The sequence below is a fragment of the Pseudomonas sp. TMB3-21 genome, from assembly GCF_054898145.1.
In genome coordinates this window covers 966,331-1,022,517 of sequence record NZ_CM142718.1, presented here as the reverse complement: position 1 = coordinate 1,022,517, position 56,187 = coordinate 966,331, and the positions used below count along the sequence as shown (strand labels likewise).

Annotated in this window: 52 protein-coding genes and 2 pseudogenes (2 of these 54 cut by a window edge); 19 read left to right on the top strand and 35 right to left on the bottom strand. The window is 58.7% G+C overall.

The features are described from left to right. Nucleotides 1–787 carry the 3' portion of a transglutaminase family protein gene (locus tag ACYZTS_RS04820; RefSeq protein WP_028622020.1) on the top strand. Its footprint begins 104 nt before the window's first position, so the window shows 787 of its 891 coding nt (coding positions 105–891); the start codon falls outside the window, past its left edge; the stop codon is at nt 785–787. A gap of 221 nt (nt 788–1,008) precedes the next feature. Here the strand turns inward: ACYZTS_RS04820 and ACYZTS_RS04815 are convergent, their stop codons facing one another. Further along, nucleotides 1,009–1,197 carry a hypothetical protein gene (locus ACYZTS_RS04815; RefSeq protein WP_028622021.1) on the bottom strand — a complete coding sequence of 63 codons (189 nt, stop codon included), beginning with the start codon at nt 1,195–1,197 and terminating at the stop codon, nt 1,009–1,011. A gap of 68 nt (nt 1,198–1,265) precedes the next feature. Further along, on the bottom strand, nt 1,266–1,853 hold the full coding sequence (locus ACYZTS_RS04810; RefSeq protein ID WP_028622022.1) for an LOG family protein: 588 nt from the start codon (nt 1,851–1,853) through the stop codon (nt 1,266–1,268). A 341-nt stretch (nt 1,854–2,194) separates the two neighbouring features. Between ACYZTS_RS04810 and azu the strand changes: the two genes are divergently transcribed. Continuing rightward, nucleotides 2,195–2,641, top strand: coding sequence for an azurin (azu, locus tag ACYZTS_RS04805; RefSeq protein WP_028622023.1), 447 nt, complete (start codon nt 2,195–2,197; stop codon nt 2,639–2,641). A gap of 79 nt (nt 2,642–2,720) precedes the next feature. Here azu and nadE read toward each other — a convergent pair whose 3' ends face one another. From nadE to ACYZTS_RS04790, 3 genes are all read right to left on the bottom strand, one after another. Then, nucleotides 2,721–3,548 (bottom strand): ammonia-dependent NAD(+) synthetase, encoded by an 828-nt coding sequence (gene nadE, locus ACYZTS_RS04800; protein ID WP_461994412.1) that lies wholly within the window; start codon nt 3,546–3,548, stop codon nt 2,721–2,723. 4 nt (nt 3,549–3,552) lie between these two features. Continuing rightward, nucleotides 3,553–4,779, bottom strand: a complete 1,227-nt coding sequence (pncB, locus tag ACYZTS_RS04795; RefSeq protein WP_028622025.1) for a nicotinate phosphoribosyltransferase — start codon at nt 4,777–4,779, stop codon at nt 3,553–3,555. A 189-nt stretch (nt 4,780–4,968) separates the two neighbouring features. Next, nucleotides 4,969–5,880, bottom strand: a complete 912-nt coding sequence (locus ACYZTS_RS04790; protein WP_028622026.1) for a LysR family transcriptional regulator — start codon at nt 5,878–5,880, stop codon at nt 4,969–4,971. Between the two features lie 173 nt (nt 5,881–6,053). Here ACYZTS_RS04790 and amaB point away from each other — a divergent pair, with 173 nt between their 5' ends. The 8 genes from amaB (at nt 6,054) to ACYZTS_RS04750 (ending at nt 16,104) form a co-directional block, all read left to right on the top strand. Continuing rightward, the gene (gene amaB / locus ACYZTS_RS04785) at nt 6,054–7,544 is read left to right on the top strand and encodes an L-piperidine-6-carboxylate dehydrogenase (protein WP_028622027.1); all 1,491 of its coding nucleotides are present in this window, start codon (nt 6,054–6,056) and stop codon (nt 7,542–7,544) included. A gap of 156 nt (nt 7,545–7,700) precedes the next feature. Then, a complete protein-coding gene (gene amaA / locus ACYZTS_RS04780) occupies nt 7,701–8,984 on the top strand; it encodes an L-pipecolate oxidase (RefSeq protein WP_461994408.1) in 1,284 nt (427 codons plus the stop codon). Nucleotides 8,985–9,348: 364 nt separating this feature from the next. Beyond that, complete coding sequence (locus ACYZTS_RS04775) at nt 9,349–10,482, top strand: ABC transporter substrate-binding protein (RefSeq protein WP_028622029.1); 1,134 nt, start codon at nt 9,349–9,351, stop codon at nt 10,480–10,482. 240 nt (nt 10,483–10,722) lie between these two features. Further along, entirely contained in the window at nt 10,723–11,637 is a 915-nt protein-coding gene (locus tag ACYZTS_RS04770) for an ABC transporter permease subunit (protein ID WP_010464150.1), read from the top strand. 3 nt (nt 11,638–11,640) lie between these two features. After that, nucleotides 11,641–12,924 carry a high-affinity branched-chain amino acid ABC transporter permease LivM gene (gene livM / locus ACYZTS_RS04765; RefSeq protein WP_028622030.1) on the top strand — a complete coding sequence of 428 codons (1,284 nt, stop codon included), beginning with the start codon at nt 11,641–11,643 and terminating at the stop codon, nt 12,922–12,924. Continuing rightward, nucleotides 12,921–13,796, top strand: coding sequence for an ATP-binding cassette domain-containing protein (locus tag ACYZTS_RS04760; protein ID WP_028622031.1), 876 nt, complete (start codon nt 12,921–12,923; stop codon nt 13,794–13,796). The genes livM and ACYZTS_RS04760 overlap by 4 nt, the downstream gene beginning before the upstream one ends. Beyond that, nucleotides 13,793–14,509 carry an ABC transporter ATP-binding protein gene (locus ACYZTS_RS04755; RefSeq protein ID WP_028622032.1) on the top strand — a complete coding sequence of 239 codons (717 nt, stop codon included), beginning with the start codon at nt 13,793–13,795 and terminating at the stop codon, nt 14,507–14,509. Before ACYZTS_RS04760 ends, ACYZTS_RS04755 begins: the two co-directional genes overlap by 4 nt. A gap of 824 nt (nt 14,510–15,333) precedes the next feature. Beyond that, nucleotides 15,334–16,104, top strand: coding sequence for an SDR family oxidoreductase (locus ACYZTS_RS04750; protein ID WP_461994405.1), 771 nt, complete (start codon nt 15,334–15,336; stop codon nt 16,102–16,104). Nucleotides 16,105–16,195: 91 nt separating this feature from the next. Here the strand turns inward: ACYZTS_RS04750 and ACYZTS_RS04745 are convergent, their stop codons facing one another. From ACYZTS_RS04745 to ACYZTS_RS04715, 7 genes are all read right to left on the bottom strand, one after another. Then, nucleotides 16,196–17,326 carry an AGE family epimerase/isomerase gene (locus tag ACYZTS_RS04745; protein ID WP_461994403.1) on the bottom strand — a complete coding sequence of 377 codons (1,131 nt, stop codon included), beginning with the start codon at nt 17,324–17,326 and terminating at the stop codon, nt 16,196–16,198. Nucleotides 17,327–17,535: 209 nt separating this feature from the next. Further along, nucleotides 17,536–18,108 carry a HupE/UreJ family protein gene (locus ACYZTS_RS04740; RefSeq protein WP_028622035.1) on the bottom strand — a complete coding sequence of 191 codons (573 nt, stop codon included), beginning with the start codon at nt 18,106–18,108 and terminating at the stop codon, nt 17,536–17,538. 27 nt (nt 18,109–18,135) lie between these two features. Further along, on the bottom strand, nt 18,136–18,750 hold the full coding sequence (ureG, locus tag ACYZTS_RS04735) for an urease accessory protein UreG (RefSeq protein ID WP_461994400.1): 615 nt from the start codon (nt 18,748–18,750) through the stop codon (nt 18,136–18,138). A gap of 23 nt (nt 18,751–18,773) precedes the next feature. After that, on the bottom strand, nt 18,774–19,448 hold the full coding sequence (locus ACYZTS_RS04730; protein WP_028622037.1) for an urease accessory protein UreF: 675 nt from the start codon (nt 19,446–19,448) through the stop codon (nt 18,774–18,776). Next, the gene (ureE, locus tag ACYZTS_RS04725; protein WP_461994398.1) at nt 19,445–19,945 is read right to left on the bottom strand and encodes an urease accessory protein UreE; all 501 of its coding nucleotides are present in this window, start codon (nt 19,943–19,945) and stop codon (nt 19,445–19,447) included. Before ureE ends, ACYZTS_RS04730 begins: the two co-directional genes overlap by 4 nt. Before the next feature lie 213 nt (nt 19,946–20,158). Further along, entirely contained in the window at nt 20,159–20,791 is a 633-nt protein-coding gene (locus ACYZTS_RS04720) for a TetR family transcriptional regulator (protein ID WP_028621466.1), read from the bottom strand. Between the two features lie 164 nt (nt 20,792–20,955). Further along, on the bottom strand, nt 20,956–21,465 hold the full coding sequence (locus ACYZTS_RS04715; protein WP_461994396.1) for a WD40 repeat domain-containing protein: 510 nt from the start codon (nt 21,463–21,465) through the stop codon (nt 20,956–20,958). Between the two features lie 386 nt (nt 21,466–21,851). Between ACYZTS_RS04715 and ACYZTS_RS04710 the strand changes: the two genes are divergently transcribed. From ACYZTS_RS04710 to ACYZTS_RS04700, 3 genes are all read left to right on the top strand, one after another. Further along, nucleotides 21,852–23,921 (top strand): AsmA family protein, encoded by a 2,070-nt coding sequence (locus tag ACYZTS_RS04710; RefSeq protein WP_461994394.1) that lies wholly within the window; start codon nt 21,852–21,854, stop codon nt 23,919–23,921. Between the two features lie 306 nt (nt 23,922–24,227). Then, nucleotides 24,228–25,013, top strand: coding sequence for a hypothetical protein (locus ACYZTS_RS04705; protein WP_461994388.1), 786 nt, complete (start codon nt 24,228–24,230; stop codon nt 25,011–25,013). Nucleotides 25,014–25,035: 22 nt separating this feature from the next. Next, nucleotides 25,036–25,743: a hypothetical protein gene (locus ACYZTS_RS04700; protein WP_461994385.1), complete on the top strand. Its 708-nt coding sequence runs from the start codon at nt 25,036–25,038 to the stop codon at nt 25,741–25,743. A 90-nt stretch (nt 25,744–25,833) separates the two neighbouring features. On the opposite strand, the pseudogene ACYZTS_RS04695 reads toward ACYZTS_RS04700, so the two are convergent. Further along, a pseudogene (locus ACYZTS_RS04695) lies at nt 25,834–25,916 on the bottom strand (hypothetical protein); the annotation flags it as partial. 179 nt (nt 25,917–26,095) lie between these two features. On the opposite strand from ACYZTS_RS04695, the gene ACYZTS_RS04690 reads away from it, so the two are divergent. After that, entirely contained in the window at nt 26,096–26,986 is an 891-nt protein-coding gene (locus ACYZTS_RS04690) for an esterase/lipase family protein (protein WP_461994383.1), read from the top strand. Between the two features lie 101 nt (nt 26,987–27,087). Here ACYZTS_RS04690 and ACYZTS_RS04685 read toward each other — a convergent pair whose 3' ends face one another. Continuing rightward, nucleotides 27,088–27,963 carry a DMT family transporter gene (locus tag ACYZTS_RS04685; protein ID WP_461994381.1) on the bottom strand — a complete coding sequence of 292 codons (876 nt, stop codon included), beginning with the start codon at nt 27,961–27,963 and terminating at the stop codon, nt 27,088–27,090. A 125-nt stretch (nt 27,964–28,088) separates the two neighbouring features. On the opposite strand from ACYZTS_RS04685, the gene ACYZTS_RS04680 reads away from it, so the two are divergent. Then, nucleotides 28,089–28,394: a PsiF family protein gene (locus tag ACYZTS_RS04680; RefSeq protein WP_028624641.1), complete on the top strand. Its 306-nt coding sequence runs from the start codon at nt 28,089–28,091 to the stop codon at nt 28,392–28,394. A 241-nt stretch (nt 28,395–28,635) separates the two neighbouring features. Continuing rightward, nucleotides 28,636–29,649, top strand: a complete 1,014-nt coding sequence (locus ACYZTS_RS04675; RefSeq protein WP_028624640.1) for an AI-2E family transporter — start codon at nt 28,636–28,638, stop codon at nt 29,647–29,649. Between the two features lie 179 nt (nt 29,650–29,828). On the opposite strand, the gene ACYZTS_RS04670 is transcribed toward ACYZTS_RS04675, so the two are convergent. Beyond that, nucleotides 29,829–31,103 carry an Hsp70 family protein gene (locus tag ACYZTS_RS04670; protein ID WP_461994379.1) on the bottom strand — a complete coding sequence of 425 codons (1,275 nt, stop codon included), beginning with the start codon at nt 31,101–31,103 and terminating at the stop codon, nt 29,829–29,831. A gap of 297 nt (nt 31,104–31,400) precedes the next feature. Between ACYZTS_RS04670 and ACYZTS_RS04665 the strand changes: the two genes are divergently transcribed. Next, nucleotides 31,401–32,351 (top strand): DnaJ C-terminal domain-containing protein, encoded by a 951-nt coding sequence (locus ACYZTS_RS04665; protein WP_028623419.1) that lies wholly within the window; start codon nt 31,401–31,403, stop codon nt 32,349–32,351. 23 nt (nt 32,352–32,374) lie between these two features. Next, nucleotides 32,375–32,683, top strand: coding sequence for a chaperone modulator CbpM (locus tag ACYZTS_RS04660; protein ID WP_028623420.1), 309 nt, complete (start codon nt 32,375–32,377; stop codon nt 32,681–32,683). A gap of 20 nt (nt 32,684–32,703) precedes the next feature. On the opposite strand, the gene ACYZTS_RS04655 is transcribed toward ACYZTS_RS04660, so the two are convergent. After that, a complete protein-coding gene (locus tag ACYZTS_RS04655) occupies nt 32,704–33,831 on the bottom strand; it encodes a sensor histidine kinase (RefSeq protein WP_461994376.1) in 1,128 nt (375 codons plus the stop codon). Between the two features lie 238 nt (nt 33,832–34,069). Here ACYZTS_RS04655 and ACYZTS_RS04650 point away from each other — a divergent pair, with 238 nt between their 5' ends. After that, a complete protein-coding gene (locus ACYZTS_RS04650) occupies nt 34,070–39,169 on the top strand; it encodes an NEL-type E3 ubiquitin ligase domain-containing protein (protein WP_461994374.1) in 5,100 nt (1,699 codons plus the stop codon). Nucleotides 39,170–39,244: 75 nt separating this feature from the next. Here ACYZTS_RS04650 and ureC read toward each other — a convergent pair whose 3' ends face one another. From ureC to ACYZTS_RS04555, 19 genes and pseudogenes are all read right to left on the bottom strand, one after another. Then, entirely contained in the window at nt 39,245–40,945 is a 1,701-nt protein-coding gene (gene ureC, locus ACYZTS_RS04645; protein ID WP_461994372.1) for an urease subunit alpha, read from the bottom strand. Between the two features lie 163 nt (nt 40,946–41,108). Beyond that, nucleotides 41,109–41,414: an urease subunit beta gene (locus tag ACYZTS_RS04640; protein ID WP_461994370.1), complete on the bottom strand. Its 306-nt coding sequence runs from the start codon at nt 41,412–41,414 to the stop codon at nt 41,109–41,111. Continuing rightward, a complete protein-coding gene (locus ACYZTS_RS04635; protein ID WP_461994368.1) occupies nt 41,414–41,947 on the bottom strand; it encodes a GNAT family N-acetyltransferase in 534 nt (177 codons plus the stop codon). Before ACYZTS_RS04635 ends, ACYZTS_RS04640 begins: the two co-directional genes overlap by 1 nt. Nucleotides 41,948–41,953: 6 nt before the next feature. Then, nucleotides 41,954–42,487 carry a GNAT family N-acetyltransferase gene (locus tag ACYZTS_RS04630; protein ID WP_461994366.1) on the bottom strand — a complete coding sequence of 178 codons (534 nt, stop codon included), beginning with the start codon at nt 42,485–42,487 and terminating at the stop codon, nt 41,954–41,956. Between the two features lie 9 nt (nt 42,488–42,496). After that, a complete protein-coding gene (locus ACYZTS_RS04625) occupies nt 42,497–42,799 on the bottom strand; it encodes an urease subunit gamma (protein WP_028623427.1) in 303 nt (100 codons plus the stop codon). Between the two features lie 123 nt (nt 42,800–42,922). Beyond that, entirely contained in the window at nt 42,923–43,762 is an 840-nt protein-coding gene (locus ACYZTS_RS04620; RefSeq protein WP_461994363.1) for an urease accessory protein UreD, read from the bottom strand. Nucleotides 43,763–43,779: 17 nt separating this feature from the next. Continuing rightward, nucleotides 43,780–44,478, bottom strand: coding sequence for an urea ABC transporter ATP-binding subunit UrtE (gene urtE / locus ACYZTS_RS04615; RefSeq protein WP_461994361.1), 699 nt, complete (start codon nt 44,476–44,478; stop codon nt 43,780–43,782). 133 nt (nt 44,479–44,611) lie between these two features. Then, complete coding sequence (gene urtD, locus ACYZTS_RS04610) at nt 44,612–45,487, bottom strand: urea ABC transporter ATP-binding protein UrtD (protein ID WP_461994359.1); 876 nt, start codon at nt 45,485–45,487, stop codon at nt 44,612–44,614. Then, a complete protein-coding gene (gene urtC / locus ACYZTS_RS04605; RefSeq protein WP_461996346.1) occupies nt 45,484–46,509 on the bottom strand; it encodes an urea ABC transporter permease subunit UrtC in 1,026 nt (341 codons plus the stop codon). The genes urtD and urtC overlap by 4 nt, the downstream gene beginning before the upstream one ends. Before the next feature lie 53 nt (nt 46,510–46,562). After that, the gene (urtB, locus tag ACYZTS_RS04600) at nt 46,563–48,065 is read right to left on the bottom strand and encodes an urea ABC transporter permease subunit UrtB (RefSeq protein ID WP_028623432.1); all 1,503 of its coding nucleotides are present in this window, start codon (nt 48,063–48,065) and stop codon (nt 46,563–46,565) included. Between the two features lie 228 nt (nt 48,066–48,293). Next, nucleotides 48,294–49,559, bottom strand: coding sequence for an urea ABC transporter substrate-binding protein (gene urtA, locus ACYZTS_RS04595; protein WP_028620209.1), 1,266 nt, complete (start codon nt 49,557–49,559; stop codon nt 48,294–48,296). A 291-nt stretch (nt 49,560–49,850) separates the two neighbouring features. After that, a complete protein-coding gene (locus ACYZTS_RS04590) occupies nt 49,851–51,227 on the bottom strand; it encodes a PepSY-associated TM helix domain-containing protein (protein ID WP_461994356.1) in 1,377 nt (458 codons plus the stop codon). Nucleotides 51,228–51,336: 109 nt separating this feature from the next. Continuing rightward, nucleotides 51,337–53,454 (bottom strand): TonB-dependent copper receptor, encoded by a 2,118-nt coding sequence (locus tag ACYZTS_RS04585; protein WP_461994354.1) that lies wholly within the window; start codon nt 53,452–53,454, stop codon nt 51,337–51,339. Nucleotides 53,455–53,577: 123 nt separating this feature from the next. After that, nucleotides 53,578–54,024: a DUF2946 domain-containing protein gene (locus ACYZTS_RS04580; RefSeq protein ID WP_461994352.1), complete on the bottom strand. Its 447-nt coding sequence runs from the start codon at nt 54,022–54,024 to the stop codon at nt 53,578–53,580. Between the two features lie 18 nt (nt 54,025–54,042). Further along, nucleotides 54,043–54,522 (bottom strand): copper chaperone PCu(A)C, encoded by a 480-nt coding sequence (locus tag ACYZTS_RS04575; protein WP_461994350.1) that lies wholly within the window; start codon nt 54,520–54,522, stop codon nt 54,043–54,045. A 47-nt stretch (nt 54,523–54,569) separates the two neighbouring features. Then, on the bottom strand, nt 54,570–54,968 hold the full coding sequence (locus ACYZTS_RS04570) for a DUF2946 domain-containing protein (RefSeq protein WP_461994348.1): 399 nt from the start codon (nt 54,966–54,968) through the stop codon (nt 54,570–54,572). A 97-nt stretch (nt 54,969–55,065) separates the two neighbouring features. Then, nucleotides 55,066–55,356 (bottom strand): addiction module antidote protein, encoded by a 291-nt coding sequence (locus ACYZTS_RS04565; protein WP_461994346.1) that lies wholly within the window; start codon nt 55,354–55,356, stop codon nt 55,066–55,068. Nucleotides 55,357–55,359: 3 nt separating this feature from the next. Next, a pseudogene (locus ACYZTS_RS04560) lies at nt 55,360–55,661 on the bottom strand (type II toxin-antitoxin system RelE/ParE family toxin). Nucleotides 55,662–55,863: 202 nt separating this feature from the next. After that, nucleotides 55,864–56,187 carry the 3' end of a cobalt-precorrin-6A reductase gene (locus ACYZTS_RS04555; protein ID WP_461994344.1) on the bottom strand. It continues 393 nt past the right edge of the window, so only the last 324 of its 717 coding nucleotides appear in the window; the start codon falls outside the window, past its right edge — the gene reads right to left on this strand; the stop codon is at nt 55,864–55,866.

Here is a 56,187-nt window from a genome sequence, read left to right as displayed (position 1 = left end):
GCAGAGGTGCAGCGCGTGGCAATTGCAGATCAGCCCGGAGCCGACCGTACGCCGGGATGAACTGGACGTGTTCGGCAATCCGCTCACGCGGCTGGCGTTCGAACGTCCGCATGATGAATTGCTGGTCAATGCCAGTCTTACCGTGGAGGTGCTGCCCCGGCCGGCGCTGGATTTCAATCAGTCCCCCGCCTGGGAAGACACCCGGAACGCGCTGACCTACAGCGGTCAGCCGATGTCACTCCAACTGCTGGAAGCGTGCCGCTACCGATTCGAATCGCCCTATGTGCATTTGAAGCGAAATTTCGTCGAATTTTCCCACAGCTGTTTTTCCGAAAGTCGGCCGCTGCTGCTGGGCGTTCAAGCGTTGATGGAGAAGATTTTCAGCGAGTTCACGTTTGATGCCGAAGCCACACAGGTGGCGACACCACTGGTGGAAGTGCTGGAGCGGCGGCGCGGGGTTTGCCAGGATTTCGCGCATCTGATGCTCGCGTGTGTGCGCTCGCGCGGCTTGGCGGCGCGTTATGTCAGCGGGTATTTGTTGACTCAGCCACCACCCGGCCAGCCGCGGCTGATTGGCGCCGATGCTTCGCATGCCTGGGTCTCGGTGTATTGCCCGGTGCTGGGCTGGGTGGACTTCGATCCGACCAACAATGTGCAACCGGCACTGGAACACATCACCCTGGCCTGGGGCCGGGACTTCTCGGATGTTTCGCCATTGCGGGGGGTCATTCTGGGCGGGGGTCATCATGATCCCGAAGTTCGTGTCACCGTGATGCCACTGGCTTGACGTAGATCCCAGGTGGGAGCGGGCTCGCTCGCGAAAGCGGTTAGACAGTCACATAGCTGTTGGATGTGCCGCCGTTTTCGCGAGCAAGCCCGCTCCCACAAGGTAATGTGCGATTCTTTTGAGAAGGGGTATTTCAGATTGGCCTGTGAGGGTCAGCAAGGAACTGCTGACCCTGGACACAGATCCGGTGGGCCTGATCAGATCATCGGGCCCTGAGGGTCTCAGGCGTCGGGCGCCTGATCTTTCGGTGCTTCAACATCGCTTTCTGCCACTTCGCCTTCTGCATCCGGGTTCAGTGCTGCTGCTTCTTCTTCAGCTGTAGCTTTCTTGCGCTGAAGCTTTTCCTCTTTCTTCTGCTCCTTGGCCAAGTCTCTCTGACGTTTGGCGAAGGAATAATTAGGTTTAGCCATGGGCGATCCTCTGGGGTCGAAGGTGAGGTTGAGCGGCGCATATTCTGCCCTGTATCGGTGCCGAGCCGTTAGCCGGGTTTTTGCTCTGTCCACTTTGGCACCACTGTCGGCTGCCACGCGTCCAGAGCATCGAGCAGTGTTTGCGGTGTTTCGCTCACCTGCAGCATGTCACGGTGCGCTTCTCGAACGAAGCCTTCGCCGACGATATGATCAAGAAAACCGGTCAATTTGCTGTAGAAACCGTTTACTTCCAGCAGTCCCAGCGGTTTGCCGTGGTAACCCAGTTGGCCCCAGGTCCAGACTTCGAACAGTTCTTCCAGGGTCCCAAGGCCACCAGGCAAGGCGATGAACGCATCGCTGAGTTCGGCCATCCGCGCCTTGCGCGCATGCATGCCGTCGACCACTTCCAAGCGAGTCAGGCCGCTGTGGCCGATTTCCTTGTCCTTGAGGCTTTGCGGAATGATCCCGATGACTTCGCCCCCTGCGGCCAGTGCGGCATCGGCGACAACACCCATCAGGCCGACGGCACCGCCGCCGTAAACCAGCGTCAACTTGCGCTCGGCCAAGGCCTGGCCGAGGGCTACCGCTGCCTCGCGATAGGCGGGATCGGAGCCGGTGCTGGCACCGCAAAATACACAAACGGATGTTAGAGACATGCTTTCCTCCGTGGTCAGAATGGCCACAGAGTAAAGTTTCAGGCTCGACACTCCAAGCGCTAGGCGTCGCGCTTTGGCGTTTCGTAAGTGCCACTGGCACCGCAGGCGTAGGCGGCGAGCAAGCTGCATAACAGGCTGTTGATGAACATGTCAGACACTCCGTCCGGGGATAGTGGCTCAATGATAGAGCCGGTCCAGAGGTCTGGCTGGTAGATTGTCTCGATTGGGGTAATAGCCGGAAAGTTGTATACAATTTTTGACTCAAGTCATAGGAACTTGCGAAGTTTTCAGGCAGTCTTCTGTCCATTCGCACGTTATTAACCCTGCCTTGGAGATTCACCATGTTTGCCAAACTCGTTGCGGTATCCCTGTTGACACTGGCCAGCAGCCAACTGATGGCTGCCGAGTGCAAGACCACCGTTGACTCCACCGACCAGATGACCTTCAACACCAAAGCCATCGAAATCGACAAGAGCTGCAAGACCTTCACCGTCGAGCTGACTCACTCCGGCAACTTGCCGAAAAACGTCATGGGTCATAACTGGGTGCTGAGCAAGGAAGCCGACATGCAGCCGATCGCTACCGATGGCCTGGCAGCCGGTATCGACAAGAGCTACCTGAAAGAAGGCGACGCGCGCATCATCGCCCACACCAAAATCATCGGCGCCAAGGAAACCGATTCGGTGACTTTTGATGTGTCGAAGCTGGCTGCTGGTGAGAAATATGGCTTCTTCTGCTCGTTCCCGGGCCACATCTCGATGATGAAAGGTACGGTTACGCTGAAGTAAGCGAATCGGGTGTCATGAAAAAAGCGTCCTGCGATGGACGCTTTTTTTGTGCCTGGCGTCGGACCAGACGACGCCTGACTCAGGGCGCAAACGGCATCACACGCTTGTGATGTGTCTTACGGTACGTATCACAGATGATCTTGAACGCTTCCTCGCGCACCGGCTTGCCGTGCAGAAACGCGTCGATTTCGGCATAGGTGACGCCATGCGCCGCTTCGTCCGGTTTGCCGGGCGACAAGTCTTCGAGGTCGGCGGTCGGGATTTTTTCTACCAGCGATTCCGGGGCGCCAAAGCTGCGTGCAATGGCGCGTACCTGGTTCTTCACCAGCCCGCTCAAAGGGGCCAGGTCACACGCGCCGTCACCGAACTTGGTGTAGAAACCCATCACCGCTTCTGCCGCGTGGTCGGTGCCGATCACCAGGCCCTGACACGCACCGGCGATGGCGTACTGCGCGACCATGCGCATCCGCGCCTTGGTATTGCCGAGGACGAAATCCACCGATACCGCATGCTGTCCTTCGAAAGCCGCAATTTCACCCGCCAGGGCTTTGACCGACGGCCCGATGTTCACCGTGTGGCGCTCATCCGGGCTGATGAAGTTCACTGAATCCTGCGCATCCTGCTCATCAAACTGAACGCCGTAAGGCAGGCGCACGGCGATGAACGTGTAGCTGTCGTCGCCGCTGCGCTCGCGCAATTCACGCACGGCTCTCTGGGCCAACAGGCCAGCGGTGAGCGAATCGACGCCGCCGCTGATGCCGAGCACCAGGGCCTTGAGCCCGGAGTTGATCAGGCAATCCTGAATGAATGTAATGCGTCGGGCGACTTCAGCCTCAAGGGCTGCCTTGTCGGCAAACGGCGGTTGAACCTTGAGCTGCTCGGCAATCTCACGCTGTACGGCTTGCATGAATTCACTCCTTGCTTGTTGGGCTTGAAAGGGCGGCAGGAACTTTGAAAACGTGTCGCAGATAGGCGACAAAATTGGGGTCTTTACAGTGCGTCTTGCCCGGCTCGTCCGAGATCTTGGCGACCGGCTGACCATTGCAGGCGGCCATTTTAAGCACGATGCTCATCGGTTCAACACCCGGGATATCGCACGTCAGGTTCGTGCCGATACCAAAGCTGACATTGATCCGGCCACGCAGTGCCCGAAAGATCTCCAGCGACCTGGGCAGTGTCAGGCTGTCGGAAAACACCAGGGTCTTGCTCATCGGGTCGATGCCGAGCCGGTGATAGTGGGCGATGGCCTTTTCTGCCCAGAGTATCGGATCACCGGAGTCATGGCGCAAACCGTCGAAAAGCTTGGCGAAGTACAGATCGAAATCACTGAGAAATGCATCAGTGGTGATGCAATCGGTCAGCGCGATCCCGAGCAAACCACGGTATTCACGCACCCAGCAATCAAGCGCGGCGATCTGGCTGTCGATCAGGCGTGGGCCGAGTTGCTGGTGCGCCATGATCCACTCGTGGGCCATGGTGCCCAAAGGTTTCATGTCCAGCTCCCGGGACAGGTGCACGTTGCTGGTGCCGACGAAACGTCCGGGAAAATCGTGTTTGAGCACGTTCACCACTTCTTCCTGCACGCGGAAAGAAAAGCGACGACGCGTGCCGAAATCGGCTACCTGCAATTCGGATAATTCATCACTGCTGGCATTGGCGCTCAGCCAGTCGAACTTGCGATAGAGCTGCTCGCGGGCCTGCTCCAGGACGATTTCCCGGTAGCGATAACGATTGCGTACTTCGCTGACGATGGACAGCAGCGGCACTTCGAACAGAATCACATGCAGCCACGGCCCGCGCAGACGGATAAACAGTTCGCCGTTTTCGATGCCGGTGTGCACGTAACGCAGGTTGAAGCGGAACAGCCCGAGAAAGCGCAGAAAATCCGGTTTCATGAAGCTGATGCGCTCCATGAAACTCAGTTGGTCCGGGCTCAGGCTCAACTCCGCCAGGCGCTCGATCTGAAAACGGATTTCCGCCAGATAAGGCCGCAGATCCTCACTGTTACGGCAACGAAACTCCCATTCGACTTCCACGTTCGGGTAGTTGTGCAGCACCGCCTGCATCATCGTCAGTTTGTAAAAGTCGGTGTCGAGCAGGTTCTGCACGATGCGATCGGCAAACACACTCTCGCTCATAGCGGGTTCTCCACTTTGAATCAGGTTAGTGGCGCATATCGGTGGTAGTTATTGCCAGCGATTTTTGGGGCATAGCATCCCATGTGGGAGCGAGCCTGCTCGCGATGACGATATTTCATTCAACATCAATATTGACTGACCCACCGCTATCGCGAGCAGGCTCACTCCCACAAGGGAGTGTGTGATGCCTTAACCAGGCGATATGTCCGGGCTATCAATCTGCTCAAGCATCCACTTCACGAAATCCCGAACCTTGGGCACTTCCGCCGAATGCTCGGGATAAGCCAGGTAATAGGCGTCGGAACTGGGCATCGCGTGTTGCCAGGGAATGACCAGTTTGCCGTCAGCCAATTCCTCTTCCACCAGAAAACGCGGCAACAGCGCCACGCCACAGCCAACCTGCGCAGCGCGGATGCACATGTAAAAGGTCTCGAAGCGTGGGCCGTGGTAGCTGTGTTCGGTGTGGTAGCCCTGACTGTCGAACCAGTCGTGCCATGCCTGGGGGCGCGAAGCATTTTGCAGCAGAACCAGATCAGCGAGTTGTGTCGGGTCGGTGAGTGGCGTTTCCGGCAGGCTGCCGGGCGCGCAGACCGGTACCAGCTCTTCGCTGAACAATTTCAGGCATTCGGTGCGAGGGCGCGCCCCTTGGCCGAAATAAAACGCCAGGTCGCTGCGACCCTGCAGCAGGTCATCGGCTTCCTGCTCGCTGCACAGGTCCAGGTGAATCGATGGGTGACGCAAACGCCAGCCCTTCAGACGCGGCACTAGCCAGCGCGCGCCGAAGGTCGGCGGAGTCGATACACGCAGAACTTCGGTTTCGCCGCCGTAGGAACGCAGGTAATGCGTGGACATCTCGACCTGCGTGAGGATTTTTCTTACTTCTACCAGGTACAAATCCCCGGCCGGAGTCATTTGCAGGCGTCTGCGCACCCGGCGGAACAGCAGGTGCTGCAGCAACTCTTCGAGTTGTGCGACCTGTTTGCTGACGGCGCTCTGGGTCAGGTTCAGCTCTTCAGCGGCGCGGGTGAAGCTCAAATGCCGGGTCACGGCCTCAAAACACTGGAGGGCGGTGATCGACGGCAGGTAGCGTTTATTCAACATGACTGGTCCTTTTTCTTGTTTCTTTTTCGCCAACTATTCAAAGCATGAATAAACGGAATGATATCTCTCTTAAAGGTCGTTTGTTGGGTAACCTCCGGAGCGCTAAAACTATAAGCCTGATCGGCCGAATTCATCCGGCTGCACGTTTGCTGTTTTCGCTTGAGGAGTGACCCATGGTTGCCGCATTGCTTGACCGTCTTGGTGTGAACCCGGCCCTGTACCAGAACGGCAAAGTGCCGGTGCACTCGCCCATTGATGGCAGCCGCATCGCCGCTGTGAACTGGGAAGGCGCCGCTGAAGTCGAGCAGCACATCAGTCGCGCAGATCATGCGTTCGAGTTGTGGCGCAAGATTCCGGCCCCGCGCCGTGGCGAACTGGTGCGGCAACTGGGCGATATCCTGCGCGAGTACAAGGCCGACCTCGGTGAGCTGGTCTCCTGGGAAGCCGGCAAGATCACTCAGGAAGGCTTGGGTGAAGTGCAGGAAATGATCGACATTTGTGACTTTGCCGTCGGCCTGTCCCGCCAGTTGTACGGTTTGACCATCGCCTCCGAGCGCCCCGGCCACCACATGCGCGAAACCTGGCACCCGCTGGGCGTCGTTGGCGTGATCAGCGCGTTCAACTTCCCGGTTGCGGTCTGGGCCTGGAACACCACGCTGGCGCTGGTCTGCGGCAACCCGGTGATCTGGAAACCGTCCGAAAAAACCCCGCTGACCGCTCTGGCGTGTCAGGCGCTGTTTGATCGCGTCTTGAAGAATTTCAACGATGCGCCGCCTCACCTGAGCCAAGTGATCATCGGCGGCCGAGATGCCGGCGAGGCACTGGTCGACGACCCGCGAGTCGCGTTGATCAGCGCCACCGGCAGCACCCGCATGGGTCGCGAAGTGGCACCGAAAATCGCTGCACGTTTCGCTCGCAGCATTCTTGAACTGGGCGGAAACAACGCGATGATCCTCGGCCCAAGCGCCGACCTCGACATGGCGGTGCGTGCGATTCTGTTCAGCGCCGTCGGTACCGCCGGCCAGCGTTGCACCACGCTGCGGCGCCTGATCGCGCATGAATCGGTGAAGGAAGAAATCGTCACCCGCCTGAAAGCCGCGTACTCGAAAGTGCGCATCGGCAATCCGCTGGAAGGCAATCTGATCGGCCCGCTGATCGACAAGCACAGCTTCGAAAACATGCAGGACGCACTCGAGCAGGCACTGAGCGAGGGTGGTCGCGTGTTTGGCGGCAAACGTCAGCTGGAAGACCAGTTCCCGAATGCCTACTACGTGTCGCCCGCGATTGTCGAAATGCCCGAGCAGAGTGAAGTGGTTCGCGATGAAACCTTCGCACCGATCCTTTACGTGATCGGTTACAAGGATTTCGACGAAGCACTGCGCCTCAACAACGAAGTGCCACAAGGCCTGTCGTCGTGCATATTCACCACTGATGTGCGTGAAGCCGAGCAGTTCATGTCGGCGGTAGGCAGTGACTGCGGCATTGCCAACGTCAACATCGGCCCGAGCGGCGCGGAAATTGGCGGCGCGTTTGGTGGCGAGAAGGAAACCGGCGGCGGTCGTGAATCCGGTTCCGATGCATGGCGCGGCTACATGCGCCGCCAGACTAACACCGTGAATTATTCGCTGGAGTTGCCGTTGGCGCAGGGGATTACGTTCGACTGACGCCCAAGTCGAACAGTGATCCCCTGTAGGAGTGAGCCTGCTCGCGATAGCGATTTAACATTCAACATCTGTGTTGACTGATAGCCCGCAATCGCGAGCAGGCTCACTCCTACATTTTGAACTGTGTGTTGGTTAGGTTTCCGCTGGAGTCTGGCAATGCCGTTACGCGAAGAGTGTCTGTGGGAAAAACTGACGCCACAAAGGCCCGACAACTCGGCGCTCAAAGGCGAAATGAAAGTCGATGTGTGCGTGATCGGCGCCGGTTTCACCGGTTTGTCAGCAGCGGTGCACTTGCTCGAACAGGGCAAAACGGTTTGTGTGCTGGAAGCGCATCGCGCCGGGCATGGCGGTTCGGGGCGCAACGTCGGGCTGGTGAATGCCGGCATGTGGATTCCACCGGACGAGATTGAAGCCGGTTTTGGCGAAGCGGTGGGCAGCCAGCTCAACCGCATGCTCGGTGCAGCGCCTTCCCTCGTTTTCAGCCTTGTGGATAAGTACAACATCGATTGCCAATTGCGCCGCGAAGGTACGTTGCACATGGCGCACAACGCGCGTGGCGAAGCGGACCTGCGCAGTCGGGAACAACAGTGGAAACGTCGCGGCGCGCCGGTCGAATTACTCACCGGGCAAGCTTGCGAGCAGGCCACCGGCACGAAAAAAATCGCTGCTGCATTACTCGATCGTCGCGCAGGCACGATAAACCCGATGGCTTATACGACCGGGCTGGCGAAAGCAGCCATCGCTTTGGGCGGCCAGCTGTTTGATCATTCGCCGGTGACTCGACTCGAGCGCCAGGGCCAGCGCTGGTCAGTTCAAACCGCGCAGGGTTCAGTGCTGGCCGAGCAAGTGGTGATCGCCTCCAACGCCTACACCGAGGGCGACTGGACCGAGCTTCGGCGCAATTTCTTCCCCGGTTATTACTATCAGGTTGCCTCGGTGCCGTTGACCGAGGCGGCCGCCGAACTAATCCTGCCGGGCGGCCAGGGTTCGTGGGACACCCGCCAGGTGCTCAGCAGCATCCGCCGCGACAAGGAAGGACGTCTGTTGCTGGGCAGTCTCGGCAACGGCAATCAGAAACCGGCCTGGTTTCTGAAAGCCTGGGCCGATCGCGTTCAGCAGCACTATTTCCCCTACCTCAAACCCGTGGAATGGGAATGCACCTGGACTGGCTGTATCGCCTTCACCCCTGATCATTTGATGCGCCTGTTTGAACCCGCGCCCGGCTTGGTGGCGGTCACCGGTTACAACGGGCGCGGGGTGACCACGGGGACAGTAGTGGGCAAGGCGTTTGCCGATTATCTGTGCAAGGGCGATGCGCAGGCGCTGCCCATTCCATTCGCACCGATGCAGCCTCTGGCGGGGGCGGGCCTGCGCAGCTGTTTGTACGAGGCCGGATTTTCCCTGTATCACGCAGGCCAGTGCTTGCGGATCGTGATTTGATTGTTGAAATTTGTTGCTGGCAGCGGCGCTTTTCAGCCCAGCGACTAGCCTGTAGTGGTGCGCGTTGTAGCAGTCTGCGCACCAGCAGTGTGCACTTCGGTGACGTGTGTTGTTACAGGTCGGTTGCACGTCGTTTCGCACTGCGGTTGCAATGATGGCGCGTGCAGGTTGCGCCACAAAATTATATCGGTTTCACCTTCAGCGGTTTAGACGGTTGCACGCTCAATGAAAATGGGCTCGAAACAGTCGAAATAACAATAAAGCAGCGACTTTTTTCAGAATAAAAAACCGATGGCACGGCACTTGCTCTGAGCATTCAGAGAAGTCGCACTGCCAACTAAAAAAAACCTTGGAGCACCACCTCATGTCCCAGACGTTTTACAAGAAAGGCTTTCTGGCCCTCGCAGTGGCTACTGCTTTGGGTGTTTCTGCGTTTGCACAGGCCGATGTAAAAATTGGTGTGGCGGGTCCGATGACAGGTGCCAACGCGGCATTTGGCGAGCAGTACATGAAGGGTGCACAGGCGGCGGCCGATGCGGTCAACGCAGCTGGCGGCGTCAACGGGGAAAAAATCGTACTGGTACGTGGTGATGACGCCTGCGAGCCGAAACAGGCTGTGACGGTCGCCAAGGACCTCACCAACCAGAAAGTCGCCGGCGTGGTTGGTCACTTCTGCTCCTCCTCCACCATCCCGGCCTCCGAGATTTACGACGAAGCGGGCATCATTGCGATCACCCCGGGTTCGACCAACCCGGCGGTCACCGAACGCGGCCTCAGCGCCATGTTCCGTATGTGCGGGCGTGACGATCAGCAAGGCATCGTAGCCGGCGACTATATTGTCGACGTGCTCAAAGGCAAGAAAGTCGTAGTCTTGCATGACAAGGACACCTACGGCCAAGGCCTGGCAGACGCCACCAAGGCACAGCTGGAAAAACGCGGCGTGAAACCTGTGTTGTATGAAGGTCTGACCCGTGGCGAGAAAGACTTCAGCACCATCGTGACCAAGATCCGTGGCGCCGGTGCCGACGTGGTCTACTTCGGCGGTCTGCACCCGGAAGCCGGTCCTCTGGTTCGTCAACTGCGTGAGCAAGGCCTCAAAGACGTCAAGTTCATGTCCGATGACGGTATCGTCACCGATGAGCTGGTCACCACTGCTGGCGGTCCACAGTTCGTCGATGGCGTGTTGATGACCTTCGGCGCCGACCCGCGTCTGCTGCCAGACAGCAAGACCGTGGTAGACGAGTTCCGCAAGCAAGGCACCGAGCCTGAAGGCTACACCCTGTATGCCTACGCTTCCGTTCAAACCCTGGCTGCCGCTTTCAACGGTGCCAAATCCAACAACGGCGAGAAAGCCGCCGAGTGGCTGAAGAAAAACCCTGTGAAAACCGTCATGGGCGAGAAGACCTGGGACGCCAAGGGCGACCTGAAAGTCTCCGACTACGTGGTTTACCAGTGGGACAAGGATGGCAAATACCACCAGCTGGAAAAACAGAAGTAAGGGCTGACGCGATCACCTGATCTGATGCAATCCGTGTAGGAGTGAGCCTGCTCGCGATGACGAACTGACAGTCGACAACCGTGTTGAATGTTATGACGCTATCGCGAGCAGGCTCGCTCCTACAGGATCCGGTTTTGGTCGACGGGATCGTGGCTGACATTGCTCCGACGTAAATCTGTATTTTTCCTAGAAGAGCCGCACACCCAAGGTGTGCAGGTTTTCACTGCGTGAGATTGCGTTATGGATGGTATTTTCCTGCAGCAACTGGTCAACGGCCTGACCCTCGGGTCGGTCTATGGCCTGATCGCCATCGGCTACACAATGGTCTATGGCATCATTGGCATGATCAACTTCGCCCACGGCGAGGTTTACATGATTTCCGCTTACCTCGCGGCAATCAGTCTGGCTCTGCTGGCATACTTCGGTATTGAATCCTTCCCGCTCCTGATGCTTGGCACGCTGATTTTCACCATTGTGGTAACGGCGGTTTATGGCTGGGTCATCGAGCGTGTCGCTTACAAACCGCTACGCAACTCAACCCGTCTGGCGCCGCTGATCAGTGCCATCGGTATCTCCCTGATCCTGCAGAACTACGCACAAATTGCTCAAGGCGCGAAACAACAAGGTGTTCCGACCTTGCTGACAGGTGCCTGGCGCGTCGAAATCGGCACCGGTTTCGTGCAGTTGACCTACACCAAAGTATTCATTCTGATCGCGGCATTCGCCGGCATGGCGTTGCTGACCTACATCATCAAGTACACCAAGCTCGGCCGCATGTGCCGTGCGACTCAGCAAGACCGCAAGATGGCCTCGATCCTGGGGATCAACACCGACCGGGTAATCTCCTACGTGTTCATCATCGGTGCTGCGATGGCAGCGCTGGCCGGTGTACTGATCACCATGAATTACGGCACGTTCGATTTCTATGCCGGCTTCATCATCGGTATCAAAGCGTTCACTGCAGCGGTGCTTGGCGGGATCGGCTCACTGCCCGGGGCGATGCTCGGCGGGATCATTCTCGGTATTTCCGAGTCGCTGTTCTCCGGTCTGGTCAATTCCGACTACAAAGACGTGTTCAGCTTCTCGCTGCTCGTACTCGTTCTGGTCTTTCGGCCCCAAGGCCTGCTCGGCCGTCCTCTTGTGTCGAAGGTGTAAGCGATGTCTTCAACCACTCAAAAAACCATTGATCTCAAAAGAAGCCTGGTTGACGCCATACTCGCCGGCCTTGTAGCCCTGATCGTTTTTGGGCCGATAGTCGGCGTGGTCCTTGATGGCTACGGCTTCAATATGGAAACGACGCGGGTCGCCTGGATTGTCGCCATTGTCATGGCGGGCCGTTTTGCTTTGAGCCTGTTCCTGCAAACGCCAAAGGGCCTGCGCATCCTCGAAGGATTTGAAACTACTGGCTCCGGCGTGCATGTACTGCCGCCGGATTACAAATCCCGGTTGCGCTGGATCATCCCGATACTGATCGTCGTTGCCGTGATCTTCCCGTTCTTCTCCAACTCCTACCTGTTGGGCGTGGTTATCCTCGGGCTGATCTATGTGCTGCTCGGTCTGGGGCTGAACATCGTGGTCGGCCTGGCCGGGCTGCTCGATCTGGGTTACGTGGCGTTCTATGCGATCGGCGCGTACGGCCTGGCGCTCGGTTATCAATACCTGGGGCTGGGTTTCTGGACGGTGTTGCCACTGGCGGCAATCATGGCCGGTCTTGCCGGATGCATTCTCGGCTTCCCCGTGCTGCGTCTGCACGGCGATTACCTGGCGATCGTGACCCTGGGTTTCGGCGAAATCATTCGTCTGGTGCTCAACAACTGGCTGTCGCTGACCGGCGGCCCGAACGGGATGGCAGCACCACTGCCGACTTTCTTCGGTCTGGAGTTCGGCAAACGGGCGAAGGAGGGCGGTGTTCCCTTCCACGAGTACTTCGGCATCGCCTACAACCCTGACGTAAAGTATTACTTCATCTACGCCGTGTTGTTCCTGGTCGTACTGGCCGTGCTTTACGTCAAGCATCGCCTGACCCGCATGCCGGTCGGACGCGCCTGGGAAGCGTTGCGCGAAGACGAGATCGCTTGCCGCTCCATGGGCCTCAACCACGTACTGGTGAAACTCTCGGCGTTCACCATCGGCGCATCGACGGCCGGTCTGGCCGGGGTGTTCTTCGCCACTTATCAGGGCTTCGTCAACCCGACCTCGTTTACCTTCTTCGAATCGGCACTGATCCTCGCCATCGTGGTGCTGGGCGGCATGGGCTCTACCATCGGCGTGGTCATCGCAGCATTCGTGCTGACCGTCGCGCCGGAACTGCTGCGTGGTTTCGCTGAATACCGTGTGCTGCTGTTCGGCGTGTTGATGGTGTTGATGATGATCTGGCGACCGCGCGGCCTGATTCGTATCAGCCGTACCGGTGTGACGCCGCGTAAAGGAGTAGCGCCATGAGCGAAGTCGTCCTCTCTGTAGAGAAGCTGATGATGCACTTTGGCGGCATCAAGGCGCTGAGCGATGTCAGCCTGAAGGTCCATCGCAACTCGATTTTTGCCCTGATCGGCCCAAACGGTGCCGGCAAGACGACTGTGTTCAACTGCCTCACCGGTTTCTACAAGGCCTCCGGCGGCAAGATCGAACTCAATGTTCGTGGCCAGGAAACCAACGTCATTCAGTTGCTGGGTGAGTCGTTCAAACCCACCGATTTCGTCTCGCCGAAATCCTTCCTCAGCCGTATGTACTACAAGATGTTCGGTGGCACTCACCTGGTCAACCGGGCGGGACTGGCGCGTACCTTCCAGAACATTCGCCTGTTCAAGGAAATGTCGGTACTGGAAAACCTGCTGGTGGCCCAGCACATGTGGGTCAACCGCAACCTGCTGGCTGGCATTCTCAACACCAAGGCTTACCGCAAAGCCGAAAGCGATGCGCTTGATCACGCTTTCTACTGGCTGGAAGTGGTGGACCTGGTGGATTGCGCCAACCGCTTGGCCGGTGAATTGTCCTACGGTCAGCAACGCCGTCTGGAGATTGCCCGGGCCATGTGTACCCGGCCGCAGATCATCTGCCTCGACGAACCGGCTGCCGGCCTCAACCCACAGGAAACCGAAGCGCTGAGCGCGATGATCCGGCTGCTGCGCGACGAGCACGATCTGACCGTGGTGCTGATCGAACACGACATGGGCATGGTTATGAGTATTTCCGACCACATCGTGGTGCTGGACCACGGCATCGTTATCGCCGAAGGCGGACCCGACGCCATTCGCAATGACCCGAAAGTGATTGCGGCCTATCTGGGCGCTGATGAAGAGGAAGTGGTGCTATGAGCCAACCCATCCTCGAACTTAAAGAACTGGACGTGTTTTATGGCCCGATCCAGGCGCTCAAGAAAGTCTCGCTGCAGATCAATGAAGGGGAAACTGTCAGCCTGATCGGCTCCAACGGCGCCGGCAAATCGACCCTGCTGATGTCGATTTTCGGCCAGCCGCGGGCAGCGAGCGGGCAGATCATGTATCAGGGCGTGGACATTACCCACAAGTCATCCCACTACATCGCGTCGCACGGCATTGCGCAGTCGCCAGAAGGCCGACGGGTGTTCCCCGACATGACCGTCGAGGAAAACCTGCTGATGGGCACCATTCCGATCGGCGATAAATATGCAAAGGAAGACATGCAGCGCATGTTCGAACTGTTTCCGCGGCTCGAGGAACGGCGCACGCAACGCGCCATGACGATGTCCGGTGGCGAACAGCAGATGCTCGCCATCGCCCGTGCACTGATGAGCCGGCCAAAGCTTTTGCTGCTCGATGAGCCGAGCCTTGGGCTGGCGCCGATTGTGGTCAAACAGATATTTTCCACCCTGCGGGAGTTAGCGAAAACCGGCATGACCATTTTCCTCGTTGAACAGAACGCCAACCACGCGCTCAAGCTTTCGGACCGGGCGTATGTGATGGTTAACGGCGAAATCCGTCTGACGGGCAGCGGCAAGGAGCTGCTGGTGAACGAAGAGGTGCGCAACGCTTACCTCGGCGGGCATTGAAGTCTGTTGAAACACCCAGGCCCCGGTGAGCAATCATCGGGGCTTTTTTACGTTCTGAATCCGTAGGAGCACAGCTTGCTCGCGATGGTGTACCGCATCAAACGTAAGGAGTTTGAACCTCCGCTATCGCGAGCAAGCTTTGCTCCCACATCGGAAATTTGGCGTTTCGGCAAATTGTGGAAAACAAATTCACCAAGCTCCGAAACCGCGACATAAAGACGCTGCAAATGGCTGTTTTATCACGGTTTTGAGTTGTCCCCGTTTGCTGTGGAAGTGGCTGTGAATAACGTGGTGGTACATGGCTGCAGGCCTTTGGGGCCGTGGCTTGTAGCGATGTGGTTGTTTTTTGATCGGTGAGTTTCTTGGCGCTGGCAAGTGTCTTTGTCAACCTTTTTATCAGCAGCCAATCCCACTCGAACAGCCGGGTACAAGCCTGTGGATAAGTCTGTGGTTAAACTCTGGAAAGACTCCGCTGAGTGCCGTGGTTGCTGGCTTCGCGCCATCGCCGATTCCATAGTCCCGTCGTGCAAAACGCCTTGAGGTACACAGCCGGCATCCAGGGGTCAAGCAAAAAAGTTTTAAAAGAGCTCGGAAAGCCTTGTGCACAGCGGCTTGCAGCTTTTTTACTTGCCCCCGAAAACTGTGGACCGGCCTGTGGATAAGGTGCGCGCACATGGCTGCAGGCCATGCAGCGAGAGGTTTTACGGCGATTGGTTGTTATTTGAGCAATTGCACAGTGGTTGCCGCTGCCTGCAAGGCCGGGCATGCTGCCAGCTGATTTTCTATTCCAATGGCTGCGCGTCGGCCGAAGCAAGGAGAACACGATGTCCAACACCCTGTTTATTACCGGAGCAACCTCTGGTTTTGGTGAAGCCTGCGCTCGTCGTTTCGCCGATGCGGGCTGGAAACTGGTGCTGACAGGCCGTCGTGAAGAACGCCTCAATGCCCTGTGCGCCGAACTGTCGAAGCAGACTGAAGTGCACGGGATTGTGCTCGACGTGCGTGATCGCCAGGCCATGGAAGAGGCCATTGCCAATCTCCCGCCATCCTTCGCCAAACTGCGCGGGCTGATCAACAACGCTGGCCTGGCGCTTGGTGCGGACCCAGCGCCGAAGTGCGACCTGGATGATTGGGACACAATGGTCGACACCAACATCAAGGGCCTGATGTACAGCACGCGTCTGTTGTTGCCACGACTGATCGCCCACGGCCGTGGTGCCGGCATCATCAACCTCGGCTCGGTCGCCGGCAATTATCCGTACCCGGGCAGTCACGTGTATGGGGCGAGCAAGGCATTCGTCAAACAGTTCTCGCTGAACCTGCGCTGCGACCTGCAAGGGACCGGCGTGCGCGTCAGCAATATTGAGCCGGGCCTGTGCGAAAGCGAATTTTCGCTGGTGCGTTTTGCCGGTGATCAGGAGCGTTACAACGCCACTTACGCCGGCGCCGAGCCGATTCAGCCGCAAGACATCGCCGACACGATTTTCTGGGTGCTGAACTCGCCAGCGCACATCAACATCAACAGCCTGGAGTTGATGCCGGTGAGTCAGTCGTGGAGTGGGTTTGCGATCAATCGCAGTGGTGACAAGGCTTAAGACTGTGTAACGGCCATCGCGGGCAAGCCGCGCTCCCACAGGGTTAAACACTGACCCTGTGGGAGCAAAGCTTGCTCGCGATGACTATCTCTCAGTCAGCGAGATATTCAGCCAAACCGCGATAACAGGTCGCCAAATGATAAGGCGTCGTTGAAGGCATATCGCGGCGACTCACTTCACCGTTCGCATCGCGACATTCATACCAGCCTCGCGCATGCAAAGAGTGCTGCAGCAACGCCTGCAACTGGCGGATGACTGCAGCGTCGCTGTTCGCTCGCAACGTCAGCGCCCGCAGGTATTCAGCCTGGGCCCAGATGCGCTGGGTGGCATCTTTCGCTTGCCCGTCCAGCGTCAACATGGCCCGCACGGCGCCACTCGATTCTTCGACGCCCAGTTGCTCGGTGAACGTAAAAGCTCGGTCGAGTGAAGTGTGCAGCGGCGAGCCGCGCAACAACGGCGATGATTCCAGCAGGTAATACCACTCGAACTGATGGCCAGGTTCGAACCAGTTATCCACAGCACCCAATGGCTTTTCCATCAACACATCATGCTGTGGATCGATAAAACGCTGATGCATCCCGGTGCATAACTCGACAAGGGCACGCTGCACCGGCGCGTCTGCACGAATCGACAGCGTCGCAAGAAACGCTTCAGCCAAGTGCATCAGCGGATTCTGCAGCGGCCCTGTGTCCAAGGAAGACCAGTCCTGTTCGAGGCAGGCTTCGTAGAGGCCGTCATTCGTCGCGAAACGCTGCGCGATCACTTTAAGTGTGGCGTTGAGCACTGACTCCACCAACGGCTCGCGAACTTTGTCCCAGTAGTGGGCGCAGGCAAACAGGATGAAAGCGTGGGTGTAGAGATCCTTGCGCCGATCGAGCGGAGCGCCTTGCGGGTCGATGCTGTAGAACCAGCCACCATGTTCAGCGTCGTGGAAATGCTGCTGCAACGATCGGAACAAAGCAGCCGCACGCTCTTCGGCGCCCGCCAGTTGGCCGGTCAAGCTGGAAAACACGTACAACTGCCGCGCGCAGGCCATGGCCCGGTAGCGTTGAGGTGGCAGCGGATGGTGATCCGCATCCAGCGCTTCGTAAGGCAGCGCCATGTCGGCATTCCAGCCCGGACCTTGCCAGAGTGGCACGATCACGTCCCGGAAATGCTGTTGCACCGAGGCGAACAGTGCGGTCAGTTCAGGCTGGGGAGTGGAGCGGGGCTGATGCGGCATTGGCTGGCGTCGTCACGGCAGGTTTAATTGCGCGCCATGTTAGCAGACAGCCCGGTCGGAGAGAGGCGGTGTCTGTCAGACCGCTATCGCGAGCAAGCTCGGCTCCCACAGAGTAAGTATTCCACTGTGAGCAGAGCTCCCACAGAGTACGCATTCCACTGTGGGAGCCGAGCTTGCTCGCGATGAGGCCATTACAGGCGATAAAGAAATCAGCCAGCCAGCAACCACACGCCGGTCGCCGCCGAAGCTGCTCCGGCCAAACGCACCAACGGCGCCGCCGCCCGAGGCAATACTCGCACCACCGCATAACCCGCCGCATGCAACGCGGCCGTTGCCGCCACGAAACCGGCTGCATACGCCCAAGGGCTGGACATGTCGGGCAATTCCAGGCCATGCGCAACACCGTGGAACAGCGCAAATAATGCTGTCGCCGCGACCGCCAGGCTCAATGGCGGTCGCACCGCCAGCGCAACAGCCAGCCCCAGCGCCAGCACCGACGCGGCGATGCCACTTTCCAGCGCCGGCAAATTCAGCCCTTGAAAACCCAATAACCCGCCGATCAGCATCGTGCCGACAAACGTGCAGGGCAGCGCCCAACGCGCGGCGCCTTGCTGCTGCGCCGCCCACAAGCCGACGGCCAGCATTGCCAGCAAGTGATCGAGACCACCGATAGGGTGGCTAATGCCGGCGATCAACCCGTTGTCACCATGGCCCGGATGAGCGAGTGCAATGGCTGGCGTCACCAAAAGGGCCAGGGTGACCAGAGTGCGTTTCAATGTCATGGCTAAGCTTCCTTGTTGAAATTTTGATCAGGCTGCGGTCAGCAAGCCTTGGCGTTCGATGAAGGCGATGATCTCTTCCAGCCCCAGACCTGTTTTCTGGTTACTGAAGACAAACGGCTTGCCGCTGCGCATGCGGCGGGTGTCGCTGTCCATCATTTCCAGCGATGCGCCCACCAGCGGCGCGAGGTCGATCTTGTTGATCACCAGCAGATCGGATTTGCAGATGCCCGGTCCACCCTTGCGCGGCAGCTTGTCGCCGGCCGACACATCGATCACATAGATCGTCAGGTCGGACAGCTCCGGGCTGAACGTCGCCGACAGGTTGTCCCCGCCAGACTCCACCAGAATCAGATCAAGCCCCGGAAAGCGTCGGTTCAGTTGGTCCACCGCTTCCAGGTTGATCGACGCGTCTTCGCGGATCGCCGTGTGCGGGCAGCCGCCGGTCTCCACGCCGATAATCCGCTCAGGGGCGAGCGCTTCGTTGCGCACCAGAAAATCGGCATCTTCGCGGGTGTAAATATCGTTGGTGACCACGGCGAGGTTATAGCGATCGCGCAGTGCCAGACACAGCGCCAACGTCAGAGCCGTCTTGCCGGAACCGACCGGGCCGCCGATGCCGACACGCAAAGGTTGAGCGTTCATGTGATTCTCCAAAGTAAAAGGCCCTAGGAACGAAACAGGCGGCTGTACTGGCGCTCGTGGGCCATGCTTGCCAGAGACAGGCCGAAAGCAGCGCTGCCGTAATGTTCGGGTGTGATGTGGCTGGCGTGCTGTTGCGCTTGCTGCAGCAGTGGCAGCAGTTGGCTGGTCAGGCGTTGCGCGGCTTGCTGGCCCAGCGGCAGGGTCTTCATCAACACCGCCAATTGGTTTTCCAGCCAGCTCCACAGCCACGCCGCGAGCGCGTCTTGCGGTTCGATTTGCCAGGCACGCGCCGCCAGCGCCCAGCCGAGGGCCAGGTGCGGCTCGGCACGTTGCACAAGAAACGCCCGGGCCGCTGCGTCCAGTTCGGGCAGCCCGTTGAGCAGTTGTTGCAGCGAGTAACCCATCTGCCGGCTTTCCTGGTGCAACTCCCGAGTCTCGCGACTGGCGCGATGTTCTTCGCAATGCTGCAACAGATCGGCCCAGTTTTCCTCGGCCGCTGCCGTGCAATGAGCAAGCAGCAGCGGTGCTTCAAAGCGTGCAAGGTTCAGCAATAACTGATCGCTGATCCAGCGTCGCGCGCTCTCGGAATCACTCACCCGGCCGTTATCCACAGCCATCTCCAGTCCCTGCGAATAGCTGTAGCCGCCAATCGGCAACTGCGGACTGGCCAGACGTAACAGCGCCCAGGCTGGATTCATAAACGCACGCCGAACTGGTGCAGTTTCGGCGCGTAATTGAAGGCTTCCTCGCCCTGCCGGGAGTGGTGATGGCCACCGCCGTAAGCGCCGTGCTCAGGCTGAAACGACGCTTCGATATGCTCGACATTGGCATCCAGCTGTTCGAGCATCGCCTTGAGCACATAGTCGTCGAGCAAGCGCAGCCAGCCATCGCCTACTTGCAAGGCGACGTGGCGATTGCCGAGGTGATAAGCCGCACGGGTCAGCTCGAAGGGATTGGCGCAGGTGACATGCAGCAGTTGCTCGGGACGCGCGCAGACGCGGACGATTCTGCCGTCTTCTGCCTCAAGGCATTCGCCATCGTGCAGCGGCGGTTGACCGCGCTCCAGAAAGAGCCCGACGTCTTCACCTTCGGCACTGAAACAGCGCAAACGGCTTTTACTGCGGGCTTCGAAGGTGAGGTGCAACTCGGCGGCCCAGACAGATTGAGGGTCGATTCTGCGATGGATCACCAGCATCGGAAAGCTTCCAGCAATGAACGTAAGTCAGGCTAGAGCAAGGGGCTTGCCAATCGGGAAGATCTGTAGGAAATGCCTTACGGAATCGTAGGAGCGATGGGGGAATTCAAGTCTGGCTGCATAGAAATGGGGCGCCGCATTAAAGTCTGGCACCAAAATGTGGCAAAGGGAGTGACTCTTTCAGAAGCAGCTCTGCTTCTGCATAAAGGGGGGTTATTCCGTGCTGCCCAGACCCTGCCAGTGCTTGAGTCCAATGAAGATGAATCGCAACTGCTGAGTGATCTTGGCTTGCGGCGTCAAATGCTCGGGGAGGTCGTGCGGCGGGGGATCGATGATATCCGGCAAAGTGGCAAATACGCTTTTCACTACCAGGTCGGCCATCACGCTCAAACCGGCAAGATCCAGATGCTGCAGTTTTGGCATGAGTGACAAGTCAGCCGCGAGGTCTGAGCTGATGTCCTCGCGCAATCGACCAATAGCCAGACGCACTGGCAGCGATCCGCCGTATTGCTCGCGAGCGAGAAACAGGAACTGTGAGCGGTTGGCAGATACCACGTCGAGAAAAATGCGCACGGAGGCATCAATAATGCCGCCCATCACAAATTCGTTATGGCGCACCAGGCGTATAGTTTCACGGAATGTCTGGCCGACCTCGCTCACCAATACCAGGCCAAGCTCATCCATATCTGCGAAATGCCGGTAAAAACCAGTGGGAACGATTCCCGCCGTTTTCGCCACTTCGCGCAGGCTCAGGCTGCCGAAGCCGCGGCCACACTCCATCAGATGGCGGGCAGCGTCCATCAAGGCATTGCGGGTTTGTTGTTTCTGTTCGGCGCGGGGCAGCATCGCAAGGTTTTTCTGAACGGGACAGCGGCGCACTTTAGCAAATCGGCTTTGCCGGCGTCGAACGACTAGCGGAGGATTTACGCGGGGAAAGGCAACAACTGAAGGGGTCTGAAAGTCAAAAGCCCAATCCGGTGATTGGGCTTTTTTTCGTGGCCATCATGGGCTTAGCTCAAACGGCTATTGCGTTCGATGACACGATCACCACCGCCTTCGGCGAGGGTCTGGCCTTGTGGAGTGCGATCACCACCGCCTTCAGCGAGAGTCTGACCTTGTGGCGTGCGATCACCACCGCCTTCGGCGAGGGTCTGGCCTTGTGGGGTGCGATCGGAACCGCCTTCAGCAAGGGTCTGGCCTTGTGGGGTGCGATCGGAACCGCCTTCAGCAAGGGTCTGGCCTTGTGGGGTGCGATCGGAACCGCCTTCAGCAAGGGTCTGGCCTTGTGGCGTACGATCGGAGCCGCCTTCAGTGATCAGGCCTTTTTCTTTCAGGCGATCGTTACCGCCTTCGGCAAGCGTTTGACCTTGTGGAGTGCGGTCAGAACCATCCGCAGCGACGGTATGGCTGTATACCGAAGCGGATTTCACTTGCGGGGTAGCCTGTTCAGCAGCTGGCAATGCGAATGCGCTGCTGGCCAGCATCGAAAGAGTAATACTTAGCAGTAATTGGCTTTTCATGATCAGGTGCTCCTTGGGAGGGCGTTAAAGTGGGTACGAGGGCAATGCTACTCTCGATAAGTCGATATAAAAGTTCATAAACGCAATGGTAATAATCAACGGAATTGATTGTTCGGCTGGGAGGCTCTAGAACAGGTGTTTCCGGCGATCGTTTTTGCACTGGAGTGGGTATTTTCCACCCATCTTCGCAACGCAATCGCGCACGGGAGGTAACGCTCCAATGCGCCGGCAGGATGTCGTCAGGCGGTTATATGAGTGTTAAGCGGTATTTCAGTTAAACCTGCGGGCCGTTTCCCAGTCCTAGGTTTCATAACAGGCCGTTCCGGCCTAACGTTTCACATGTGCGTCGCAGTCCGGGCGCTCAGTCGTATCAGGAGCCCTGTGCAATGACGCGCACCCCGAAAATTTTTGCCTGGATCTTCGCCAGCCTTGTTGTTCTGCTGGCGGTGTTGGTACTGATCATCGCGTTCTTCGATTGGAACCGGATCAAACCGACCATCAACGAAAAAGTCTCTGAAGAACTCCACCGACCGTTTGCCATCAACGGCAATCTCGCTGTGGTGTGGCGTCGTGAACCCGACGAGGGCGGATGGCGCGCCTGGGTGCCATGGCCGCACGTGGTGGCGCAAGACCTCAGCCTCGGTAACCCGGACTGGTCGAAGCAACCACAGATGGTCACGCTCAAACGCGTCGAACTGCGTATTTCACCGTTGGCCTTGTTGGCGCAACGGGTGACGATCCCGCGCATTGATCTGACCGAGCCCAATGCCGACCTCCAGCGTCTGGCCGATGGTCGTGCCAACTGGACCTTCAAGTTCGATCCAAAGGATCCGGACGCCGAGCCTTCAAATTGGGTGGTCGATATTGGCGCGATAGGTTTCGACAAGGGCCACGTCACCCTTGATGACCAGACCCTGAAAACCGAGCTTGATCTGATCATCGACCCACTGGGCAAGCCGATCCCGTTCAGCGACATCGTTGGTGAAAAAGCGGCGAAAACCGCCCAGGAGAAAGGTTCGAATCCGCAAGATTATGCGTTCGGGCTGAAGGTTAAAGGCCACTATCATCAGCAGAAGCTGGCGGGTGAAGGCAAGATCGGCGGGCTGTTGGCGCTGCAGGATTCGTCGCGGCCATTCCCGCTCCAGGCGCAGGTGAAAATCGCTGACACCAGCGTCGAACTGGCCGGTACGCTGACCGATCCGCTTAACCTTGGCGCTTTGGACCTGCGCCTCAAACTCGCCGGCAGCAGCCTCGGCAATCTGTATCCGCTGACCGGCGTGACGCTGCCGGATACCCCGCCCTATGCCACCGACGGTCACTTGATCGCCAAGTTGCGTGAGCCCGGTGGCGCGGTGTTCCGCTACGAAAACTTTAACGGCAAGATCGGTGACAGCGATATTCATGGCAGCCTCGCCTATGTGGGCAGTCAGCCACGGCCCAAACTTAGCGGTTCGCTGGTCTCCAACCAATTGCTGTTCGCCGACCTGGCCCCATTGATCGGCGCGGATTCCAATGCCAAGCAAAAGGCTCGCGGCGGTGAAAGCAAGCAGCCGACCGATAAGGTGCTGCCGGTCGAAGAGTTCAAGACCGAGCGCTGGCGCGACATGGACGCCGATGTCGAATTTACCGGCAAACGCATCGTCCACAGCGAACAACTGCCGTTCAGCGATCTCTACACGCACCTGATCCTCAGCGACGGCGTGCTGAGTCTCGAGCCGCTGCGTTTTGGAGTGGCTGGCGGCAAGCTCGATGCGCAAATCCGTCTGAATGGGCATACCGAACCGCTGGAAGGCACGGCGAAACTGACCGCGCGGGGTTTCAAACTCAAACAACTGTTCCCGACCTTCGAGCCGATGAAGACCAGTTTCGGCGAGCTCAATGGCGATGCCGACATCAGTGGTCGCGGCAACTCTGTGGCCAAGCTTTTAGGCACTGCCAATGGCAACCTGAAAATGTTGATCAATGACGGCGCCATCAGCCGCGAGTTGATGGAGTTGGCGGGTTTGAACGTCGGCAATTATGTTGTGAGCAAGATCTTTGGCGACAAGGAAGTGAAGATTAATTGCGCGGCTGCCGACTTCGACATAAAGACGGGCCTGGCGACGACGCGACTTTTCGTCTTCGATACCGAGAACGCCATCATTTACATCGATGGCACGGCAAACATGGCGACGGAACAACTGGACCTCCTTGTCACCCCGGAGTCCAAGGGGTGGCGGTTGATTTCGCTGCGTTCACCGCTGTATGTGCGTGGCAAGTTCATCAAGCCGGATGCGGGCGTGAAAGCGGTGCCGTTGCTGTTGCGCGGTGCCGGCATGGTTGCTCTGGGGGTAATTGCTGCACCGGCGGCGGGTTTGCTGGCGTTAGTGGCACCGAGCGGTGGTGAACCTAATCAATGTGCACCGTTGCTGGAACAAATGAAGGCGGGCAAGGCGCCTAAGACTGTGAAGAATTGAATCAGGGAAGTGCTGTCCGCGGAATCTCATGTGGAGATAAGCTGAATTTAAGAGTCTAGAATTTAAGTGGGGGGATAGCTGGATTTTAAATAAGCGGTTAGTAGCTCTGGATATGCCAGACAGGCGATCAAGCGCATATGGCTAAGTACTTGGGGGGGGTACTTAGTAGAAGAAGTTGTGTGTCTGTGCTTAGTAATAAAATGACTTGTATGGAATGTGGAAAGTCTCGGTAAGAGAAGTTAGATTCTAACTACCAGCCGTTGAGCTGGTCGTAAAAATTATCTCTCTTACAAAAAGGATGTTGAAATGAGTATTCTATTACCGAGTGAGCTGGAAAGTCGGGCTTTTTTTAATACAGTAAAATTTACCCGTCCAGTTAATGCTTTTCCGACGATTCAGCCGAGGTCTTTCTCTGCCTTGAATGACGCAAAAATTGCGAATTCAGATCTTCTGTTGGGCTATGATGCCCCAGCTGCAATCGGCTTTACCGATAACCTTGATGACGACAAGAAAGATGCTGCCGCGGACAGCATCCACTTTGCCGAACGTTATGCCGACTCGGAAACAAATAAGTCGCTGGATCCTATTGGATGGCACGCCTTTTATAATACTGCTCTCCATCATTGCGGTTGGACTACCACCGGATTTAAATATGAAGATCACGTAAACAAAACCGTGAACGCCACGATGGAAAATGTTGTTTTTGATATCGTAAAATTAGTGGCCGGCAGGAATGTTTCTGCATTCCTGGATGTGATGGGCAGCACTATAAACGCACTGAAGTCGGACGATTCCTTATCCACGTCATTCGATAAGAATAGTGAAAGCGGAGTGGGTAGGGATTTCAGGGTTCTGCCGTGCATTCAAACACCCGGAGGCACGGCAATTGCCTGCTTTATAGCCGCTGACGTGTCTATGCAAAAGCAGTCGGGTGGTTTTTGGTTATGGAAGTGGAATTCTTCTCAGACCAAAATGAAAAAAGTCGCATCTGTCATGCAGCTTAATATGAGGATTTATAACCGAAATGTTGACATGATTTATGATAGCCTTGATAAAAGTTCAGAAGACTTTTTCAATGGTGTGAAACTTTGATTAAGCTTTATGGAGTAATTACATGATCAAGGATGACGTATCTATAGTAGCAGGGAACTTCGTTTCGATTGGCGCTGGATTCTCAACTCAGTGGGACGAGGATGTAGTGAATTCGCTTCTGTTCGCTGAACTCTATGCTAACTCGGAAGCGGACAGGTTTCAAAATCCGCAGCAGTGGAGTATTGAAAACAGCAAGGCGATGAGGCAGCTGAAATGGGATTTATCAAGCTCTACCACTTATAGCTACACACCTGACGCAATACTTGGGTTTGTGCTGGAAGAAGCAGTGATGCAAAAGCTAAATGCAGCCTTGGGTGCTGCCCATAATATTCAGATGGGCAGGCTGATTGATGCACTACAGAAACCTTCGGTCGCTGAAGGATTGATGGCAGAAACCGGGGAACACGCTGTTTTTCGCGTTTCTACGGTCAGCACTCAACAGGTAGCTACTTTCTGCCTGCGGTACTCGCTGGTTGAACCTGGCCCTGCGGTGAGTAATGTTTTGGTGTTCTTTAAGACCACCGAAGACGTGGACGCTGGTTTTATGGGGCACCGGTTCGAAAGCGAAACTATCTTAGGGGAAGTAACCGTCCAGGTAACGAGACGGGTACTGGACAAGAAATACTACGAGCGAAAAGGTCTGCGCAGTCTCGTTAAGGAAATGCTGCCGAGTGAACGCGATCATCTGATCTGCAACCTGGACTCGCGATATTCGATAGCGTCTAACTGAGTCAATCATATTCCCCATACGATTCCGACTCTTATATCGCTTAGCTGCCTGCCGCGGACCTCATTGCGGCAGAGCAGTCATCATATTCCCTTATAGATCGTTCAGGATGTCCGCCATATCACCGGCCTGCTCTTCTTCCTGAGTCAGTCTTCGAAGCTACGTCGGGTGGTCGGGCCTGCGTGCCAAAAAAGTTTGATGCGATATGTAGTGAAAATACCCGGATGCGCGGGGTGGACCTGAAGTAGCGTGGACGGCATAGACTGATCGTCGAGTTGTCACGGTGCATGGCGATGCTTGGCTGACGTCTTGCATCGCGCCTTGCGTCATTCGCCAATCACAAGGATGTATGCCCATGTCGCAAGCTTGCGCCCCGCGTTATCCCATCGTACTGGTCCCCGGAATGCTCGGGTTTATCCGACTGGTGCTTTACCCGTATTGGTTCGGGATCATCGCGGCGTTGCGCCGGGGTGGTGCGACTGTGATTGCTGTGCAGGTCTCGCCGCTCAATTCGAGTGAGGTGCGCGGCGAGCAGCTGCTGGCGCGGATCGACGAAATTCTGCGCGAGACGGGCGCGGCGAAGGTCAACCTGATCGGTCACAGCCAGGGCTCGCTGACGGCGCGTTATGCCGCAGGGAAACGGCCGGATCTTGTGGCGTCAGTTACCTCGGTGGCCGGGCCGAATCATGGCTCGGAACTGGCGGATTATCTGCACAAGCATTACCCGTCAAACAGCGCCAAAGGTCGCCTGCTCGCATTTTTGCTGCGCGTGATTGGTGCGCTGATGAGCCTGCTGGACACCGGTTATCGCGGGCCGAAATTGCCGGTCGACATTCAGGCCTCGCATGATTCCCTGACGACGGCCGGGGTCGCTGTGTTCAATCAACGTTTTCCACAGGGCCTGCCGCAAACCTGGGGCGGGCATGGGCCCGAAGAGGTCAACGGCGTGCGCTATTACTCGTGGTCCGGCACCTTGCAGCCAGGCAAGACTGATCGCGGGCGTAATCTGTTCGACGGCACCAACCGCAGTTGCCGTCTGTTCGCCAGGACCTTCGTGCGCGAGGCTGGGCATTGTGACGGGATGGTCGGTCGTTACAGCTCGCACTTGGGCACGGTGATTGGTGATGAATTTGCGCTGGATCACTTCGACATCGTCAACCAGTCGCTAGGTTTGGTTGGCAAGGGCGCCGAGCCGGTGCGGTTGTTTGTCGAGCATGCGGCGCGTTTGAAGGCGGCTGGCGTGTAACCCATTGTGGCCAGGGAGCTTGCTCCCGTTCGAGCGCGAAGCGGGCGCAAAAAGGGTCTGCTGCGCAGCCCGGCGGGAGCAAGCTCCCTGGCCACAGTTGATTACGCGCGGCCCAATACCGTCGTCCAGCGCTCCGAAAGAATCACACCGCCCAGCGTCAGCAGCCCGCCCACCAGGTGATACAGCGCCAGCTGTTCGTTAAGCACCACTGCCGCGATGAGCGCGGTAATCAACGGCAGCAGATTAAAAAACAGTGTGGTTCGGCTCGGTCCCAGACGCACCACCGCTTGCATCCACGCCAGCGGCGCTACCATCGAGGCCAGCAAACAGGCGTAAAGCACCAACGGAATGTTCTGCGAGGTCAGGCCGGTCTTCGCCGACAGGGCAAACAGCGGAAACAACACCACCACCGCCACCCACACCTGCAGATACAACAACACCAGCGGTGGCAGGCGCAGCTGCCATTTTTTCAATAACGTGCTGTAGATCGCATAGGCCAGGGTCGCGATCAGCATCATCGCGTCGCCCAGATTCACGCCGTGTTCGAGCAACACGCCGAGGCTGCCGGAGGACACCACCACCAACACGCCGATCAACGACAGCAGCGCTCCCGCCAATGCGCCTGCCGTCAGCCGTTGGCCGAGGCTGACTATGGCCATCGCCAGCGACATCAACGGCATCAGCGACAGGATGATGCCCATGTTGGTAGCCGACGTCAGTGACGCTGCGAAGTACGCCAGGCTTTGATACACCGCCATCCCCAACACGCCGAGGACAAAAATCTTGCCCAGGTTCGGGCGAATGGCTGGCCAGTGAGCGATCACAGGTCTGAGCATGAACGGCGTGAACAGCAATCCCGCCAGCAGCCAGCGGTAAAAACCGATCTCGGCGGGGAAGATCGCCCCGGCTGACATTTTGGTAATCACGGTGTTGCCGGCCCAGATGAAAATGGCCAGCAGTGGAAAAGCATATTGCATCAGAAATAGCCACAGCGTTAATGAGGGGCGATTATCCACTGTCTCGGCGATGGTGGTGTAACAAGCGTTGTCTACACTGCAAATCGAGGCCGCACTGCTCGGTGCGGCAACAAGGAGAAGACACCATGAAGATGTTGCGTGCCCCTTTGTTGATGATCGGTTTGCTGATGTGTGCCCAGGGTTTTGCCGCCACGGCCCAACAGAACAAGATGACCACTTGCAACGCTGACGCCACCGCGAAAAGCCTCAAGGGCGATGAGCGCAAGGCCTTCATGAGCACTTGCCTAAAGGCCGCGCCTGCGGCCAATGATGACAAGGTGTTGACCGCGCAGCAGCAGAAGATGAAAACCTGCAATGCCGATGCCGCGACCAAAGCGCTGAAGGGCGATGAGCGCAAGGCGTTCATGAGCGATTGTTTGAAGAAGAAATAACGTCAGGCTGGAACAGGCACGGGCTGTGAGGGCCTCATCGCGGGAAAGCCCGCTCCCACAGTTTTCAGTGTCGAGCAAAAAATGTGCAGGCACTCGAGATACCTGTGGGAGCGGGCTTGCCCGCGATGAGGCCTGAAAGAGCGCCGAAAGTCCCACCGAAGACGACCCACACAATTCCTAGTGCTCCCATCGGAACGCTGGCAGACTGCCAATCCTTTTACGCCGTTCGTTTTGAGGCTGTATGCCAACGTTTTCTCAACGCCAGGTTTTGCTGGTGATCAGTTGGGTCATCATCTTTGGTGGCTTGCTGCTGGTGCTTCCGCTTCGGTTATTACCCAGCCTGCTGGCCGGCTTGCTGGTGTTCGAACTGGTCAACATGCTTACTCCGCAGTTGCAGCGCTTGATCGAAGGTCGACGCGCGCGCTGGCTGGCGGTGGCATTGCTGGGCACCTTGGTAGTCAGCGCCCTGGCGTTGCTCTTCGCCGGCGCCATCAGCTTTCTGCTGCACGAGGCCGAAAACCCTGGGGCTTCACTCGACAAATTCATGGTCGTGGTCGATCGGGCGCGCGGGCAACTGCCGCCGTTCATTGATGCCTACCTCCCTGCCAGCGCCGCCGAATTTCGCGTAGCCATAGGCGAATGGATGAGCAAGCACCTCAGCGATCTGCAACTGGTCGGCAAGGATGCCGCGCACATGTTTGTGACGTTGCTGATCGGTATGGTGCTCGGCGCAATCATCGCCCTGCAGCGCGTGCCGGACCTGACCAAACGTAAACCGCTGGCGGCCGCGCTGTTCGATCGTCTGCACCTGCTGGTCCAGGCCTTTCGCAATATCGTGTTTGCGCAGATCAAGATTTCCCTGCTCAACACCTTCTTCACCGGGATTTTCCTGGCGGTGGTGTTGCCGATGCTTGGCATCAAGTTGCCGCTGACCAAAACCCTGATCGTGCTGACGTTCCTGCTCGGCCTGCTGCCGGTTATCGGCAACCTGATCTCGAACACGCTGATCACGATTGTCGGTTTGTCGCTGTCGATCTGGGTCGCGGTGGCGGCGCTGGGCTACCTGATTGTTATCCACAAGCTCGAATACTTTCTCAACGCGCGGATTGTCGGCGGGCAGATCAGTGCCAAGTCGTGGGAGTTGCTCTTGGCGATGCTGGTGTTCGAGGCCGCATTCGGCCTGCCGGGAGTCGTGGCAGGGCCGATTTATTATGCGTATCTGAAAAGCGAGCTTAAACAGGTGGGGATGGTTTGATCGAGTGATCCATTGTGGTGATGGATAATTGTGGCGAGGGGATTTATCCCCGTCGGACTGCAAAGCAGTCCCTGCATTTCTTCAGGATTACTGAGTGAATGGTTTTAGGACTGCTGCGCAGTCCAACGGGGATAAATCCCCTCGCCACAAGGGATCCCCGTCACTACAGGGTGTTGGAGTCAATCCATCGGGCCGTAACGCTTGGCGGCTTCAATCGCCAAACCGCTGCCGATGCTGCCAAAGATGTTGCCTTCCACATGCCGCGCGTTCGGCAACATCGCCGAGACACTGTTGCGCAGTGCCGGAATCCCGCTCGAACCACCGGTAAAGAACACCGTGTCGACCTGATCCACGCGCACATTGGCGTCGGTCAGCAACCGGGTCACGCTGTTGCGCACGCGCTCCAGCAGGTTGTCGATGGCCGACTCGAACAGCGCCCGGCTCAGCTCCACGCTCAGCCCCGGCTCGATGCGGTCCAGCGGCACGTGGCGACTGTCGGCGTGGGTCAGCTGGATCTTGGTTTCTTCCACTTCCATGGCCAGCCAGTGCCCGGCGCGTTGCTCGATCAACTTGAACAGACGGTCGATGCCGCCGGTGTCTTCGATGTCGTAGCGCATGCTGCCCAAGGCCAGGGTAGATTTCTGCGAGTACACCGAGTTGATGGTGTGCCAGGTCGCCAGGTTCATGTGGTGGCTGGTCGGCATGTACGCGCCGCTCTTCATCCGGCTGCCATAACCGAACAGCGGCATCAGGCCTTGCAGGCTCAATTGCTTGTCGAAATCGGTACCGCCGATGTGTACGCCGCCGGTGGCGAGGATGTCGTCATGACGGTTGTCATAGTGGCGCCGCTCGGGCGACAGCCGCACCAGGGAAAAGTCGGAGGTACCGCCGCCAATGTCGACGATCAGCACCAGCTCTTCTTTCTCAATGGTCGACTCGTAGTCGAAGGCTGCTGCGATCGGTTCGTACTGGAATGACACGTCCTTGAAACCGATGGTACGGGCCACATCGACCAAGGTGTTCTCGGCTTCCTGGTCGGCCATTTCATCGTCGTCGACGAAAAACACCGGGCGGCCCAACACCACTTCCTCGAACTCGCGACCGGCCGCGGTTTCGGCACGCAGCTTCAACTGGCCGATAAACAACCCGAGCAGATCCTTGAACGGCATGGCCGTGCCGAGGACGCTGGTGTCGTGCTTGATCAGTTTGGAACCCAGCAGGCTCTTGAGCGAGCGCATCAGCCGGCCTTCGTAGCCTTCCAGGTATTCGTGCAGCGCCAGGCGGCCGTACACCGGGCGGCGTTCTTCCATGTTGAAGAAGACCACCGATGGCAGAGTGATCTTGTCGTCCTCCAGCGCGATCAGCGTTTCCATGCCGGGGCGCAGCCAGCCGACGGTGGAGTTGGATGTGCCGAAGTCGATACCGCAGGCACGGGCTGGAGATGCGTTCTTCATGTCTTTCGGGTTCCGGTTAAAAAACGGCCGCGCAGTGTATGTCAGTGCGGCACAGATTCGAAGGCCGACTATCCGCTAAATCACTCACAAGCGCCTTGATAAGATGGGCGGATGCCCCAAACTTGTCTGCATTGGCTCTGGCAGCCATCGGGCGGTCGCAAGAACCACCCGCCGCTGCCGATAAACTTCTGCTGCGCCGCCCGGTCACACCCTTGAGATCGGTCAATCCAGACACCGCCAAACAAGAGCATGCTGTACCTGGCTGCGCGATTTCGATAATGGATGGTGATTCCCACGATGGACTTCAAAGACTATTACAAGATTCTCGGTGTGGAACCGACCGCGGACGATAAGACCATCAAGGCCGCTTATCGCAAACTTGCGCGCAAATACCACCCCGATGTCAGCAAGGAAAAAGACGCCGAGTCCAAGTTCAAGGACGCGTCGGAGGCCTATGAGGCGCTGAAAAGTGCCGACAAGCGCGCCGAATATGACGACCTGCGCAAGTATGGTCAGCATGGCCAGCCTTTCCAGGGCCCGCCCGGGTGGCAAGGTCGCGGTGCAGGCGGATTCGGTGGTGGTCAGGACACGGGCGATTTTTCGGACTTTTTCAGTTCGATCTTCGGCAGCCGTGGGCCGGGCTTCAATGGTGGTGGAGAGTCGCGTCGCAGCACCGGACGTAGAGGGCAAGACGTGGAAATGGAATTAGCGGTTTTTCTCGAAGAGACTCTGGCGAACGAATCCAAGAAGGTTACGTTCCAGGTGCCGCAGTACAACGCTGCCGGCCAGCATGTGAGCAACACCACCAAAAGCCTCAACGTGAAGATTCCGGCCGGCGTGACCGACGGCGAGCGCATCCGCCTCAAGGGGCAGGGTGCGCCCGGCATTGGTGGCGGGGCGAACGGCGATTTGTACCTGATTATCCGTTTCGCGCCGCATCCCAAGTTCGACGTCGAAGGCGAAAACCTGATCATCACCTTGCCGCTGGCGCCGTGGGAATTGGCCCTGGGCGCTGAAGTGGCGGTGCCGACGCTGACCGGCAAGATCAACCTCAAGGTGCCGGCCGGCAGCCAGAATGGCCAGCGTATGCGCGCCAAAGGTCACGGCTTGCTGAACAAAGCGGGCGAACGTGGCTACCTGTTCGTGCAGCTCAAGGCCGTCATGCCGAAAACTGCAGACGATGAGGTCAAGGCGTTATGGCAGGAGCTGGCCCGCAAAGCCGCGTTCAATCCGCGGGAAAATTTCTGATCGAAGACACGGAGTAGCCCGTTATGAGCAACCCCCTGATCGTTCAACTGGACATGGCAGAGTTCTGCGAGGCGTCGGATCTGTCGGACGTTTACGTGATCGAAATCGTCGAACACGGGATTCTGGAGCCGCAGGGCACAGAGCCCAAGGATTGGCGTTTTAACGATTTGGAGCTGGCGCTGGCCAAGCGTGCCGCCAAGTTGCGGCACGACCTGGAGCTGGAATGGGAAGGGGTTGCGCTCGCGCTTGACCTGCTCGAAGAGGTTCAGCAGCTGCGGGCCGAAAACAGCATGCTCAAGCAGCGGTTGGGGCGGTTGGTGGTGGATCTGTAATTCCTGCGGGCATTTGTTGTTCAGATTCTGCGGGGCAATATCACTGTAAACAGCGTGCCATCGGTCTCGTTCGAGCTCACGGCGATCGAGCCTTTGTGCGCGTTGACCACTTCCTTGACGATGAACAGACCCAGACCCAAACTGGTGGACGGTTGTCCCGGCTCTTCATCCGCGCTGCGCACCAGCGGATCGAAAATCGTGCCAATGGCTTCTTCGGGGATGGGGGTGCCGAAGTTGTGCACCTCGAGACGAACCGTGTCGGCCTCACCGGTCAGCGTCAGCGTTACCTCGCGTTTGCTCGCACCGTGCTGCAAGGCATTGCCGATCAGGTTCTGCAGCAACTGGCTGAGCCGTCCGTCATCCCAAACGCCTCGGGTGTCGCCGTGCACGGTCAGCGTCGGATCACACTCGGGGTTGCCGGCGCAGGCTTCGGCAATCGCCGCATGCGCGGTGTCGGCCAGGTCCATCGGTAAAGGCTGGATCGGCAAACTCTTGCCCAGACGACTGCGCACCAGCTCCAGCAAATCACCCACCATTACCGCCATGTGCCGCGCACCGCGCTTGATGTTGATCGCACAGGCGAGCGCATCGCCTTCGAGCGTGATTTTGCGCATGAGCAATTCGGTGGACATGCTGACTGCTTGCAGCGGTGCACGCAGATCGTGGCCGAGGATGGCCAGAAAAATGTCGCGGGAATGATTGACCTGTTCAGCATAGGCAGCCGTCGATTCGGCGAGGGCTTCGTCGATCGCTTCATTGAAACGGATCATGTCCTGAAAATAGGCCATGTCCGGAGATTTCAGGTCATTGACCCACAGGCGAATCACGCAGGCACGCAAATGGCGGAATTCGCTGGTCATCTGCACCAGATCGAAGCCCACGGTGTGTCGCAGCTCACCATGGCTGGCACTGGCTTCATACAGACTTGGGGTTTTTTCGACGCCTTCGCCTTTGGCTTTGGCGAGTTGCTCGCTGGCCGTTTGCGCGGTGTTCATGTCCCGCGCGGCCGCCAGCAAAATGGCTTTGGCGTGATCGCGCAGGGCCTCACGATCCATGGTGTCTGCCGCCGGGGTGATGGTTTTGGCGAATTGCTCCCATTCATCGACGATACGGTCTACGTGTTGCCGGATGAAATCGGGAAGGCGCATGGGAGTTCCTGAGCATGCTGAATGTCGCACATGGTAGCTCCTTTGGCCCGGAAAAAAACCTCCGGCGAGCGGGCGGCATACTGAACAAGATTCAGTGCGGTACAGATATATATTCATCCGCCTGTTTTTCGAAACGTGCAGGCGTTTTATGTGGGGTGCATGAGCAGTTATTCGCGCTTTTGTTTTGGTGGACTTTGAATAGGCTAGGCCTTCAATTAACCACCCCAAGGTATATCCAGTGTCTGAAGTGCAAGGAAGCAACTCGACCGACATTTCGTCCGAGCCCACTATCGACAAAAGTATCCATGAGCATCGCGTTATCAGCGTCATACCCGATGCAGTAAAAAGTGCATCGCCTGCCCTGCTTGAACCCGTTCTGAAGCTCAACGCTACGACGCCCGATTGGTACAGCAAAGCCTCAGTCGGCGATAAGCAGAACCTCAAGGTGTTGATCGACGACCACTGGCGATTGCAGGGGGAAATGAACACAGCCCTGCTTGACCTGCAAAGTGACATTGATGTTTTTGCCAAGCCGTCACTGGCAGCCTCGTTAAAGGAAAACTTCAATATTGTTGAAGACTCCGAAACGTTGTCTTTGAAGTTGTATGTTCCGGACACGATTATTTTTGGCCTGGATACCGGCGCCAATCACATGCGGCACAGTTCATTGCTTGCCGCAGCGCTGCACAACTTCGAAGAACCGGAAACCGAAGCAGATGCGTTCAGAAGCGGGTCAGGGGTATTTCGTAATGACGCGCAAGGCAATCCCCTGCGCATCGACGAAATCACCCCGCAACGGTTTGCCGGTATTTGCCGCGAGCTCGACATCGGCAAGCAATATCAAACGCACATCAAAGCGCAGTTGCAGTCGCAGGATCCCGCTGCCCAACGCGCTTTGCAGGCGTGCTCGATCGCCAGTGAGAAAGCCGCGTTCAGAATGGCTGCACTCATTGCTCGTCTGAAAGGCGATGTCAGCGCTTCTGGCTACGATTGCCTTCGCGAAGTCGTCGAAGGTAAATCGGAGCTGACCTTGTCCGGTCGTCCGCTGCTCAACCATCGTTTGTCGTTGATGGGTTTCAAGATGAGCGGGATTGTTTTGTTCAGTGCCGTGAGTGAACCGTCGGAGGTCAAAAAAGCTATCGAAGCACTGACGCCCCAAGGCCTGAAGTTCTGGCTCGACTGGTCCCGTCGCCTGCCGTTCTTGCCCGGCGACAAATATTCGCAATTCAAATTTCTTCAAAATTTCTTTGCCAATGGCCCTCAGGGCGTCGTCGAAGACATGTTGCGCAAGGACGATATCTATCAACAGACCCGCCTGAGCGGTTCCTTGATCGCCTACATACCCGATGATCCGGACCAACCGCTGAAAGAGTACGCCTCGTTGGCGGACTTCATGAAAATCTTGCTCAGCCAGTTGCGCACCCCGCAGTATCAGGAATTCTTCAGCCGCTTCGTCGAGCAGAAGGACAAAGGGCGATTTTTCTCCCGGGTCAACGAGCGCTTGAAGACTGTCACCTGGCAGCAGCGCGAACCGCTGGATATGGGGCCGTGGTGGCGCGAAACCGCGATCGAAAACCCCAATGCAGAACCGATCACCAACATTCTTGAAGGTGACCTGTGGCGCACGCTGTTCCTGCTGCGACGTGGCAAGGCCATCGCCGATGCCCGACGCATTGCGGTGCCTACCGGCGATGAAGACGCAGCCACCCGCTGGAAGCGCCTGACCAGTGTGCTGGAGATCGGCTGGAACATATTCAACTTCGGCGCGATGCTGGTGCCCGGTCTGGGTGAGGCAATGCTGGGCATCATGGTCGGGCAAATGCTCGCGGAGCTGGCCGAAGGCGTCGAGGACTGGAGCAACGGCGATAAAGAACAAGCGTCGGCGTACTTCACGGGCGTGTTGATCAACTTCGCTCAACTGGCGCTGATGGGGGCGGGGCACGTGCTGCCGGAGAAGGTCGTGCCGATCAAGCCGTCGCCGTTTGTGGAGCAGCTCAAACCGGTGCAGATTAACGGTGAAGAGCGGCTGTGGAATCCCGACCTCAAAGCTTACGAGCATGCCACCGTGCTGCCCGAAACCGCCCAGGCGAATCGCCTGGGAATTTATCAACACGAGGGGCGGGATGTATTGCCGCTGGATGACAAACATTATGCGGTCAGCCACGACATAGAGTCTGGGCAGCATCGCTTGCAACATCCGACCCGACCGGGTGCCTATCAGCCCGTTGTCGAGCACAACGGTGCGGGGGCCTGGAAAACCGAAGTCGACCAGCCGCTGACCTGGGACAAGGCACGTCTGGCCCAACGCTTCAATGCCTGCGCTGAGCCATGGCCCGCCGAAACGCAGGAGCAGATCCATACGGTGGCCGGTGTTTCGGAAGACGTTCTGCGTCGTCTGCATGTGGAACTTGAAAGGCCACCCGTCATGCTGGCCGATACGGCCAAGCGTTTCCGTCTATATGCGCAAGCCGGCGAAGTCAGCGAGCAGATATTGGCCGGCCAGCCACCCGAAACGCTGATGGACGAAATAACCAGCCTGATGACCGATTTGCCTCGCTGGCCGCAAAACAGGGCCGTCGAAATTTTCGAAGGGGCTGAGTTGAGCGGCGATTCAACCGTCATTGGCAACATTGACGCCGCGCCCGCAGACCGCATCACGCTGACCCGAAGCGAATTTTGCGCCGGTGAGTTGCCGCGTCGAACGCTGGAAATTTTGAGTGAGAAGGAAATTCATGACTTGCTCGGGCAGGCAATCTCCACTGACAAAAACGTGCGCATCCAGGCGTTGAAAGAGCGAGTGGCCAGTGACGCCGTCAAACAACGCAAGCGCCTGTTCGAGTCCTTGTACAACCAGCAGGAGGCCTCGGCGGGGACGCCACATCACCGACTGGCCAATGCCTACCCCGACCTCCCCGATGCTGTCGTGCAACAACTGATGGCCGACGCTACCCCGGCGGATCTCCAGCATCTTGAGCAAAAGCCGAGCCTTCCCCTGCGTTTTCACGAACAGGCGCGCAAGGCTAAGCAGCAGGTGCGCGTGAGTCGTGCCTATGAAGGGTTATACCTTGATGGCCTGGAAAATAACGACACGCGCAGGCTGGAACTGGCGTCGCTGGCAAACCTGCCGGGGTGGTCGAATGATGTCCGAATCGAAATTCGGGCGTTTTCTTTCACCGGGGAACTGAAAGCCAGTGTGGGCCCGGAAAACGCGCCGATTCGTAAAGTACTGGTGCTGGAAGACGAGGGCAGCTATCAGGCGCGCGATGAGTCAAACCAGCATTTGCACGGTTCTGACGATTTTTACGCCTCGCTGTTGCGGGCGTTGCCGGACGACGAACGCAAGGCGCTGGGTTACGACATCTACGAAAGCGAGCGGCTCAAGCTCGACCTGCAACGTTCGCCCCTTGAACGGGAACGGTTCGAAGCAATTCTGGATGAGCATCCGGATCGAAAGCCAGCCTATGACCCTGACAAGATGCGCCTTCGAGGCGGAATGCAGGGGTATCGACAACTGGTCGACGAGCCTATGCTCAGGCAGCGGGTCCGAGCCCTATATCCGGCTTTCTCCGATGAGGAGGTCAGCTCGTTGATCAGTGGGTTCGGCGACGAGGCGCACGCGCGCGTGGCGGCCCTGCAAACCGAGTTCAACGAGTTGAACCGTTCGCTGCAGCGATGGATGAATTCTCCGACCATCTCCTTCCGCTTCAGCCCTGCGGGCGTGGCTGAGTGGCAGTCGCGAGATCGACTTTACAGATTGATCAGGCAGTGTTGGCAGAGGACAGGGCCGGCAGGGGTCGATGCACCAGGCATCATTGGCGCGCAAAGCCTGATCCTGGATGGCCTGCCTATGAGCCGGCACCTTGCCAGTTTCCCCAAGCTTGCCGCCAACTTTGACCATGTGACGAGTTTGAGCATACGTGACGGTAATCTGCTGAGTAGCCAGGTGCAGTTTCTTGAGCCGTTCCGCAACCTGCGCTCGCTGGACCTTGGGCATAATTTGTTGACGGGCGTGCCGCCGATCATTGGCAACCTGCCCCATCTGAACGAATTGATGCTGGGCTACAACCACATCGTGCTGACGCCGCAAGCGGTTACACGCCTGCGCGGGCTGACGCGCATGAGAGCCATGGGCTTGCAACGAAACCCCTTGGGGCTCGTGCCTGATATCAGCCAAATGCCTGAGCTTCAACTGATCAATCTCGAGCAGACAGGCATTAATCGTTGGCCCCCCGGGCTGTTCAGCCAGTCGCGGTCACGGCATATCAGCGTGATTCTTCGCGACAACCGCCTGACCGAAATTCCAGAGGTTGCCCCTGGCTCATTTCGCGCAGAGTTGCTCGCCCGCACCATCGTCAGCCGCGAAGCCGAGTGGATGCCGGCCGATGTTCTGGAGCAGCTGCGGCTTTATACCGAGTCGGTCGGCCTGGACCCGGACCGCTCTTATCCACCGCTAGGACTGGTAGACAGCCTGAACTGGGGGGAGGGCATGAGTGAGGAGCTTCTCAAGGAAAAGATACCCATCTGGGACAGTCTTGAAGATGAATTCAACTCCGAAGCGTTCTTCAATGAAATCCGAATGCTGACCCAATCGGCCGACTTCATGGCGAGTGATGTGAGCTACCGGGCCGCATTGACCGCCAAGGTGTGGCGAATGCTCGAAGCCATGAGCGAAAACGCCGAACTGCGCGAGCAGCTGTTTGCAGAGGCGGTTGTGCCTTCCGAATGCGGCGACGGCGGGGTGCAGTTGTTCAACGCTCTAGGCGTCAAGGTCTTGGTGCACGAGGCCTACGCGCTGCAGAATCCAGCACTCGTCGAAGCACAGCTGGTGGAACTCGCCAGAGGCAAGTCGCGCCTGAATGAGCTGGGCGCCATCGCCCGCAGCCGCGTTTCCGATCGAATTGCACAGGGCGAAACGTTCAGGCGAGTTGCCGCCAACGGTGACGTCACCGGCAACATTGACGAAGTGGAGGTGCATCTGGCGTATATGACTGAGCTCGCCGAGCGTCTCGATTTGCCTTGGCAGGCGCGGGGCATGCTCTTCAGAAACATGGCTCGGGTGACTCATGAGATGATTGACGCGGCCGAGGCAAGGGTGCTGGCGCTAGAGGCTGGCGACTTGCTGGTGGACCGGATACTTGAGCAGCCTTTCTGGCAGACTTACCTGGAGAACGCCTATCGCCAGGAATTCAATGACCTGGCTCTCAGGATGGAAGGCGAGGATGAAATGGCGCAGTTCACGGCTATCAAAGCGCTGGAGAAAACCCTGACGAAGCAAGCCATTGAGCGTGCGAAGCTTCAGAGAACCGAAGTCCCGTTTGCAGTGCAATCGGCGGGCTGATTTCCGTTTCAGGCGGCCCCGAAGGCGACAGTGCTTTCGGGGCTTTTTTGTGCCTGTTCCAGCGGTTTCCAGAGGTCAGAACAGGAAATAACGCTGCGCCATGGGCAGCACGTCGGCGGGTTCGCACCACAGCAAAACCCCGTCGGCTTTGACCTGGTACGTCTGTGGATCGACGTCGATGTCTGGCAAATAGTCGTTGTGAATCAGATCGGTTTTCTGCACGTCACGGCAGCCTTTGACCACGGCGATTTTCTTCTTCAACCCCAACGTTTCCGGCAGCCCTGCCTCCCGCGCGGCCTGACTGATGAAGGTCAGGCTGGTGGCATGCAGCGAGCCGCCGTAACTGGCGAACATCGGGCGATAGTGCACCGGTTGCGGCGTCGGGATCGAGGCGTTGGCGTCACCCATCAGGCTTGCGGCAATGGCGCCGCCCTTGAGGATCAGCGTCGGTTTGACACCGAAGAACGCTGGGCGCCAGAGCACCAGATCGGCCCATTTGCCCACTTCTATCGAGCCCACTTCGTGGCTGATGCCGTGGGTAATTGCCGGGTTGATGGTGTATTTGGCGATGTAGCGTTTCGCGCGAAAGTTGTCGTTGCCCTCACCATCGCCAGGCAGCGGGCCGCGTTGTTTTTTCATTTTGTCAGCGGTCTGCCAGGTGCGCGTGATGACTTCGCCGACACGGCCCATGGCCTGGCTGTCGGAACTGATCATCGAGAACGCGCCGAGGTCGTGCAGGATGTCTTCGGCGGCGATGGTTTCGCGGCGAATGCGGCTTTCGGCGAAGGCCACGTCTTCGGCAATGCTCGGGTCGAGGTGGTGACACACCATCAGCATGTCGAGGTGTTCGTCGATGGTGTTGCGGGTGAACGGTCGGGTCGGGTTGGTCGAACTCGGCAGCACGTTGGGGAAGCCGCAGGCCTTGATAATGTCGGGTGCATGGCCGCCGCCCGCGCCTTCGGTGTGATAGGTGTGGATGGTCCGGCCCTTGAAGGCGCCGAGGGTGGTTTCGACGAAGCCGGATTCGTTGAGCGTGTCGGTGTGGATGGCGACCTGTACGTCGTACTCGTCAGCTACGTTCAGGCAATTGTCGATGCTCGCCGGTGTGGTGCCCCAGTCCTCATGGAGCTTGAGGCCGATGGCACCGGCCTTGACCTGTTCAATCAACGGTCCCGGCAGGCTGGCGTTGCCCTTGCCGGTGAGGCCAATGTTCATCGGGAACGCATCAGCGGCCTGAAGCATGCGCGCCAGGTGCCACGGGCCGGAAGTGCAGGTGGTCGCGTTGGTGCCGGTGGCCGGGCCGGTGCCGCCGCCGATCATGGTGGTGACGCCGCTCATCAGCGCTTCTTCGATCTGCTGCGGGCAGATGAAGTGAATGTGGGTGTCGATGCCGCCGGCGGTGAGGATCATGCCTTCTCCGGCGATCACTTCGGTGCCCGCGCCGATGGCGATGGTGACGTTCGGCTGCACGTCGGGATTACCCGCCTTACCGATGCCGGCAATCCGCCCGTCCTTGAGTCCGATGTCGGCTTTGACGATGCCCCAATGGTCGATGATCAGCGCGTTGGTGATCACTGTGTCGACGACGTCGGCGGCGAGGAGCTGGCTTTGCCCCTGACCGTCGCGGATGACTTTGCCGCCACCGAATTTCACTTCTTCACCGTAGGTGGTGAAGTCTTTTTCGACTTCGATCCACAGCTCCGTATCGGCCAGGCGAACCTTGTCGCCGACGGTGGGGCCGAACATGTCGGCGTAGGCTTGTCTTGAGATTTTCATGCGCATGCCTTGAGATTCAATTGTTTTTGAGACCGCTCGCGTTGCTCGCTATCGCCAGCAAGCCGGCTCCTACAGGGGATCGCATTTCAGCCGCATATCAGCATTGGAATGATTTTGTAGGAGCCGGCTTGCTGGCGATGGGGCCATACAGGCACTGCATGATTCAAAGATCACCCATGATCCGCCCGGCAAACCCGAACACCCGGCGCTGCCCGGCGTAATCCACCAGTTCGACCTCACGACTCTGCCCCGGCTCGAAGCGCACGGCGGTACCGGCGGGGATGTTCAGGCGCATGCCGCGGCTGGCTGCGCGATCGAACGTCAGGGCGTCATTGGTTTCGAAAAAATGATAATGCGAGCCGACCTGGATCGGCCGGTCACCACTGTTGGCCACTTTCAGGCTGATCGTTCGGCGGCCAACGTTGAGTTCGATGTCGCCGGGCTGGATCCGGAATTCGCCGGGAATCATCAATGGGCTCCTTGCAGGATTTTGTAATAGAGCGCGGTCGGTTTGTACTGGCCGCTCGGGTCGCAGGCGTAGTCGGGAATTTCACCCGCGCGGGTGTAGCCCAAGGCCTTGTAGAAATCTTCCGCGGGTGAGCCGGCTTCGGTATCAAGAAACAGCATTCCACGTTTTTGCTGCAGCGCCGCAGTCTCAAGCGCGGTCATCAACTGCTGGCCCAATCCGCGTCGACGCGCCTGTTCACGCACCAGCAGTTTTTGCACTTCGGCGCGGTTCAACCCGTTGGCTTTGTGACACAGCGCCAGTTGCACACTCGCCTGCACCTGTTCGTCCTTGACCACCACCCACAGCAGCACGTTGCCCGTGTTGAGGTTGTCCTGGACGTCATCGAAATAGGCGCGGGCCTGAGCCGCGTCGAGATCGGCCATGAAGCCGACGCTCGCGCCATAACCGACGGCGTCGAGCAGCAGATCAATCAGGCCCTGACGATAATGCGCAAAGCTTTCAGCGTTGACGCGGCGCAGTTGGGCATCGTTCATCGCACGTTACTCCTTGCTGGCGGGCGGGGGTTCGGCGCCAGGGTCGAGGGTCAATTGCATGAAGGTCAGGTCAAGCCAGCGCCCGAACTTGGTGCCCACCTGGGGCATCTGTCCGGTGGTGATAAAACCGGCGCGTTCGTGCAGATGAATAGAGGCGGCGTTGCCGCTTTCAATAGCGGCGACCATCACGTGTTTGTCGCAGTGCCTGGCGCGTTCGATCAGCACGGTCATCAATTGCGGACCGAGACCGTTGCCGCGTTGATCGCTGCGCACGTACACCGAGTGTTCGACGGTGTGGCGAAAGCCGTCGAAGGGGCGCCAGTCACCAAATGAAGCGTAGCCCAACACGGCATCGTCACCGTCGACGATCACCAGAATCGGATAGCCCTGAGACTGCCGGGCGCTGAACCAGGCCTGACGGTTGCCCAGGTCAACGGCCTGTTCGTTCCAGATGGCCGTGGTGTTGAGCACGGCATCGTTGTAGATATCGCGGATCGCCGGCAGGTCGGCGTGCAGCGCATCGCGGATGTGGTAAGTCATGGCGCGGCCTCAGGCGATCGGTTGGTGGACGGTGACCAGTTTGGTGCCGTCGGGAAAAGTCGCCTCGACCTGAATCTCCGGGATCATTTCCGGGATGCCTTGCATCACCTGCTCGCGGGTCAGCAGGGTAGTGCCGAAGTGCATCAGTTGGGCGACGGTCTGACCGTCGCGAGCACCTTCGAGAAGCGCTGCGGAAATGTACGCCATCGCTTCCGGATAATTGAGTTTCACGCCGCGTGCCAAACGCCGCTCGGCAACGAGGCCGGCGGTGAATATCAGCAGCTTGTCTTTTTCGCGTGGGGTCAGGTCCATCGTTGGAATCCATCTGGGCAGTAAAAAATTCAACGTGTAAACATAACCTGTAGGAGCCGGCTTGCTGGCGATAGCGGTCTTACTGACGCCATCGCCAGCAAGCCGGCTCCTACGGGATAGGTGTCACGTGCTCCATATTCTGGGTGCTACGGCTTCCCGGCCGAGTAACGCAGGCCTGAGCAAACGCCACAAATCGATCAGCCAGCCTCGCGCCAACAGCGCTTCGCTGGCCAGGCAACGGGCGACGAGCAAGCCTGGCAGCTGGGTCAGATCGCCGCGCACATCATTGTTCAGCGAGCGGCATTGCTCGAGTAAATCGGCATCAATCTCCCCCGTCACCAACAACGTTGCAAACACCGGTTGGCCATCCAGGCCGATCGGTGAATCGAGCAGTCCGTCCGCCCCGACAATGCGCTGACGTTCGTGCCAGAGCAACTGGCCGTCGTGGCGGATTTGCAGGTGCGCCTGGAAATGCCCGCGATCGAAACGCTCGCCACTGGCCGGTCGACCCAGTGCCACGACGTCCCAGTAGAACAGCCGCGCGTCACCTTCCAGCTCGATGCTCGTACTGAGTTCAGCCTGAGCGGCGCTGAAGATGATCGTCTCCTGTGGCAGCCATTCCAGCGTCGCGCCTTCGGCAACTTTGAGGGTTAGTTGCTGATAGGCCGCCCCGGCCGCGCGATACCACTTGGCCGCGCCGGGGCTGGTGATTTGCGCCCAGGCATCGGCGCCGACGTGCGCCGAGATGTCCAGCCGATCGCCTCCGGCAATGCCGCCGGGCGGGTGGACGATGATGTGCTGGCAGACTTGTGGCCCTTCGGCATACAGATGTTTCTGCACGCGCAACGGGCCTTGATGCCGACGCAGGACCGGGCGCGTACTGTCGCCGAATCGGGCGTAGCCGAGCTCCAGTTCGGCGTGCCAGCTTGGAGTAAACAGGGCAGTGGATACAGGTAAATTCATGATTTCCGTGCTGCAAATTAGATCGTGACCAGGCCGCGCACACCCTCGGCTTCCATGTTTTCGCCGCGCCCCTGCTGAACGATTTCACCCCGGGACATGACCAGGTATTGATCGGCCAGTTCTGCGGCGAAATCGTAGAACTGCTCCACCAGCAAAATAGCCATGTCACCGCGTGCTGCGAGCTTTTTGATCACCGCGCCGATTTCCTTGATCACCGACGGCTGAATGCCTTCGGTGGGCTCGTCGAGAATCAGCAGGCGTGGCCGACTGGCCAGCGCGCGACCGATCGCCAACTGCTGTTGCTGGCCACCGGACAAATCACCTCCGCGTCGCTGCTTCATTTGCAGCAACACCGGGAACAGCTCGTAGATGAATGCCGGCACTTCTTTGGCTTCGTTTCCCGGAAACCGCGACAGGCCCATCAGCAGGTTTTCTTCGACGGTCAGGCGCCCGAAGATCTCCCGGCCTTGAGGCACATAGGCAATGCCCGCGTGAACCCGCTGATGTGGCTTGAACGTAGTGATCGGCTTGCCTTCCCAATTTACTGCGCCTTCTTTGGCGGGCAGCAAACCCATCAGGCATTTGAGCAAGGTGGTTTTGCCAACGCCGTTGCGCCCGAGCAGGCACGTCACTTCGCCGACCTTCACCTCGAACGTCAAGCCCCGCAGGATGTGGCTACCGCCGTAGTACTGATGCAGTTTGTCGACTTGCAGCATGTTCAAGTTCTCCTCAAATCCCTGTGGGAGCGGGCTTGCTCGCGAAAGCGGTCGGCCAGTTACCGCAAGTGTTGGATGTAAACCCGCTTTCGCGAGCAAGCCCGCTCCCACATTGGATAGGTGTTCACAACACCTAACGACCGAGATAAACCTCGATCACCCGCTCATTCTCCTGCACCTGCTCCAGCGAGCCTTCGGCCAGTACGCTGCCCTGGTGCAACACCGTGACGTGGTCGGCGATCGAGCCGACGAAACCCATGTCGTGTTCCACCACCATCAGCGAGTGTTTGCCGGCGAGACTTTTGAACAGCTCGGCGGTGAATTCGGTTTCCGCATCGGTCATGCCCGCCACCGGTTCATCGAGCAGCAACAGTTGCGGGTCTTGCATCAGTAGCATGCCGATCTCCAGAAACTGCTTTTGACCATGCGACAACAAGCCTGCCGGACGATTGACCGAAGTGGTCAGGCGAATCGTCTCCAGCACCTCGGCGATACGGTCTTGCTGTTCGCCATTCAACCGCGCACGCAGGCTGGCCCACACCGATTTGTCGGCCTTCTGCGCCAACTCGAGGTTTTCGAACACGCTGAGCGCTTCGAACACGGTCGGCTTCTGAAACTTGCGCCCGATCCCGGCCTGGGCGATCTGCACTTCGCTCATCAACGTCAGGTCGAGGGTTTCACCGAACCAGGCCTTGCCGTGGCTGGGACGGGTCTTGCCGGTGATCACGTCCATCAGCGTGGTCTTGCCCGCGCCGTTGGGGCCGATGATGCAGCGCAGTTCGCCGACGCCGATGTACAGGTTCAGATTGTTCAGTGCCCGGAAACCGTCGAAGCTGACGCTGATGTCTTCCAGCGTGAGAATCGTGCCATGACGGGTGTCCAGACCCTTGCTTGCGCGCTGGCCGAGCCCGATAGCGTCGCGGCTGCTGCCGGCATCCTTGTTCGGATCAGGAAAGCTCGGTTCAAGCACCGGCTCAAGCATGAATTCGGCAGTTGGCGTGATTCTCATTGTTCGCCCCTTTTCTTCAGCAGACCGATCACGCCTTTGGGCAGGTACAGGGTCACGATGATGAACAGCGCGCCGAGGAAAAACAGCCAGTATTCCGGAAACGCCACGGTGAACCAGCTCTTCATGCCGTTGACCACGCCGGCGCCCAACAGCGGCCCGATCAATGTGCCGCGCCCACCCAGCGCGACCCACACGGCGGCCTCGATGGAATTGGTCGGCGACATTTCACTCGGGTTGATGATGCCGACTTGCGGCACGTACAGCGCGCCAGCAAGACCGCACAAAACGGCGCTCAAGACCCACACGAACAGCTTGAAACCGCGCGGGTCGTAACCGCAGAACATCAGGCGATTTTCCGCATCGCGCAGTGCCGTCAGCACCCGTCCGAATTTGCTCTGCGCCAGCCGCCAACCGATAAACAGGCTGGCCACCAGCAACACCACCGTGGCGAAAAACAGCACGGCGCGCGTGCCGGGTTCGGTGATGCCGAAACCGAGAATCGTGCGGAAATTGGTGAAGCCGTTGTTGCCGCCAAACCCGGTTTCGTTGCGGAAAAACAGCAGCATCCCGGCGAAGGTCAGTGCCTGGGTCATGATCGAGAAATACACGCCTTTGATCCGCGAGCGGAAGGCGAAAAAACCGAACACCAGCGCGAGCAAACCGGGCGCCAGCACTACCAGGCACATCGCCCAGAGAAAACTGCTGGTGCCAGTCCAGTACCATGGCAATTCAGTCCACGACAAAAACGTCATGAATGCCGGCAAGCCATCGCCCGAGGCCTGGCGCATCAGGTACATGCCCATCGCGTAACCGCCAAGGGCGAAAAACAGGCCGTGGCCGAGGGACAGCAAACCGGCATAACCCCACACCAGATCCAGCGCCAGGGCGACGATCGCGTAGCACAGGATCTTGCCCACCAGCGTCAGCGTGTAGGCCGACACATGAAACGTGCTGTCGGCCGGCAACAGTGACAGCAGCGGCAACGCCAGCAATAAAACGAGGATCACTGCACCGACCGTCATCGTGACTTTCGGGCCGGCCTTTTGTGTGGCCGTGAGCATCAAGGGTTGATTCATTAGTCGATCACCCGTCCTTTCAGTGCGAAGAGGCCTTGCGGACGTTTCTGGATGAACAGAATGATCAGCGCGAGGATCAGGATTTTGCCGAGCACCGCACCGATCTGCGGTTCGAGAATCTTGTTGGCGATGCCCAGGCCGAAGGCTGCCAGCACACTGCCCGCCAGTTGCCCGACGCCACCGAGCACCACCACCAGGAAGGAGTCGATGATGTAGCTCTGGCCGAGGTCGGGGCCGACGTTACCGATCTGGCTGAGGGCAACGCCGCCGAGGCCGGCAATGCCCGAGCCGAGGCCAAAGGCGAGCATGTCGACGCGGCCGGTGGGCACGCCGCAGCACGCCGCCATGTTGCGATTCTGCGTAACTGCGCGCACGTTCAAACCCAGGCGCGTTTTGTTCAGCAGCAGCCAGGTCAGCACCACCACGAACAGCGCGAAAGCGATGATGACGATGCGGTTGTACGGCAGCACCAGATTCGGCAGCACTTGAATGCCGCCCGACAACCATGCCGGGTTAGCCACTTCAACGTTCTGCGCGCCGAACATCAGGCGCACCAGCTGAATCAGCATCAGGCTGATGCCCCAGGTGGCGAGCAACGTTTCCAGCGGGCGCCCGTAGAGGTGGCGAATGACCGTGCGCTCCAGCGCCATGCCGATGGCGGCGGTGACAAAAAACGCCACCGGCAAGGCGATCAGCGGATAGAACTCGATAGCCTGCGGGGCGTAGCGCTGGAACATCAGTTGCACGACATACGTCGAGTAGGCGCCGAGCATCAGCATCTCGCCGTGGGCCATGTTGATCACGCCGAGCAGGCCGAACGTGATCGCCAGGCCGAGGGCGGCGAGCAGCAGGATCGAGCCCAGCGACATGCCGCTGAAGGCCTGGCCGAGCATCTCGCCGATCAGCAGTTTACGTTTGACTTGCGCGAGGCTGGTTTCGGCGGCGGTGCGCACCGTGGCGTCGCTTTCGATGCCTGGTTCGAGCAAGCCTTCGAGTCGCGTGCGTGCCAGTGGATCGCCGGTTTCGCCGAGCAGTCGCACGGCGGCGAGGCGCACGCTGGGGTCGCTGTCGACCAGCTGCAGGTTGGCCAGGGCCAGGCTAAGGGCTGACTGGACGGACTCGTCCTTCTCGTTAGCCAGTTGCAGGTCGAGGAATTTCAGCTGCGCCGGTTTGGCGCTTTTTTGCAGTTGCTGCGCAGCGCCCAAGCGGATCTTCGCGTCGGCGGCGAGCAATTGGTGACTGGCCAATGCGGTGTCGATCAGACCTCGCAGGCGGTTATTCAGGCGCAGGGTCTTCGGCTGACCGTCGACCGTCAGTACGCCTTGTTGCAGGGCGTTGATCAGTTCGATACGCGCCGGATCGGGCTGCGCGGCCCACGATTCGAGAAGCTTGGCCTGCTGCACGGGATTGGCGGCGACGAAGTCTTCGGCATCGCCGGCGTGTGCGGCCAATGGCAATAAAAGTGCTATTGCGAAGATGAAGCGGTAAAGGGCGGTGGGCATATGTATGGCCTTGCACGGACTTTATATGAAGGCTGGCTCGTGTGGCGAGGGAGCTTGCTCCCGCTCGGCTGCGTAGCAGTCGTTAAACCATTGCACCCGGTGTACCTGATACACCGCAGTCCACAGTTCGGGGTTGCTGCGCAACCCAGCGGGAGCAAGCTCCCTCGCCACAGAAAGCATTTCTACAGAGCGTTTTGTCGGGTCTGAACAAGCGTCAAGCCCAATGCCTCAGTTGCTCTTCACCGCATAATCCGGCTTCTTGTCGTTACCCGAGATAAACGGGCTCCACGGCTGGGCGCGGATCGGCCCTTCGGTCTGCCATACCACGTTGAACTGACCGTCAGCCTGAATCTCCCCGATCATCACCGGCTTGTGCAGGTGGTGATTGGTCTTGTCCATGGTCAAGGTGTAGCCGGACGGTGCAGCAAAGGTCTGGCCGGCGAGTGCTTCGCGTACTTTGTCGACATCGGTGGACTTGGCTTTTTCGGCCGCTTGCGCCCACATGTGGATGCCGACGTAGGTGGCTTCCATCGGATCGTTGGTCACGGCTTTATCAGCGCCTGGCAGGTTGTGTTTCTTCGCGTAGGCTTTCCAGTCAGCGACGAATTTCTTGTTCGCCGGGTTCTCCACCGATTCAAAGTAATTCCACGCCGCGAGGTTGCCTACCAACGGCTTGGTATCGATGCCGCGCAGTTCTTCTTCGCCGACCGAGAACGCCACGACCGGAACGTCGGTAGCCTTTAGACCCTGGTTGGCCAGCTCCTTGTAAAACGGCACGTTGGAGTCACCGTTGACCGTAGAGATAACCGCGGTCTTGCCACCGGCCGAGAATTTTTTGATGTTGGCGACGATGGTTTGGTAATCGCTGTGACCGAACGGCGTGTAGACCTCTTCGATGTCCTTGTCCGCCACGCCTTTGGAGTGCAGGAACGAGCGCAGAATTTTGTTGGTGGTGCGTGGGTAGACGTAGTCGGTGCCGAGCAGGAAGTAACGCTTGGCGCTGCCGCCTTCCTCGCTCATCAGGTATTCCACCGCCGGAATCGCTTGTTGGTTCGGCGCGGCGCCGGTGTAGAACACATTCGGCGACATTTCTTCGCCTTCGTATTGCACCGGGTAGAACAGCAGACCGTTGAGCTCTTCGAATACCGGCAACACTGATTTACGCGACACCGAAGTCCAGCAGCCGAACACCACGGCAACCTTGTCCTGGGTCAGCAACTGCCGACCTTTTTCGGCGAACAGCGGCCAGTTCGACGCAGGGTCAACCACCACGGGTTCAAGCATCTTGCCGTTCACACCGCCCTTGGCGTTGATCTCGTCAATGGTCATCAACGCCATGTCTTTGAGCGACGTTTCGGAGATCGCCATGGTCCCGGACAACGAATGCAGAATACCGACCTTGATGGTCTCGGCGGCCTGTACCGTCCAGGCCATGCCCATCGCGGCAATGCTTGCCGATAGTGTGAAAGCCTTGATCAAGCTGCGACGCTTCATGTGCGATCTCCGTGAATGTTGGACATTTTTATGGTTGGCAGATGCAGACTGTTGAAGGGTCTTTAGCAAGGGCTGTGCCTGTTCGGCGCGGGGCAGGAAAATATGGAACCAGCGCGGTTACGCCCGTTGCGGGCGCACCATCAGGGACCGCTGCCGGTGCATTGGTGCGAAGCGGTGCGCCAGACTGGGGCGCGGGGTCTCACGCCGGCAGGTCGTGATCCTGCCGGCGTGAAAAACTGTCAATGCTGTCGGCAGACCCGATCGGGCGATCGGGTCATTGACCAGGCGCCTTCACACCGCCGAGCCGGTTTCCGGCTGCCGGTTGAAGCGCGACAACAGCAACCGATCCAGCAACCACACCCCCACCAGCGAAGCGCCCACCAGCGGGAAGGCTACGGCCAGCGCAAACATGATCACCATCGCGGTTTTCCATTTCGGCAAGTCGTGACGCAGCTGCGGCACGCCGAGCTTGCCTTGAGGGCGACGCTTCCACCACATCACCACACCGCTCACGGCGCTGAGTAGAATCATCAGGCAGATCAGCAGCACGACGATCTGATTGATCACCCCGAACATTTTGCCTTCGTGCAGCATCACGCCCATTTCGGTGGCGCGGGCGACGTTGCCGTAATGCTCCCAGCGCACGTCAGCGAGCACTTTGCCGGTGTATTGATCGATATGCAGCGTGGCGTCGTTGCGCGGGTCGTCGGCGAACACGGCGATGGTGAACACGCCGGTTGCCGTGGTCGGCATTGTGATGCTGTAACCCGGCTCGACCTTGCGCTCTTTGGCGATGTCTTGCACCGCTTGCAGGCTGACCGTCGGGGCGGCCGGACCAACCGGTGCGGCACCGTGAGCCATGTGTTCGGCGTGGTCGCCGGACATCGGCATCGGTGTGTTTTCCATGGCCCAGGGCACGGTCTGGCGCGTGGCCGTATTGAGGCTGCGCGCTTCGACGTCGGACTTGGGCATGTCATTCCACATCGCGTCCGGGAACACGTTCCACACAGCGGCATATTGTTTGCCCCAGAACCCGGTCCAGGTCATGCCGCTGAGCAGCATCACCAGCAGAAAGGTCGCGCCCCAGAACCCGGTGACGGCGTGCAGATCACGCCAGAGCACACGACCGCGACTGTTCAGGCGTGGCCACAAAATCCCCGCAGCCTGGCCGCGCGGCCACCACAGGAACACGCCCGACACCACCAGTACGATGCCCCAGCCCGCGGCCAGTTCGACCAGCCGATCACCGACGGTGCCGATCATCAGCTCGCCATGAATCGCCCGGGCAATGGCCTGCAGATTCTTCTTCGCGTCTTGTTCGCCGAGAATGTCGCCGTGGTAGGGATCGACGAATACGTTCAGCTCCTGACCGGCATTGATCAGCACGAACTGCGCGCTGCGTTCGGCATTGACCGGCGGCAGATACTGCGTCACCTGGCTCTGTGGATAGGCCTTTTGCACGCGTTTGAGCAGCTCATCTGCGGACACGCTGTGATGCCCGGCGGGTACGTTCAGCAGGCTGCCGTACATCAGCGGATCGAGTTGCGGTTTGAACAGGTAAAGGGTGCCGGTCAGTGCCAGCATCACCATAAAAGGCGCGACGAAAAGACCGGCGTAAAAATGCCAACGCCAGGCCAGGTTGTAGAAATTTACTTTGGGCTGCTTCATCGGTCGTGCTCCGCTTGGCAAATCATTGTTCTGTGAAAGATCGCAGCCTCGTTGCACTCGACAGCTGCTGCAGGAGGACGCGTGAGGCTGCGATCTTTGACTTTTGTTGTCAGAAACTCATATCAACCTTGGTCCAGAGCGTGCGCCCCGGTTCGTTGATGGCGCGCGGGTCATTGGCCGGGTAGCCAAAACCGGCGTTGCCGGCCAGGTTCAAATGCTCGGCGTAGGCCTTGCCGAACAGGTTGTCGACGCCGCTGCTGACCTTCCACTGCGCGTTTATGCGGTACGCCGCGTTGAGCGAGAACACGCCGAAACCGGAGCTCTTGTCGAAGTCCTTGCCGACCACGTTGCCCTTGTTCCGGTCGATGCGGTTCTGCGCCGCGACCACGCGCCACAAGGCGCCGGCACTCCAGTTGTCTTCGCTGTAGGTGAGGCCGAATCGCGCGTCGAGCGGAGGCATTTGCGGCAGTGCGGTGCCGTCACTGCTGTTTTTGCCCCAGGCGTAGGCGAGGGTGGCGTCGGTCTTCCAGTGGTCAGTCAGCTGGTAGGCCGCGCCCAATTCACCGCCCATGATTCGCGCATCGATGTTGTCGGCTTGCGAGGTGGTGCTCATCATTGCGGGGGTGTAATTGAACAGGATGTAATCGCGCACCTGCCCGACATAAGCCGACGCCCAGGCCTCGAGGTCAGCGGTCTTGTACTGCAGGCCGATGTCGAGTTGAGTGGTTTTTTCAGGCTTGATCGAATCGAAAGCGTTCAAGGAACCGGCGGGCCCCGAGTTGGGCGAAAACAGTTCCCAGTAATCCGGGAAACGCTGGGTGTGCCCGATGCCGGCGTACAGCGTGGTCGGGCTGTCAGCCAGGTCATGTTCGTAACGGACAAAACCGCTTGGCAGGGTGTCGGCACGGGTGGCATCGGCTGTTGGATTGACGCGGGTCGTCATCCCGGAACCTGTCGTCTGCCGAAAATCTTTGGCGGACGCGCGGTCCAGGCGCGCACCGCTGATCAACCGGTCCTGATCCGCGATGTACCAGCTCAGTTCGCTGAACACGCCGTAGTTGTGAAAGTCGGCGTCCTTGCTGCGCGGCAGTTCCTTGAAGGTGTCGACGCCCATGGCGCTGCGCTGGCGATGTTCGTTGGTTTGCGCATCGATGCCGCTGATCAGCTGCACATCGGCCCAGCGCCAGGTCGCTTTGACGCGCCCGCCGAGGGTTCTGCGGTCCACGTTCGACGCCATCGGCCCGGCCATCATGCCGCTCCCGGACGGCGTGCGCAGGCTGTAGTTGTCCATCACATGGTCGGCGTAGTTGTAATAGATCTGCGCTTCAACCTTGTCCAGCACCTCACCGAGGTTCGACTGTTCGAAGCGCAGGCCCAGGCTCTCGCGCTTGAACTGCGAACCGTCCATGCCGCGTCCGGCATACCGCGCTTCGCCATCGCCCTTGCCGGCGGTCAGCTCCAGCAGCGTGTCGGCGTCGGGCGTCCAGCCCAGCGCGACGTCGCCGTTCCATTTGTCATAGCGCGAGGGCACCGTGTCGTTGTTGCCGTCGCGGTAATCGTCGGCGTGCGCGGTATTGCCGATGACTCGAACATACCCTGATGGCCCGCCCGCAGCGGCATCGACCACCTTGTCGAAGCGCCCGTTGGAGCCCGCCAGAACGCTGGCATTAACCCGTGTGCCGAGTTCGCCGAAGCTTTCCGGCTCGCGGTCAAAAAGGATGGTGCCCGCCGATGCCCCCGGTCCCCAGAGCACGGTTTGCGGGCCTTTGATCACGGTGAGTTTGTCGTAGGTTTCCGGCGAGATGTAAGACGTTGGCGCGTCCATCCGCCCGGGGCAGGCGCCGAGCAGCATGCCGCCGTTGGTGAGAATGTTCAGGCGCGAACCGAACATGCCGCGCAGCACCGGATCACCGTTGGTGCCGCCGTTGCGCACCAGAGCGAAGCCCGGGATGGTCTTCAGGTAATCACCGCCATCGCTGGCCGGCACAGGTTGGCGCGGGTCCTTGGGGTTGGTCACCACGGTCAGTGGCGAACTCGGCGCGATGGCGGTAATCACCGTCGGGCTGAGTTCTTCATGGTGGCCGGCGTGTTCATCGGCCAGCGCTACGGGCGCCAGCAGCGCACCGCAAAACACGGCCGTAGCGTGCTTCAAAAGAACCCGGTTCGGGTTCAGCACAAAAGGAGCTCGAGCAGCGCTCAAGCAGGGGGCAGCGGAAAACCTGGACATGACAATTTCCATCGAACAGTCGTAAACGACACGGTCGGCAGCCGACGCGACGCGTGTGGGAACGGGCTCGCTGCCACAGGTTGCCGGACGGTTTTGTGCACCGTGTGAGATCGGGTGGGGTGTTTACGCGAGGATGGGCGGGGCGCGGGTTCGGGCGCCAGGGAAGAAGGTCTGGCGGGCATGGCCCAGACGAGTGGCCGGCGCGGAGAATGTCGCAACCGGCGCTGTGCCGGCGGTGAAGAAGGAAGGGCTGCCGGTCAGGGCCGGGCAATTGTAGAGCAGGCTGCAATAGCCGCATTTTTCCCAGAGCGCGTGGTGATCGGCTTTCGGCGCACAGTCTTGCGCGTCAGGTTGGGCGTGATGCTCGCCATGCCCCATCGCCGGCATGTCCATCGTCAGGCTCATGGCGACGTTCATCGGCGCGGACGCACGCTGATCCATCGGCATCGACTGGGAGATCAGCGGACCGATGAAAATCATCAACATGGCGAACAGGCTGATCCAGCTGCCGCGGGTCAGCCGGACTGACGGACGACGTTGCATGGAGGACCTGACGCTAAGCGCGCGCATGGGCTTGTGCTCTGCTGATTACTGAGCGTGGGCGTGGGTTTGCAGGTCGGCGGGTGGCGTTTTCTGCACCGCCACCTCGACCGTCACGTTGCCGGACTTCTCGAAATTCAAGGTCAGCGGGAAGCGTTTGCCATCGCTCAACAGGCTGCGATCCTTCAGCTCCAGCAGCATCACGTGATACGCCATCGGGGCAAACGTGACATTGCCGCCTGGAGGTATATCCACGCTCGGCACCTGCTGCATTTTCATCAGGTCGTCCTGCTTGACGTGCTCATGCAATTGCGCGAGGCCAGCGATCGGCGAGTCGACGCTGAGCAAACGATCAGCCGTTGTGCCGCTGTTATGGATGACGAAATAAGCTGCGACGGTGGGCGCGTTGGGCGGCAGCTCTTGCGACCAGGGCTGCGCGACTTGTAGCTCGCCAGCCCGGTAGGTCTGGGCATTGGCAAAGCAGGCAGGCAACAGCAACGCGGCGAGGACGATGAGTTTGTTCAACATGGCAGTTCTCCGGAACGATTCAAAACGCAGTCAGTTGCGAGAAGGAATCACACCAGAGGCGAGGCACGGGGGTTGAGGCTTGGCCATTGCTGGCGAGGTGAGGGCGTGTCGAGTACCGCAGCGGGCTGGCCGCGCGAGCTTTCAAAACGGGTGAAATACAGCTGTGGCGCGTGCCCGGGCAACGCAATCAGTTGCGCGGAACCGGAGCAGCACCAGCAATGCTGCATGGCGGAATGATCGTCGTTCTGCGGGGCTTTCTGCTCAACCTCCCCGAGGGAAATGGCGACCATCTTCGTGCCGCTCGACGAGCAGAAACTGCCCCACAACACCTGTTCGGCCGGCGCATTCGCCGCCTGCGCCATCGCTCCGGTCATCGGCATGGCGAGCATGTTGAACAGCACTGCGAAGCAGGCGATCCAGGCAATTGCGAGCCGTTGTCGGGACATGAGGCAGATCCGGTCAGGTGAGCGATCAGGCGCGGCTATTTAGCCTGATCGATGCCGATAAGTAAAAAGACCGCGTGCGGCGTGGTGTCGCAGTCGTTCAGACCGCCTTGGCATGCAAGCGCAATCCCAAGGCTTTCATGACCTTCATGATAGTCGCGAATTCGGGATTGCCAGTGCTGCTTAATGCCTTGTAAAGGCTTTCACGACCCAAACCTGCGTCACGTGCAACCTGCGTCATCCCTTGCGCTCTGGCTATATCGTTGAGTGCCGCACGAATCAGTACTCCGTCCCCAGCGTCTTCTTCAAGACATGCATCCAGGTATGCAGCCATTTCTTCCGGCGTCTTGAGAAATTCGGCGGCGTCGAAACGGGTAAATTGCTCGGCCATCATTCACTCCTCATTGCCAATGTTCCGCGCCATTTGAACAGCACGTTTGATATCGCGTTTTTGAGACGATTTGTCACCTCCGACCAAGAGCAGGTAAACCACTTCATCTCGGCGACTGAAATAAACCCTGTAACCCGGCCCATGATGCACGCGCATTTCAAAAAAGAGTCGCCAACTGATGCCGTATCGCCAAAATTGCCATGTTCCGCCGCTCTAATGCTGGCGACGATCCGGGCTTTTCCGATGGTGTCTGCTAGCGAATTGAGCCAAGCCGCAAATACTCTGGAGTGTTCAAAATCGATCATGCTGACCGTATTCCTTGGGATACAGTTTGGCAAGGGCCGCCGTTCGCGACTCAGTGCTTGTCGTGTCCCAAAGATCAAGACGGTGCGCTGGGCAGGCGTGTGCAGGCGGCACTTTAGACTTCAAGTCGTGGGCGGTACAGTCGGCGCCGTCCTGGAATGTTGCGGGCAAAACTGCTGGTTCTGAAGGGGCTGCGTAAAAATCCTACGCAGACAGGGCCGAGAGCAAATCGGTTACTGACCCGAATTCCCTATCCGCCTTGGCCAACACCGGCCGCCTCAACACAATCACTGGCACGCTGCGCTCCCTTGCCACTTCAAGTTTCGGCTCGGTGGCAGTGCTGCCGCTGTTCTTGCTGATCAGCACATCGATCTGCCGCTGTTCAAACAGCTCGCGTTCGTTGCCGATGAGAAACGGCCCGCGCGCGCCGATCACCTCGCAGCGCTCGTTGCCGGGATAAACGTCGAGTGCGCGCAGGGTCCAGAATTGCTCTGGCGGAATTTCATGCAGGTGTTGCAAGGGCTCGCG

What these genes read in the sequence shown, in the direction of transcription:
- ACYZTS_RS04815 (WP_028622021.1), bottom strand. Translation starts at nt 1,197, where the DNA reads ATGGCTAAACCTAATTATTCCTTCGCCAAACGTCAGAGAGACTTGGCC.
- ACYZTS_RS04810 (WP_028622022.1), bottom strand. Translation starts at nt 1,853, where the DNA reads ATGTCTCTAACATCCGTTTGTGTATTTTGCGGTGCCAGCACCGGCTCC.
- azu (WP_028622023.1), top strand. Translation starts at nt 2,195, where the DNA reads ATGTTTGCCAAACTCGTTGCGGTATCCCTGTTGACACTGGCCAGCAGC.
- nadE (WP_461994412.1), bottom strand. Translation starts at nt 3,548, where the DNA reads ATGCAAGCCGTACAGCGTGAGATTGCCGAGCAGCTCAAGGTTCAACCG.
- pncB (WP_028622025.1), bottom strand. Translation starts at nt 4,779, where the DNA reads ATGAGCGAGAGTGTGTTTGCCGATCGCATCGTGCAGAACCTGCTCGAC.
- ACYZTS_RS04790 (WP_028622026.1), bottom strand. Translation starts at nt 5,880, where the DNA reads ATGTTGAATAAACGCTACCTGCCGTCGATCACCGCCCTCCAGTGTTTT.
- amaB (WP_028622027.1), top strand. Translation starts at nt 6,054, where the DNA reads ATGGTTGCCGCATTGCTTGACCGTCTTGGTGTGAACCCGGCCCTGTAC.
- amaA (WP_461994408.1), top strand. Translation starts at nt 7,701, where the DNA reads ATGCCGTTACGCGAAGAGTGTCTGTGGGAAAAACTGACGCCACAAAGG.
- ACYZTS_RS04775 (WP_028622029.1), top strand. Translation starts at nt 9,349, where the DNA reads ATGTCCCAGACGTTTTACAAGAAAGGCTTTCTGGCCCTCGCAGTGGCT.
- ACYZTS_RS04770 (WP_010464150.1), top strand. Translation starts at nt 10,723, where the DNA reads ATGGATGGTATTTTCCTGCAGCAACTGGTCAACGGCCTGACCCTCGGG.
- livM (WP_028622030.1), top strand. Translation starts at nt 11,641, where the DNA reads ATGTCTTCAACCACTCAAAAAACCATTGATCTCAAAAGAAGCCTGGTT.
- ACYZTS_RS04760 (WP_028622031.1), top strand. Translation starts at nt 12,921, where the DNA reads ATGAGCGAAGTCGTCCTCTCTGTAGAGAAGCTGATGATGCACTTTGGC.
- ACYZTS_RS04755 (WP_028622032.1), top strand. Translation starts at nt 13,793, where the DNA reads ATGAGCCAACCCATCCTCGAACTTAAAGAACTGGACGTGTTTTATGGC.
- ACYZTS_RS04750 (WP_461994405.1), top strand. Translation starts at nt 15,334, where the DNA reads ATGTCCAACACCCTGTTTATTACCGGAGCAACCTCTGGTTTTGGTGAA.
- ACYZTS_RS04745 (WP_461994403.1), bottom strand. Translation starts at nt 17,326, where the DNA reads ATGCCGCATCAGCCCCGCTCCACTCCCCAGCCTGAACTGACCGCACTG.
- ACYZTS_RS04740 (WP_028622035.1), bottom strand. Translation starts at nt 18,108, where the DNA reads ATGACATTGAAACGCACTCTGGTCACCCTGGCCCTTTTGGTGACGCCA.
- ureG (WP_461994400.1), bottom strand. Translation starts at nt 18,750, where the DNA reads ATGAACGCTCAACCTTTGCGTGTCGGCATCGGCGGCCCGGTCGGTTCC.
- ACYZTS_RS04730 (WP_028622037.1), bottom strand. Translation starts at nt 19,448, where the DNA reads ATGAATCCAGCCTGGGCGCTGTTACGTCTGGCCAGTCCGCAGTTGCCG.
- ureE (WP_461994398.1), bottom strand. Translation starts at nt 19,945, where the DNA reads ATGCTGGTGATCCATCGCAGAATCGACCCTCAATCTGTCTGGGCCGCC.
- ACYZTS_RS04720 (WP_028621466.1), bottom strand. Translation starts at nt 20,791, where the DNA reads ATGCTGCCCCGCGCCGAACAGAAACAACAAACCCGCAATGCCTTGATG.
- ACYZTS_RS04715 (WP_461994396.1), bottom strand. Translation starts at nt 21,465, where the DNA reads ATGAAAAGCCAATTACTGCTAAGTATTACTCTTTCGATGCTGGCCAGC.
- ACYZTS_RS04710 (WP_461994394.1), top strand. Translation starts at nt 21,852, where the DNA reads ATGACGCGCACCCCGAAAATTTTTGCCTGGATCTTCGCCAGCCTTGTT.
- ACYZTS_RS04705 (WP_461994388.1), top strand. Translation starts at nt 24,228, where the DNA reads ATGAGTATTCTATTACCGAGTGAGCTGGAAAGTCGGGCTTTTTTTAAT.
- ACYZTS_RS04700 (WP_461994385.1), top strand. Translation starts at nt 25,036, where the DNA reads ATGATCAAGGATGACGTATCTATAGTAGCAGGGAACTTCGTTTCGATT.
- ACYZTS_RS04690 (WP_461994383.1), top strand. Translation starts at nt 26,096, where the DNA reads ATGTCGCAAGCTTGCGCCCCGCGTTATCCCATCGTACTGGTCCCCGGA.
- ACYZTS_RS04685 (WP_461994381.1), bottom strand. Translation starts at nt 27,963, where the DNA reads ATGCAATATGCTTTTCCACTGCTGGCCATTTTCATCTGGGCCGGCAAC.
- ACYZTS_RS04680 (WP_028624641.1), top strand. Translation starts at nt 28,089, where the DNA reads ATGAAGATGTTGCGTGCCCCTTTGTTGATGATCGGTTTGCTGATGTGT.
- ACYZTS_RS04675 (WP_028624640.1), top strand. Translation starts at nt 28,636, where the DNA reads ATGCCAACGTTTTCTCAACGCCAGGTTTTGCTGGTGATCAGTTGGGTC.
- ACYZTS_RS04670 (WP_461994379.1), bottom strand. Translation starts at nt 31,103, where the DNA reads ATGAAGAACGCATCTCCAGCCCGTGCCTGCGGTATCGACTTCGGCACA.
- ACYZTS_RS04665 (WP_028623419.1), top strand. Translation starts at nt 31,401, where the DNA reads ATGGACTTCAAAGACTATTACAAGATTCTCGGTGTGGAACCGACCGCG.
- ACYZTS_RS04660 (WP_028623420.1), top strand. Translation starts at nt 32,375, where the DNA reads ATGAGCAACCCCCTGATCGTTCAACTGGACATGGCAGAGTTCTGCGAG.
- ACYZTS_RS04655 (WP_461994376.1), bottom strand. Translation starts at nt 33,831, where the DNA reads ATGCGCCTTCCCGATTTCATCCGGCAACACGTAGACCGTATCGTCGAT.
- ureC (WP_461994372.1), bottom strand. Translation starts at nt 40,945, where the DNA reads ATGAAAATCTCAAGACAAGCCTACGCCGACATGTTCGGCCCCACCGTC.
- ACYZTS_RS04640 (WP_461994370.1), bottom strand. Translation starts at nt 41,414, where the DNA reads ATGATTCCCGGCGAATTCCGGATCCAGCCCGGCGACATCGAACTCAAC.
- ACYZTS_RS04635 (WP_461994368.1), bottom strand. Translation starts at nt 41,947, where the DNA reads ATGAACGATGCCCAACTGCGCCGCGTCAACGCTGAAAGCTTTGCGCAT.
- ACYZTS_RS04630 (WP_461994366.1), bottom strand. Translation starts at nt 42,487, where the DNA reads ATGACTTACCACATCCGCGATGCGCTGCACGCCGACCTGCCGGCGATC.
- ACYZTS_RS04625 (WP_028623427.1), bottom strand. Translation starts at nt 42,799, where the DNA reads ATGGACCTGACCCCACGCGAAAAAGACAAGCTGCTGATATTCACCGCC.
- ACYZTS_RS04620 (WP_461994363.1), bottom strand. Translation starts at nt 43,762, where the DNA reads ATGAATTTACCTGTATCCACTGCCCTGTTTACTCCAAGCTGGCACGCC.
- urtE (WP_461994361.1), bottom strand. Translation starts at nt 44,478, where the DNA reads ATGCTGCAAGTCGACAAACTGCATCAGTACTACGGCGGTAGCCACATC.
- urtD (WP_461994359.1), bottom strand. Translation starts at nt 45,487, where the DNA reads ATGAGAATCACGCCAACTGCCGAATTCATGCTTGAGCCGGTGCTTGAA.
- urtC (WP_461996346.1), bottom strand. Translation starts at nt 46,509, where the DNA reads ATGACGGTCGGTGCAGTGATCCTCGTTTTATTGCTGGCGTTGCCGCTG.
- urtB (WP_028623432.1), bottom strand. Translation starts at nt 48,065, where the DNA reads ATGCCCACCGCCCTTTACCGCTTCATCTTCGCAATAGCACTTTTATTG.
- urtA (WP_028620209.1), bottom strand. Translation starts at nt 49,559, where the DNA reads ATGAAGCGTCGCAGCTTGATCAAGGCTTTCACACTATCGGCAAGCATT.
- ACYZTS_RS04590 (WP_461994356.1), bottom strand. Translation starts at nt 51,227, where the DNA reads ATGAAGCAGCCCAAAGTAAATTTCTACAACCTGGCCTGGCGTTGGCAT.
- ACYZTS_RS04585 (WP_461994354.1), bottom strand. Translation starts at nt 53,454, where the DNA reads ATGTCCAGGTTTTCCGCTGCCCCCTGCTTGAGCGCTGCTCGAGCTCCT.
- ACYZTS_RS04580 (WP_461994352.1), bottom strand. Translation starts at nt 54,024, where the DNA reads ATGCGCGCGCTTAGCGTCAGGTCCTCCATGCAACGTCGTCCGTCAGTC.
- ACYZTS_RS04575 (WP_461994350.1), bottom strand. Translation starts at nt 54,522, where the DNA reads ATGTTGAACAAACTCATCGTCCTCGCCGCGTTGCTGTTGCCTGCCTGC.
- ACYZTS_RS04570 (WP_461994348.1), bottom strand. Translation starts at nt 54,968, where the DNA reads ATGTCCCGACAACGGCTCGCAATTGCCTGGATCGCCTGCTTCGCAGTG.
- ACYZTS_RS04565 (WP_461994346.1), bottom strand. Translation starts at nt 55,356, where the DNA reads ATGGCCGAGCAATTTACCCGTTTCGACGCCGCCGAATTTCTCAAGACG.